This is a genomic window from Tabrizicola sp. (assembly GCF_016792905.1).
Classification (GTDB): Bacteria; Pseudomonadota; Alphaproteobacteria; order Rhodobacterales; family Rhodobacteraceae; genus Tabrizicola.
Map to the genome: position 1 here is coordinate 1 of NZ_JAEULP010000077.1, position 54186 is coordinate 54186.

Annotated in this window: 60 protein-coding genes, 1 tRNA gene and 1 riboswitch (1 of these 62 only partly in view); of the genes, 25 read left to right on the forward strand and 36 right to left on the reverse strand. The window is 66.2% G+C overall.

Annotation, left to right across the window (positions count from 1 at the left end; genetic code table 11):
* Positions 1-116 precede the first annotated feature (116 nt).
* From JNL31_RS15885 to JNL31_RS15900, 4 genes are read left to right on the forward strand one after another with little or no spacing between them, the layout of a single operon-like run.
* Positions 117-971 (forward strand): ABC transporter permease, encoded by an 855-nt coding sequence (locus tag JNL31_RS15885; RefSeq protein WP_294975291.1) that lies wholly within the window; start codon positions 117-119, stop codon positions 969-971.
* Between the two features lie 3 nt (positions 972-974).
* On the forward strand, positions 975-1742 hold the full coding sequence (locus JNL31_RS15890; protein WP_294975294.1) for an ABC transporter permease: 768 nt from the start codon (positions 975-977) through the stop codon (positions 1740-1742).
* On the forward strand, positions 1739-2737 hold the full coding sequence (locus tag JNL31_RS19190; RefSeq protein WP_366928953.1) for an ABC transporter ATP-binding protein: 999 nt from the start codon (positions 1739-1741) through the stop codon (positions 2735-2737). Before JNL31_RS15890 ends, JNL31_RS19190 begins: the two co-directional genes overlap by 4 nt.
* Positions 2734-3459 (forward strand): MBL fold metallo-hydrolase, encoded by a 726-nt coding sequence (locus tag JNL31_RS15900; protein ID WP_294975297.1) that lies wholly within the window; start codon positions 2734-2736, stop codon positions 3457-3459. Before JNL31_RS19190 ends, JNL31_RS15900 begins: the two co-directional genes overlap by 4 nt.
* Before the next feature lie 16 nt (positions 3460-3475).
* Here JNL31_RS15900 and JNL31_RS15905 read toward each other — a convergent pair.
* From JNL31_RS15905 to JNL31_RS15925, 5 genes are all read right to left on the reverse strand, one after another.
* A tRNA-Ala gene (locus tag JNL31_RS15905) sits at positions 3476-3551 on the reverse strand.
* A 60-nt stretch (positions 3552-3611) separates the two neighbouring features.
* Complete coding sequence (gene trxC / locus JNL31_RS15910; RefSeq protein WP_294975299.1) at positions 3612-4055, reverse strand: thioredoxin TrxC; 444 nt, start codon at positions 4053-4055, stop codon at positions 3612-3614.
* Positions 4056-4115: 60 nt separating this feature from the next.
* A complete protein-coding gene (locus JNL31_RS15915) occupies positions 4116-4433 on the reverse strand; it encodes a DUF3775 domain-containing protein (RefSeq protein ID WP_294975462.1) in 318 nt (105 codons plus the stop codon).
* Positions 4434-4492: 59 nt separating this feature from the next.
* On the reverse strand, positions 4493-4816 hold the full coding sequence (locus JNL31_RS15920) for an AzlD domain-containing protein (RefSeq protein ID WP_294975301.1): 324 nt from the start codon (positions 4814-4816) through the stop codon (positions 4493-4495).
* Entirely contained in the window at positions 4813-5499 is a 687-nt protein-coding gene (locus JNL31_RS15925; RefSeq protein ID WP_294975304.1) for an AzlC family ABC transporter permease, read from the reverse strand. The genes JNL31_RS15920 and JNL31_RS15925 overlap by 4 nt, the downstream gene beginning before the upstream one ends.
* A 139-nt stretch (positions 5500-5638) precedes the next feature.
* On the opposite strand from JNL31_RS15925, the gene JNL31_RS15930 reads away from it, so the two are divergent.
* Positions 5639-5854, forward strand: coding sequence for a histone H1 (locus tag JNL31_RS15930; protein ID WP_294975307.1), 216 nt, complete (start codon positions 5639-5641; stop codon positions 5852-5854).
* Here JNL31_RS15930 and JNL31_RS15935 read toward each other — a convergent pair.
* Both JNL31_RS15935 and JNL31_RS15940 read right to left on the reverse strand, forming a co-directional pair.
* Positions 5851-6336, reverse strand: coding sequence for a hypothetical protein (locus tag JNL31_RS15935; protein WP_294975309.1), 486 nt, complete (start codon positions 6334-6336; stop codon positions 5851-5853). The genes JNL31_RS15930 and JNL31_RS15935 overlap by 4 nt on opposite strands.
* A gap of 13 nt (positions 6337-6349) precedes the next feature.
* A complete protein-coding gene (locus JNL31_RS15940) occupies positions 6350-7483 on the reverse strand; it encodes a helix-turn-helix domain-containing protein (RefSeq protein ID WP_294975312.1) in 1134 nt (377 codons plus the stop codon).
* A 102-nt stretch (positions 7484-7585) separates the two neighbouring features.
* Here JNL31_RS15940 and JNL31_RS15945 point away from each other — a divergent pair, with 102 nt between their 5' ends.
* Positions 7586-8482 carry an IS1 family transposase gene (locus tag JNL31_RS15945; protein WP_294975315.1) on the forward strand — a complete coding sequence of 299 codons (897 nt, stop codon included), beginning with the start codon at positions 7586-7588 and terminating at the stop codon, positions 8480-8482.
* A 90-nt stretch (positions 8483-8572) separates the two neighbouring features.
* The gene (locus tag JNL31_RS15950; protein WP_294975318.1) at positions 8573-9223 is read left to right on the forward strand and encodes a hypothetical protein; all 651 of its coding nucleotides are present in this window, start codon (positions 8573-8575) and stop codon (positions 9221-9223) included.
* On the opposite strand, the gene JNL31_RS15955 is transcribed toward JNL31_RS15950, so the two are convergent.
* Both JNL31_RS15955 and JNL31_RS15960 read right to left on the reverse strand, forming a co-directional pair.
* Positions 9220-9705, reverse strand: coding sequence for a flavin reductase family protein (locus JNL31_RS15955; protein ID WP_294975319.1), 486 nt, complete (start codon positions 9703-9705; stop codon positions 9220-9222). The two genes, JNL31_RS15950 and JNL31_RS15955, sit on opposite strands and share 4 nt — an antisense overlap.
* A complete protein-coding gene (locus JNL31_RS15960) occupies positions 9705-10796 on the reverse strand; it encodes an LLM class flavin-dependent oxidoreductase (RefSeq protein WP_294975321.1) in 1092 nt (363 codons plus the stop codon). The genes JNL31_RS15955 and JNL31_RS15960 overlap by 1 nt, the downstream gene beginning before the upstream one ends.
* Positions 10797-10912: 116 nt before the next feature.
* Between JNL31_RS15960 and JNL31_RS15965 the strand changes: the two genes are divergently transcribed.
* Positions 10913-11479, forward strand: coding sequence for a winged helix DNA-binding protein (locus JNL31_RS15965; RefSeq protein ID WP_294975324.1), 567 nt, complete (start codon positions 10913-10915; stop codon positions 11477-11479).
* Between the two features lie 30 nt (positions 11480-11509).
* On the opposite strand, the gene gcvP is transcribed toward JNL31_RS15965, so the two are convergent.
* The 5 genes from gcvP to gltX all read right to left on the reverse strand — a co-directional run bounded on the left by gcvP (position 11510) and on the right by gltX (position 19029).
* Entirely contained in the window at positions 11510-14347 is a 2838-nt protein-coding gene (gene gcvP / locus JNL31_RS15970) for an aminomethyl-transferring glycine dehydrogenase (protein ID WP_294975326.1), read from the reverse strand.
* Positions 14348-14448: 101 nt separating this feature from the next.
* Positions 14449-14808, reverse strand: coding sequence for a glycine cleavage system protein GcvH (gene gcvH, locus JNL31_RS15975; RefSeq protein ID WP_294975328.1), 360 nt, complete (start codon positions 14806-14808; stop codon positions 14449-14451).
* A gap of 11 nt (positions 14809-14819) precedes the next feature.
* Complete coding sequence (gene gcvT, locus JNL31_RS15980) at positions 14820-15941, reverse strand: glycine cleavage system aminomethyltransferase GcvT (protein WP_294975330.1); 1122 nt, start codon at positions 15939-15941, stop codon at positions 14820-14822.
* 159 nt (positions 15942-16100) lie between these two features.
* Positions 16101-16200: riboswitch (glycine riboswitch) on the reverse strand.
* 76 nt (positions 16201-16276) lie between these two features.
* Entirely contained in the window at positions 16277-17605 is a 1329-nt protein-coding gene (locus tag JNL31_RS15985) for an MATE family efflux transporter (protein WP_294975333.1), read from the reverse strand.
* 83 nt (positions 17606-17688) lie between these two features.
* Positions 17689-19029, reverse strand: a complete 1341-nt coding sequence (gene gltX, locus JNL31_RS15990) for a glutamate--tRNA ligase (protein ID WP_294975336.1) — start codon at positions 19027-19029, stop codon at positions 17689-17691.
* 144 nt (positions 19030-19173) lie between these two features.
* On the opposite strand from gltX, the gene JNL31_RS15995 reads away from it, so the two are divergent.
* A complete protein-coding gene (locus tag JNL31_RS15995; protein WP_294975339.1) occupies positions 19174-20124 on the forward strand; it encodes an alpha/beta hydrolase in 951 nt (316 codons plus the stop codon).
* A gap of 6 nt (positions 20125-20130) precedes the next feature.
* Here the strand turns inward: JNL31_RS15995 and JNL31_RS16000 are convergent, their stop codons facing one another.
* Positions 20131-20559, reverse strand: coding sequence for a DUF1801 domain-containing protein (locus JNL31_RS16000; RefSeq protein ID WP_294975341.1), 429 nt, complete (start codon positions 20557-20559; stop codon positions 20131-20133).
* A gap of 93 nt (positions 20560-20652) precedes the next feature.
* Between JNL31_RS16000 and JNL31_RS16005 the strand changes: the two genes are divergently transcribed.
* Positions 20653-21063 carry a metallopeptidase family protein gene (locus tag JNL31_RS16005; RefSeq protein WP_294975343.1) on the forward strand — a complete coding sequence of 137 codons (411 nt, stop codon included), beginning with the start codon at positions 20653-20655 and terminating at the stop codon, positions 21061-21063.
* 167 nt (positions 21064-21230) lie between these two features.
* A complete protein-coding gene (locus JNL31_RS16010) occupies positions 21231-22178 on the forward strand; it encodes a 1-phosphofructokinase family hexose kinase (protein ID WP_294975345.1) in 948 nt (315 codons plus the stop codon).
* Positions 22179-22242: 64 nt separating this feature from the next.
* On the opposite strand, the gene JNL31_RS16015 is transcribed toward JNL31_RS16010, so the two are convergent.
* The 3 genes from JNL31_RS16015 to JNL31_RS16025 all read right to left on the reverse strand — a co-directional run bounded on the left by JNL31_RS16015 (position 22243) and on the right by JNL31_RS16025 (position 25274).
* Complete coding sequence (locus tag JNL31_RS16015) at positions 22243-23181, reverse strand: endonuclease/exonuclease/phosphatase family protein (protein WP_294975347.1); 939 nt, start codon at positions 23179-23181, stop codon at positions 22243-22245.
* Between the two features lie 70 nt (positions 23182-23251).
* Positions 23252-23626: a hypothetical protein gene (locus tag JNL31_RS16020; RefSeq protein WP_294975350.1), complete on the reverse strand. Its 375-nt coding sequence runs from the start codon at positions 23624-23626 to the stop codon at positions 23252-23254.
* Positions 23616-25274 (reverse strand): NAD+ synthase, encoded by a 1659-nt coding sequence (locus JNL31_RS16025; protein WP_294975352.1) that lies wholly within the window; start codon positions 25272-25274, stop codon positions 23616-23618. The genes JNL31_RS16020 and JNL31_RS16025 overlap by 11 nt, the downstream gene beginning before the upstream one ends.
* A gap of 150 nt (positions 25275-25424) precedes the next feature.
* Between JNL31_RS16025 and JNL31_RS16030 the strand changes: the two genes are divergently transcribed.
* Positions 25425-26900 carry a 2-isopropylmalate synthase gene (locus JNL31_RS16030; protein ID WP_294975355.1) on the forward strand — a complete coding sequence of 492 codons (1476 nt, stop codon included), beginning with the start codon at positions 25425-25427 and terminating at the stop codon, positions 26898-26900.
* 88 nt (positions 26901-26988) lie between these two features.
* Here the strand turns inward: JNL31_RS16030 and JNL31_RS16035 are convergent, their stop codons facing one another.
* Both JNL31_RS16035 and JNL31_RS16040 read right to left on the reverse strand, forming a co-directional pair.
* Positions 26989-27639 carry an MT-A70 family methyltransferase gene (locus JNL31_RS16035; protein ID WP_294975358.1) on the reverse strand — a complete coding sequence of 217 codons (651 nt, stop codon included), beginning with the start codon at positions 27637-27639 and terminating at the stop codon, positions 26989-26991.
* The gene (locus JNL31_RS16040) at positions 27636-28229 is read right to left on the reverse strand and encodes a BglII/BstYI family type II restriction endonuclease (protein ID WP_294975361.1); all 594 of its coding nucleotides are present in this window, start codon (positions 28227-28229) and stop codon (positions 27636-27638) included. The genes JNL31_RS16035 and JNL31_RS16040 overlap by 4 nt, the downstream gene beginning before the upstream one ends.
* A 223-nt stretch (positions 28230-28452) precedes the next feature.
* Between JNL31_RS16040 and zapE the strand changes: the two genes are divergently transcribed.
* A complete protein-coding gene (gene zapE / locus JNL31_RS16045; RefSeq protein WP_294975364.1) occupies positions 28453-29532 on the forward strand; it encodes a cell division protein ZapE in 1080 nt (359 codons plus the stop codon).
* On the opposite strand, the gene JNL31_RS16050 is transcribed toward zapE, so the two are convergent.
* Both JNL31_RS16050 and JNL31_RS16055 read right to left on the reverse strand, forming a co-directional pair.
* Positions 29529-30290, reverse strand: a complete 762-nt coding sequence (locus JNL31_RS16050) for a TSUP family transporter (protein WP_294975366.1) — start codon at positions 30288-30290, stop codon at positions 29529-29531. The two genes, zapE and JNL31_RS16050, sit on opposite strands and share 4 nt — an antisense overlap.
* 55 nt (positions 30291-30345) lie before the next feature.
* Positions 30346-32022: a DUF6504 family protein gene (locus tag JNL31_RS16055; RefSeq protein WP_294975368.1), complete on the reverse strand. Its 1677-nt coding sequence runs from the start codon at positions 32020-32022 to the stop codon at positions 30346-30348.
* 167 nt (positions 32023-32189) lie between these two features.
* Between JNL31_RS16055 and JNL31_RS16060 the strand changes: the two genes are divergently transcribed.
* The gene (locus tag JNL31_RS16060) at positions 32190-32639 is read left to right on the forward strand and encodes a cytochrome c (protein WP_294975371.1); all 450 of its coding nucleotides are present in this window, start codon (positions 32190-32192) and stop codon (positions 32637-32639) included.
* Positions 32640-32688: 49 nt separating this feature from the next.
* On the opposite strand, the gene JNL31_RS16065 is transcribed toward JNL31_RS16060, so the two are convergent.
* The gene (locus JNL31_RS16065; RefSeq protein WP_294975374.1) at positions 32689-32949 is read right to left on the reverse strand and encodes an I78 family peptidase inhibitor; all 261 of its coding nucleotides are present in this window, start codon (positions 32947-32949) and stop codon (positions 32689-32691) included.
* Positions 32942-33223, reverse strand: coding sequence for an I78 family peptidase inhibitor (locus tag JNL31_RS16070; protein WP_294975376.1), 282 nt, complete (start codon positions 33221-33223; stop codon positions 32942-32944). Before JNL31_RS16070 ends, JNL31_RS16065 begins: the two co-directional genes overlap by 8 nt.
* A gap of 95 nt (positions 33224-33318) precedes the next feature.
* Between JNL31_RS16070 and JNL31_RS16075 the strand changes: the two genes are divergently transcribed.
* The 5 genes from JNL31_RS16075 to JNL31_RS16095 all read left to right on the forward strand — a co-directional run bounded on the left by JNL31_RS16075 (position 33319) and on the right by JNL31_RS16095 (position 36434).
* Complete coding sequence (locus tag JNL31_RS16075; protein WP_294975378.1) at positions 33319-34449, forward strand: S-(hydroxymethyl)glutathione dehydrogenase/class III alcohol dehydrogenase; 1131 nt, start codon at positions 33319-33321, stop codon at positions 34447-34449.
* A 61-nt stretch (positions 34450-34510) separates the two neighbouring features.
* Positions 34511-34753 carry a type II toxin-antitoxin system Phd/YefM family antitoxin gene (locus tag JNL31_RS16080; protein ID WP_294975381.1) on the forward strand — a complete coding sequence of 81 codons (243 nt, stop codon included), beginning with the start codon at positions 34511-34513 and terminating at the stop codon, positions 34751-34753.
* The gene (locus tag JNL31_RS16085) at positions 34750-35166 is read left to right on the forward strand and encodes a type II toxin-antitoxin system VapC family toxin (protein WP_294975383.1); all 417 of its coding nucleotides are present in this window, start codon (positions 34750-34752) and stop codon (positions 35164-35166) included. The genes JNL31_RS16080 and JNL31_RS16085 overlap by 4 nt, the downstream gene beginning before the upstream one ends.
* A 7-nt stretch (positions 35167-35173) precedes the next feature.
* Complete coding sequence (gene ybaK, locus JNL31_RS16090) at positions 35174-35644, forward strand: Cys-tRNA(Pro) deacylase (protein WP_294975385.1); 471 nt, start codon at positions 35174-35176, stop codon at positions 35642-35644.
* 58 nt (positions 35645-35702) lie between these two features.
* Positions 35703-36434 (forward strand): NYN domain-containing protein, encoded by a 732-nt coding sequence (locus JNL31_RS16095; protein ID WP_294975388.1) that lies wholly within the window; start codon positions 35703-35705, stop codon positions 36432-36434.
* A 7-nt stretch (positions 36435-36441) separates the two neighbouring features.
* Here JNL31_RS16095 and JNL31_RS16100 read toward each other — a convergent pair whose 3' ends face one another.
* Entirely contained in the window at positions 36442-37311 is an 870-nt protein-coding gene (locus JNL31_RS16100; protein WP_294975390.1) for a LysR substrate-binding domain-containing protein, read from the reverse strand.
* A gap of 95 nt (positions 37312-37406) precedes the next feature.
* Here JNL31_RS16100 and JNL31_RS16105 point away from each other — a divergent pair, with 95 nt between their 5' ends.
* Positions 37407-37589 carry a hypothetical protein gene (locus JNL31_RS16105; RefSeq protein WP_294975392.1) on the forward strand — a complete coding sequence of 61 codons (183 nt, stop codon included), beginning with the start codon at positions 37407-37409 and terminating at the stop codon, positions 37587-37589.
* 10 nt (positions 37590-37599) lie between these two features.
* On the opposite strand, the gene JNL31_RS16110 is transcribed toward JNL31_RS16105, so the two are convergent.
* Positions 37600-38148, reverse strand: coding sequence for a RidA family protein (locus JNL31_RS16110; protein WP_294975395.1), 549 nt, complete (start codon positions 38146-38148; stop codon positions 37600-37602).
* 213 nt (positions 38149-38361) lie between these two features.
* Between JNL31_RS16110 and JNL31_RS16115 the strand changes: the two genes are divergently transcribed.
* Positions 38362-39399, forward strand: a complete 1038-nt coding sequence (locus JNL31_RS16115) for an LLM class flavin-dependent oxidoreductase (protein WP_294975398.1) — start codon at positions 38362-38364, stop codon at positions 39397-39399.
* 18 nt (positions 39400-39417) lie between these two features.
* Here JNL31_RS16115 and JNL31_RS16120 read toward each other — a convergent pair whose 3' ends face one another.
* A complete protein-coding gene (locus tag JNL31_RS16120; protein WP_294975400.1) occupies positions 39418-40329 on the reverse strand; it encodes a rhodanese-related sulfurtransferase in 912 nt (303 codons plus the stop codon).
* A 100-nt stretch (positions 40330-40429) separates the two neighbouring features.
* On the opposite strand from JNL31_RS16120, the gene pncA reads away from it, so the two are divergent.
* Complete coding sequence (gene pncA / locus JNL31_RS16125) at positions 40430-41038, forward strand: bifunctional nicotinamidase/pyrazinamidase (RefSeq protein WP_294975403.1); 609 nt, start codon at positions 40430-40432, stop codon at positions 41036-41038.
* Between the two features lie 4 nt (positions 41039-41042).
* Positions 41043-42332, forward strand: a complete 1290-nt coding sequence (pncB, locus tag JNL31_RS16130; RefSeq protein WP_294975406.1) for a nicotinate phosphoribosyltransferase — start codon at positions 41043-41045, stop codon at positions 42330-42332.
* A gap of 5 nt (positions 42333-42337) precedes the next feature.
* On the opposite strand, the gene JNL31_RS16135 is transcribed toward pncB, so the two are convergent.
* The 8 genes from JNL31_RS16135 to JNL31_RS16170 all read right to left on the reverse strand — a co-directional run bounded on the left by JNL31_RS16135 (position 42338) and on the right by JNL31_RS16170 (position 49261).
* Positions 42338-43360 carry an inorganic phosphate transporter gene (locus JNL31_RS16135; RefSeq protein WP_294975409.1) on the reverse strand — a complete coding sequence of 341 codons (1023 nt, stop codon included), beginning with the start codon at positions 43358-43360 and terminating at the stop codon, positions 42338-42340.
* Positions 43360-44004 carry a DUF47 family protein gene (locus JNL31_RS16140; RefSeq protein ID WP_294975412.1) on the reverse strand — a complete coding sequence of 215 codons (645 nt, stop codon included), beginning with the start codon at positions 44002-44004 and terminating at the stop codon, positions 43360-43362. The genes JNL31_RS16135 and JNL31_RS16140 overlap by 1 nt, the downstream gene beginning before the upstream one ends.
* A gap of 80 nt (positions 44005-44084) precedes the next feature.
* Positions 44085-44996, reverse strand: a complete 912-nt coding sequence (locus JNL31_RS16145) for a phosphotransferase (RefSeq protein ID WP_294975415.1) — start codon at positions 44994-44996, stop codon at positions 44085-44087.
* Complete coding sequence (gene arfB / locus JNL31_RS16150) at positions 44993-45415, reverse strand: alternative ribosome rescue aminoacyl-tRNA hydrolase ArfB (protein WP_294975418.1); 423 nt, start codon at positions 45413-45415, stop codon at positions 44993-44995. The genes JNL31_RS16145 and arfB overlap by 4 nt, the downstream gene beginning before the upstream one ends.
* 258 nt (positions 45416-45673) lie before the next feature.
* Positions 45674-46294, reverse strand: a complete 621-nt coding sequence (locus tag JNL31_RS16155; protein ID WP_294975420.1) for a queuosine precursor transporter — start codon at positions 46292-46294, stop codon at positions 45674-45676.
* Between the two features lie 88 nt (positions 46295-46382).
* On the reverse strand, positions 46383-47282 hold the full coding sequence (gene mepA / locus JNL31_RS16160) for a penicillin-insensitive murein endopeptidase (RefSeq protein ID WP_294975423.1): 900 nt from the start codon (positions 47280-47282) through the stop codon (positions 46383-46385).
* Positions 47279-48649 carry an MFS transporter gene (locus tag JNL31_RS16165; RefSeq protein WP_294975426.1) on the reverse strand — a complete coding sequence of 457 codons (1371 nt, stop codon included), beginning with the start codon at positions 48647-48649 and terminating at the stop codon, positions 47279-47281. Before JNL31_RS16165 ends, mepA begins: the two co-directional genes overlap by 4 nt.
* Positions 48650-48730: 81 nt before the next feature.
* Positions 48731-49261, reverse strand: a complete 531-nt coding sequence (locus tag JNL31_RS16170) for an acyl-CoA thioesterase (RefSeq protein WP_294975429.1) — start codon at positions 49259-49261, stop codon at positions 48731-48733.
* Positions 49262-49389: 128 nt separating this feature from the next.
* On the opposite strand from JNL31_RS16170, the gene JNL31_RS16175 reads away from it, so the two are divergent.
* On the forward strand, positions 49390-49677 hold the full coding sequence (locus JNL31_RS16175; protein WP_294975432.1) for a YggT family protein: 288 nt from the start codon (positions 49390-49392) through the stop codon (positions 49675-49677).
* 17 nt (positions 49678-49694) lie between these two features.
* Positions 49695-51740 carry a DNA helicase RecQ gene (recQ, locus tag JNL31_RS16180; RefSeq protein ID WP_294975435.1) on the forward strand — a complete coding sequence of 682 codons (2046 nt, stop codon included), beginning with the start codon at positions 49695-49697 and terminating at the stop codon, positions 51738-51740.
* A gap of 494 nt (positions 51741-52234) precedes the next feature.
* Here recQ and JNL31_RS16185 read toward each other — a convergent pair whose 3' ends face one another.
* Positions 52235-54186 carry the 3' portion of a response regulator gene (locus JNL31_RS16185; RefSeq protein ID WP_294975438.1) on the reverse strand. 583 nt of this gene lie beyond the right edge of the window, so only the last 1952 of its 2535 coding nucleotides appear in the window; its start codon lies beyond the right edge, outside the window — the gene reads right to left on this strand; its stop codon occupies positions 52235-52237.

A 54186-nucleotide genomic window follows, 5' to 3' on the forward strand; every position in this document is an offset into this window, starting at 1 on the left:
GTTGCGCTGGGATGAACAGCCCGAATTCCTGAAGCGCGCGCAGCTTTACCCGATCCCGGATGCGGCGCTGGATACCGCGATGCAGGATCTCTGGACCGAGATGCTGGCGCAGTAAGGTGCGCCTCGCCGCCCGCGACCGCCACCTTGCCTGGGGCCTTCTGGCCCCGGCACTGGTCTGGACCGCTGCCTTCTTCCTTCTGCCGTTCCTGGCGATGATCGCACTGTCCTTCGCGCACATGCAGGGGCGCGAGGTCGTGCGCGGCTTTGACCCCGGCAACTATAGCCGCATCTTCACCGACCCGGTGATGCTAGGGGCCTTGTGGAACAGCCTGGAGATCACTGTGGTCGTCACGGTGATTTCCATCCCGCTCGCCTACCCTCTGGCCGCAATCATCGCCTTCCGGGTGCCCGCCCGCTGGCAGCGGCTGGCGCTTTTGCTGGCGGTCCTGCCGTTCTGGACCTCCTACGTCGTGCGGTCCTATTCCTGGCTTCTGGTCCTTGGGCAGAACGGGGTGGTGAACAAGGCGTTGCTCGGGCTGGGGGTGATCGCCGAGCCTTTGGAAATCGCCTCGACCCGGGCGGCGACGGTGATCGGCTTCGTGCATTTCTTCGTCATGCTCTTGACGCTGACGATCTACGCCAACCTGATCCAGCTGTCGCCGAACTATGCCCGCGCCGCGCAGGACCTTGGGGCAAACCGCTGGCAGACCTTCGCCCATGTCATCCTGCCCCTGACCCTGCCGGGGGTGGTGACGGGGGCCTTCCTGACCTTTGTCCTGTGCATCGGTGACTACATCACGCCGCAAATCCTTGGCGGGAACACCGAACTGACGCTGCCGCAGTTGATCATGCTGCAACTGGGCCGCAGCGGGAACTTCCCCCTCGCCTCGGCGTTGAGCGTGGTGCTGATGGCGGTGGTAACGCTGGCCTACTTTGCCTCAAGCCGCTGGTTGCGGCTGGATCGGGTGTAGGCGATGCGCCTCCTCTCTTGGGCCTATCTCGCCGCCGCCTTCACCTTCGTCTACCTGCCCGTCGCGGTGCTGGTCGCCTTCAGTTTCCAGGACGGCCGCCTGCCGGTGCCCCCCTTCAAGGGGGTGACGCTGGACTGGTATGCCAAGGTTCTGGGCAACGACGACCTGACCGCAGCGCTGCTCAATTCCCTCCTCGTCGCCCTCGTCTCCTCGGCCATCGCCCTGATCCTCGGCTTCCTCGCCGCCCATGCGCTGGCGCGGGTCCGACTGCCCGGATCGGCCCTGATGCGCGGCGTCCTGATCGCGCCGATGACCGTGAGCTACCTGATCATCGCGCTTGGCCTTCTGAACCTCTTCAACCTGACCGGCATCCGCCTCTCGCTCCTCACCGCCGGGATCGGCCATGTCGTGATCAACCTGCCGCTCTGCTTTGCCATCACCTATGCCGCGATGGGCGACCACCAGAAGAATGCCGAACGCGCCGCCCGCGACCTTGGCGCGCCGGAGTGGAAAGTGCTGACCCTGATCTCGGCCCCCATGCTCGCCGCCCCCCTTGCCGCCGCCTTCTTCCTGTCCGTCACCTTCTCCTGGGACGAATTCCTCATCGCCTTCCTCCTCACCCGCTTCGACGTCACCCTGCCGGTCGAGATCTGGTCGATGCTGAAATCCGGCCTCTCGCCCGCCACCAACGCCGTCGGATCGCTCGTCTTCCTCGTCTCGGTCACGCTGGTGATCCTTCTTGAACTCACCGTCTTCCGGAAACGCCCATGACCGCAGCCGTCTCGATCAGGCAAGTCTCGCAACGCTATGGCGCCGCGCTGGCGCTGGATCGCATCGACCTGGAGATCGAGGCGGGCGAATTCGTCGTCCTTCTCGGCCCCTCGGGCTGCGGCAAGACCACGCTGCTGAACATCATCGGCGGCTTTGCCGAGCCGACCGAGGGGCAGGTGCTGATCGGCGGCCGCGACATGGGGGGCGTCGCGCCGAAGGACCGACCGACGACGACGGTGTTCCAGGACTATGCGCTGTTCCCGCATATGTCGCTCCGCGACAACGTGGGCTTCGGGCTGCGGATGCGGGGGGTGGATAGGGCGGCGCGTGCGGTGAAAGCCGACCAGATGCTTGCCCTTGTCGGGCTTGAAGGCCGGGGCGACCGGCGCCCGCACGAGTTGTCCGGTGGCCAGCGGCAGCGGGTGGCGCTGGCACGCGCCCTGGCGGTGGAGCCGGATGTGCTGCTGCTGGATGAACCCCTGGGCGCGCTGGACCTGAAGCTCCGCCGCCAGATGCAGGACGAACTGAAGGCGATCCAGCGCCGGGTCGGCACCACCTTCGTCCATGTCACCCATGACCAGGAGGAGGCGATGGCCATTGCCGACCGGATCGTGGTGATGAACGCCGGGCGGATCGAGCACTACGGCCCCCCGCGTGAGGTCTACCTTCATCCGAAAACGCTTTTCACCGCAGGCTTCATGGGCGAAGTCAACCGCATTCCCGTGCGCGACGGCAAGGCGCCCTTCGGCCCGGTTCCCGTTGCGGACGGCACGCTCCTGATCCGCCCCGAGGCGATCAGCCCGGCGGGCTCTCTGCACATTGGCCTCTGCAAGGTCGAGGATGCCTCCTTCTTCGGCACCCACATCCGCGCCCATGTCACGCCGCTCAACGCGCCGGACTTGCGGCTGGTGGTGCATCTGCCGCAAACTCAGGCCGTGGAGCCCGGCGGGGTGCTGGACCTTGGCGCCGAGGCGCATGTGGTGCTGTCGGAATGAGAGCCAGACCGGAAGACTGGTGGCGGGTGCGGGGGGTGGGCGACGGCGTCACCCATATTGACGAGCCGCATATCCGCGACTTCTACCGCTGCAACGTCTGGCATGTCCGGGGCCGGGACACCGACATGCTGGTCGACAGCGGCATGGGCGTGGTGTCGTTGCGCGACAGGGTGCCGCTGGTGACCGAACGCCCCTTGCAGGCGGTCGCCAGCCACACGCATTTCGACCATATCGGGCTGCACCACGAATTCCCCTGCCGCCTCTGCCATGCCGCCGAGGCGCATCTCCTCCGCGCGCCGACGCGGGAGAACACCTTCGCCGACAAGTATGTCACCGAAGGCATCTTCACCACGCTTCCGCCCGAGCCCTTCGCCTGCGACACCTACGCGGTGAAGGCTGCCCCGGCGCAGCGCATCCTCTGGGACGGCGATGTCATCGACCTCGGCGACCGGCAATTCCAGGTGATCCACACCCCCGGCCATTCCCCCGGCGGCATCGCGCTGTGGGAAGCCGCGACGGACATCCTCTTCTCCGGCGACATCGTCTACGACGGCGAGCTGATCGAAGGCACCAGCGACCTGGAGCAGGGACAGTACATCACCTCGATGGAACGCCTGCTGCGCCTGCCCGTCCGCGTGGTGCACGGCGGGCATTTCCCCAGCTATTCGGGCGAAAGGCACCGGGAACTGATCACGGACTGGCTGAAAGCCAAGGGGCGCTGAGAGTTTCGAGGGAATTTGGTGGAGCAGAGGGGGATCGAACCCCTGACCTTATCATTGCGAACGATACGCTCTCCCAACTGAGCTACTGCCCCATCCGCGAGCCCGTATTCATAGCAATTCGGGCGGAGAGTCAAGCCGGGTCCGACAGCGTTTCAATGACCATTCCCGCGCACGAAGGCCACGATGTCGGCGGCGGGCCGCGCCCCGGCAAGGCGGGCGACCTCGCGGCCGTTGCGGTAGAGGATCAGCAGGGGAATGCCGCGGATGTTCAGGCGGGCCGAGACCTGGGGATGGTCCTCGGTGTTCAGCTTCATCAGCCGCGCTTCGGGGGCAAGCGTTGCGGCGGCCTTGGCGAATTCCGGCGCCATCATCCGGCAGGGACCGCACCAGGGCGCCCAGTAGTCCACCAGCACCGGCAGCCCGTCGCCGCGCGTCACCTTGTCATGCGTCGCGGCGTCGAGTTCGGCCACCTTGCCATCGACCAGCACCGCGCCGCAGACCCCGCATTTCGGCCCATCGGCCAGCCGGTCCACGGGCACGCGGTTCGCCTGTCCGCAGGTGGCGCAAGTCAGCTTCAGGGCATCGGTCACGGCCATGGCACATTCCACATCTAGCAGAATCCAAAGATGTGCGGCGCCGGTCGCATCCGCAAGGGGCTAGAGGAAATCCTCTTCCTCGCCGGACACGTCCACGCCCAAGGCATCGAGACCCGCTTCCAGGTTCTCGGCCAGGTGCGGCATTCCCATCAGGTAATCGGCCGTGGGCGTCGTCGCCTCGGCGGTCGCGGTGGCCACGGCTTCGGCGAAATCCTCGGGTTCGAAGGCGCCGCGCCCGACCCAGGCGACGGCGGTCAGCTGGGCCTTTTCGTCGTCGTTCAGCGCGTCGATGAAAGCATGCAGCTCGGCATCGCCCCCTCCCATTTCGCGGGCAAGATAGATCACATGCACCACTTTACTCGGGCTGATCTCCAGCATGGCGGTCTCCTTCGGTTGGGCCATGGTCGCGCATAGGACGGCGGGGTGCAAGGCTTGCGTCAGCCGATCAACCAGACCGCCAGCCCATGCGCCAGCGCGCCCGCCAGCGTGGCCAGCACCACCGATTTCCGGGTGAACCAGAGGGCCAGGACCGCCGCGGTGCCGGTTATGACCGGCAGGAGGCGCGCAAGGTCGGAGGTCAGCGAGGGCAGGATCGCCGCCACGAACAGCGTGCCGATGGCGGCCGGGCCGGTGGAGGACAGGAAGCGGCCCAGCCAGCCGCCCGCCGTCGTGCGGCCCCTGTGCGCCAGGATCGGCAGGGCGCGAAAACACCAGTTGGCAACCCCGGCCATGAGGGCGACGGTCAGCAGCTCCCAGCTCATTTGCGGATCACCCCGGCCAGCGCGCCCGCAAGCATGCCCAGAAGGATGCCGCTCGTTGCACTGAGCGCCAGCGTGCCCGCCACCGTTGCCGCCGCCGCCACGGCAATGACCGGCACCTGCCTGCGGCTGAGGATCGACAGAAGCAGCGCCAGGAACAGCGCGGGCAGCATGAAGCCCAAGCCCGCGTTCACTGCGGGCCAACCCTCCAGCGCCCCGCCCCCGGCAAAGGCGCCGACCACGGTGCCGGAAACCCAGGAGGCATAGGCGCCAAGGCCGAGGCCGAACATGTAGGGTTCGGAAAACTTCTGCCCCCGCGCCAAGGCACCCAGGGCCTGGCCGAAGACCTCGTCCGTCAGGCCCCAGGCCCAGGCCCAGGCGAGGCGCGTTGTCGCCTCTTCGCCCGCCTCGCGCATCAGGGCCGGGCCATACAGGAGATGCCGCAGGTTCATCGCGATCAGCGTGAAGGCCGCGACCAGCACCGGCGCGCCCGACGACAACAGCGCCAGCGCCAGGAATTGCGAGGCCCCGGCGTAGATGATCAGCGACAGGGCAGAAGCCTCGACTTCGGTAAAACCGGCCCGGGTGGCAGCGACGCCGAAGGAAAAAGCGATGGGAAAATAGCCCATGACGATGGGCAGGCTGGCGCCAAGGCCGTCAAGGAATGTGGCTTTCGTCCGGGTCATCGGCGCCAGCGCTACCTTGGGCGACGCTTTCGGTCAATGCTTCGACATTGTTGGGTAGTGGGTCAGTTTGAAATCAGAAACTTCCCGCGCGCGTGAGGCAGGGTTTGCGCCAAGCGCAGGCAGGCACTATCTTGAGGGTATGACCGACCGACCCAAACGCCCTCGTGACGCCAACCAGCTTGCCAAGTTCATCGTGGACGTGGCGACGGGGGATGACAATCCCGTGGTTCTGCCAGACAGCGATAGGCAGGTTAGCGGCACACATGGCGGCAAGGCGCGCGCTCGTGCGTTGACGGGTGAGCAGCGCAAGGAAATTGCCCGTATCGCCGCCGATGTGCGCTGGAAGAAAAGCTAGGCCGCGTCTTCGTCTTCGTCGTATCCGTCGCTGGCCTTGCGAATTTCGATGTCCATCGTCAGGTCCATCGGAAGGACGATCGGATCTTCGTCGGTGTGAACGCGGTTCCAGTGATCAAGGTCCAGCTGAAGATTGTAGCCGTCGCTGACAATCTGTTCGCGGCGGATGACGCTGGACTTGTGCATCTGTGGGCGCGTGGCTTCGTCGGTGTCAACATAGACAAATAGGTTCATCTGAACAGGACCGGCAGGGATCGCCTGATACGCTCGGTATGGACGCTTCGTCTTCGTGTCGTAGCGGCGTTCTGCCTGCGCATCATCCGCAAACAGCTTTGCCAGCATTTCGACATCGGACTGTGGCTTGGGCATTTCCCAGCCATGCTTTTTGGCAAACTCAGCCACTTTCTGCATGCTGATCTCGGTTTCGCCGGTCTGCTCTTTGTAGAAGCGGATGAACCGCTGACGCTCCTGTCGTTTACTCACTTTCTGATGCCTTTCATTGTTCTATGGGGGCGACGTCGCCCCATCCATCCTTGAAAACATTGGGCAGAATGTTTGCCCTGATCTTAGCCAGGTGTTCGCGGAAGCGGTCATACCTGTTGGTCTGTCGTTGAAGTTGTCCTGCGACGATCCCAGGATGCACTCTCATGATTTTTGCAAAGCCCAGCAAATCACGCTCCGAGAAGAAGGGGGCCTTCCGGGCAATGAAAGCGTCCATCTGATGCACCGGGACAAGGAAGTCCTGCGCTGCCAGGTTCGCCTGACGCTCTTCGTCGTTGACGTCCGGCCCCGTTCCCGCCCTTTCGCCTTCAAGGCCCGCATCCAGAACTACAGAAGACATGCCGTGCCCCTGAAGGACATGTTCAATCTCATGCCGGAGAACAAACCAGAAGTTGTCGATGCGGTCGAAGCGCAGCGTCAGCCCAATGACCGGGGCGTTCGGGTTAAGCCAGAAGCACACGCCGTCAATCTTCGCGGCAGGAAGTGTCTCGACAACAACAAAGCGGATACCGCATTCTGCAAGGATGCGGGGCACTTGGGCCGCGCCCTCTGGCGAAACCGCTAAGGCCTTAAGCTTCGGAAGGGCGGCAAGTAGTGCCTGCTTGGAATAGGGCTTCGCCAGAATTCCCGTAGCCATCTGTTTGACGCGGTATAGCCAAGCGATTTGTGCTGGCGTTGCATCGGTGTTCACGGCGGTCTTCTTAGCCGCGTGTGGAAGAACCTCAATATCCTCTGGGCGGTTAACGCCAAAGAAGCGCATCAGCCCTTTGTCTACGTTCTCAGTGTCACGAATGTTTTCCGCTGAGATCCATCCGCGCTTTATCATATCGGCTAGAGGCAAATCCCCATAAAGGGTGGCGCGGACAGCTCGTGCGGGGTCGGGGCGCATGACAATTCGTGCCTGAGCGAGGTCGTAGCCCTTTTGCAGCCGAAGAAACTCTTCGGCGGGGACCGAGAAAACCTCTTCCAGCATCAAAGCGGTCTCCGCGTCCAAGGATGCCTTGCCACTGATGAGCCGGTTGATTGTCGTGTCGGCCTTGTCCAGCACGACACCCAACGCGCGCTGCGTCCAGCCCTTCTGTTCAAGTAGCGCCTCGATCAACTGCCCAGGCGTCTTGTAGTCCGGCATTCATGCCTCCCCTTCTGATTCAGGCACTCTATACAACTTGCGGAAAAACGCAAACTCATATTTTATGCTTGCAATAAGGTCATTTTGAATTACGTTGGGCTTATGAACACGCTCGACACCAAAATCCGCGTCCTGATCCTCCGCCTTCTGGTGGAAGGCAACTCCATCCGCGCCACAACGCGCATCGCGGACGTGTCGAAGAACACCGTCACCAAGCTGCTTGAGGATGCCGGGAAGGCTTGCGCCGCCTACCACGACGAACACGTTCGCGGCGTCAAAGCCTCGCATGTGCAGGCCGATGAAATCTGGTCGTTCTGCTATGCCAAAGAGCGCAACGTCGAGACAGCCAAGGCTGCACCGGCTGATGCTGGCGATATCTGGACTTGGACCGCGATGGACCGGGATAGCAAGCTGATGATCTCGTACACTGTCGGCGATCGTTCTGCGGCCACCGCGCGCGAGTTCATGTTTGATCTGGCCGACCGCCTGGCAAGCCGCGTCCAGTTGACCACGGACGGGCATGGCGCTTACCTCAAGGCCGTTGCTGACGCCTTCTCTGGCGACGTGGATTACGCGATGCTGATCAAGCAGTATGGCGACCCGACTGGCACCAAGGGCCATGAGCGCAAGTATAGCCCCGCAGAATGCACGGGCGCTATCAAGGAGCCGATCTTTGGAAAGCCTGACATGGCCCAAGTCGGAACGTCGCATGTGGAGCGGCAGAACCTGACGATGCGCATGGGTATGCGCCGCTTCACCCGCCTGACTAACGCATTCAGCAAGAAGGCCGAGAACCACGCTTACGCCGTGGCCCTGCACTTCATGCACTACAACTTCTGCCGCACCCACAAGACGCTGCGCATGACGCCCGCGATGGCCGCTGGCCTCGTGTCCAGCCCGTGGGAAATCGAAGACCTTGTTGCACTTGTCGAAGCGGCTCAACCGGCACCGAAAAAGCGCGGTCCTTACAAGCCCCGCAAAAAAGACAATTCAAACTGACCCACTACCCATTGTTGCGGAAAGCCTGACTTGCGCGATGCGCCGCGTGACTGCATTCTGATCGGCAAAACCTGCCTTAGGAACCGCACCATGCGCCCGCTTGCCCTTGCTGCCGCCCTTGTCCTTGCGCCCACGCTTGCCCTCGCCCAGTCCGCGGAAATTCCGGGTTCGGAGTTCGAAGCCGGCAACTGGTACGGCGGCGCCTATACCGACGACGGGGGCGCATTTTCCTACTGCTACATCACGGTCAGCTACCAGAATGGCCAGGATCTCTGGATCGGGCTTTACCCCAACGACACGCTGTCGATCCTGCTCAGGCAACCCGACGTCAAGTTCCAGCCCGGCCAGAAGTTCGAGCTTTGGGTGATGATGGAAACCGGCATTCCCGCCATTGGCAACGGCGAGGCCTGGGATGCAGACTATGGCGGCATCACCTATGACGGGATCGACGCCACGATCGACTTCCTGAATTCCGGCCGTTACCTGCGGATGCTGGGCATGGGCATCGACGACGGCTTCGACATCGACGGGATCAGCCCCGCGCTGGTGCAGGCGCAGGATTGCCTGGCGCGGCAGGGCGGGGCGGGCGGCAAGGTGCTGGGCGCGGTGCCGGGCGTGAAGACCCCGCCGAAGGTGCCGGACCTGACGAAGCCCAAGACCAGCGGCGTCGGATCGGGCGGCGGACTTGGCACCCGGCCCGGCGGGGCGCTTGGCACGCCCGCTCCGAAGCCGCAGCCCTAGTCCAGCCTGCGGAAGGCGCCGTTCCAGTAGATCAGCGCCCCGGCGCCCGGCGTTGCCCGGATCGCACGGACGCGGCCGATCAGGATCGAATGCGTCTCGCGCGGGATCATCTCGTCCACCGTGCAGTCGAAGGCCGCAGGCGCCCCGACCAGCAGCCGCGCGCCGGTGACGGCGGTTTCCCACTCCGCGCCCTCATACCGCGCAGCACCCTTCACGCCGCCGAAGCCCGAGAAGCGTTCCGCCACGGCCTGATGTGCCGCCCCAAGCGAGGACCAGCCGAACCGGCCCCAGCGTTGCAAGAGGTCATGGCTCGATGCGCTGCGGTTGACGCAGGCGAGCAGCAGCGGCGGATCGGCCGAGAGCGAGATCGCCGAGGTGACGACAAGGCCCGAAGCCTCGTCGCCGTCGCCCACGGTGATCACGCTGCAATTGCCGACAAAGGCCCGCATTGCCTCGCGGAAGCTCTTGCCATCCGGGTCCACTAACGGATGCCCGCCGCCTGAAGCTTCGGCAGCACGGTGTCGCGGAAATAGGGGAACTCCTCGACATAATCGACGAAGGACAGCGTCGTCCCGGCAAAGCCGGTTGCGTGCAGCCGCAGGATGCCTTCGGCCACCTGATCCGGCGTGCCGATCAGCGGATAGCCGCCATGGCCCAGCGCGAAGAGGTGCTTGATCTGCGCCAGGAGGTCATGCGGGAAGCTGTGGGCATGGGCGAACTGCAGGCGCACCAGATTGTCCACGGCGTCGGTATCGGCGTTCTGCACGGCGGTATAGTCGGCGAAGGCCTTGGCTTCCGCTTCGGTCGGGCGGCAGATGACATGGCTGAAGGTCAGCACGTCGACCTTGCGGCCCTTGGCGGCGGCCTGCGCCTTCAGCTCGACGATCTCGGTCTTCGAGCGGTCGAGGTCGATGGCCGGGGTGAACAGGAAATCGGCGTTGTCGGTGGCGAACTCGCGCCCCTGCGGGCTGCCCGCGGCATTGATGATCGGCACGCGGGCGCGCTGCGGCTTCGGATCGCCCTTCACCCGCTTGGCCTTGAAATACTTGCCATCCCAGTCAAAGTGTTCATCCGAGGTCCACAGCTTCTGCACCAGGTCGAACCATTCCTGCGCATAGGCGTAGCGGGTTTCGTGATCGTCCGGCAGGCTCAGACCCAGCGCCTCATATTCCGGCTTGTTCCAGCCCGCGACGACGTTCAGCCCGGCCCGGCCATGGCCGATCTGGTCGATGGTGGCGATCTGCTTGGCGACGACAACGGGATGGTTCGCGGCGGTGTGGATGGTGGCGAAGACCGCGATGTTCTTGGTCGCGGCCAGAAGGCCCGCGGCCCAGGTCATCGTCTCCAGCACGCCGCCGTGAAAATCGGTTTCACCGCCATAGCCGATCCAGCGCGCGATGGGCAGCATGAAATCGATCCCGGCCTCGTCCAGCATCTTGGCGAGCTTGAGGTTGTTGTCCCAGCTGTTGACCCAGCGTTCGGGCACCTTGGTGGGCGTCATGCCCGAGGAGCAGTTGGTCGAGAAGGTGCCCAGGCGAAAGCGGTCGCCCGAGAGCATCGGGTGGTGCGGCATGGCGGGTATCCCTGTTGGAGTTTTGGTGATATTTTATGTTTGAAAGTCTATCGTAAATTCCATTTGCGTCAACCGTCTCCTGCGGCAAAACTTCGCAGGCAGAGGGGGCGCTTCGGATGGCTGGAAAATTGGTTCAAACTCAAAAAGATACCGGGGACGACACCCCGACGCCGGGCCTCGACCTGCGCTGGCATCTCGCCGAAAGCGCGGTCGAGGTCGACACGACGGAACTGGAATTCGCGTTGATGCGGACGTTCGAGGGATTCGGTCGCTGGCAGTCGGAATGCCTGGCCTCGGTCTGCGACCTTGCAGCGACCGGACCGGAGAATGCGCTTTTGCACATCATCCGCATGAACGACCGCCCGAAGACGATCAAGGACCTTGCCCGGCTGACCAACCGGGACGACGTGCCGAACATCCAGTATTCGCTGCGCAAGCTGATCGGCGCCGGCCTGGTGCTGCGCCGGGGGGCGGGGCGGTCGGGCGTGACCTATGTCGTGACGGAGGAGGGCCGCCACGTCACCGATGCCTATGGCGCGCTGAGGCGGCGGCTGCTGTTGCAGGCGGTGGCAGGCGTGCCGGGCTTTTCCGACCGGCTGGCCGAGGCGACGCGGACGCTGAACCTGCTGTCCGGCATCTACGAGGAGATCTCGCGCGTGGCGGCAACCCACCGCCGGGGGTAGCCGGGCCCTTGGGCGGGCCCGGCCCTCGGCTTACTCGGCGGCTTCCATGTAGCTTTCCACCGGCGGGCAGGTGCAGATCAGGTTGCGGTCGCCATAGACGTTGTCGACCCGTCCCACCGGCGGCCAGTACTTGTCGACCCGGAACGATCCCGGCGGGAAGCAACCCGTCTCGCGGCTGTATTTCCGGTCCCAGTCGCCGACCAGCGCCGCAACCGTGTGCGGGGCAAAGCGCAGGGGGCTTTCCTCGGCCGTGATCTCACCCCGCTCGACCGCCCGGATCTCTTCGCGGATCGAAAGCAGCGCAGTGATGAAGCGGTCGATCTCGGCCTTGGTCTCGGACTCCGTCGGCTCCACCATCAGCGTTCCCGAAACCGGCCAGCTCATCGTCGGCGCGTGGAAGCCGTTGTCGATCAGGCGCTTGGCGATGTCGTCCACCGTCACGCCATGATCGGCGAAGGGCCGGGTGTCGAGGATGCATTCATGCGCCACCCGCCCCTTGTTGCCCATGAAGAGGATCGGGTAGGCCCCCGACAGCCGCGAGGCGATGTAGTTTGCGTTCAGGATCGCGACCCGCGTCGCCTGCGTCAGCCCCGGCCCGCCCATCATCAGGCAATAGGCCCACGAGATCAGCAGGATCGAGGCAGAGCCGAAGGGCGCCGCCGAAACCGCGCCCTCGCCGCCCTTTTCGGGGTCGCCCGGCAAATGCGGCGCGAGATGCGCCTTGACCCCGATCGGCCCCATGCCCGGGCCGCCACCGCCATGCGGGATGGCGAAGGTCTTGTGCAGGTTCAGGTGGCTGACATCGCCCCCGACCTCGCCCGGCTTCACGAGGCCCACAAGCGCGTTCATGTTCGCCCCGTCGATGTAGACCTGCCCGCCATGGTCATGGGTGATCTGGCAGATCGTCTTCACCGTCTCCTCGAAGACGCCATGGGTGGACGGGTAGGTGATCATGCAGGCCGCCAGCCGGTTGCCCGCCGCCTCGGCCTTCTGGCGGAAGTCCTCGACATCCACGTCGCCGTTGGCGGAGGCCTTCACCACGACCACCTCCATCCCCGCCATCTGCGCCGAGGCAGGGTTGGTGCCGTGGGCGCTGGTCGGGATCAGGCAGACCTTGCGGTCATGGTCCCCGCGCGCCCGGTGATAGGCGAGGATGGTCAGAAGCCCGGCATATTCGCCTTGAGCGCCCGAGTTCGGCTGCATGGAGAAGGCGTCATAGCCGGTGATCTCGCACAGTTTCGCCGACAGGTCGGTGATCGCCTCGGTATAGCCTGCCGCCTGGTCGCGCGGCGCGAAGGGATGCAAGGACCCGAACTCCGGCCAGGTGATCGGCATCATCTCCGCCGCCGCGTTCAGCTTCATCGTGCAACTGCCCAGCGGGATCATCGCCCGGTCCAGCGCCAGGTCGCGGTCGGAGAGGCGGCGCATGTAGCGCATCATTTCCGATTCCGCCCGGTTCATGTGGAAGACCGGATGGGTCAGATAGTCGGTCGTGCGCAGCATCTCCTCGGGGAAGCCCAGCGTCGCCCGGTGCGGCGGCACCCCGTCGATCCCGAAGGCGCGCAGGACCTTGATCAGCACCCGCTCGTCCGTCGTCTCGTCCAGGCTGATGCCCACCCGGTTCAGCCCGATCTTGCGGAAGTTCAGCTCTTCGTTGCGGGCGGCGGCGAGGATGCCCGCCTGCCCCACGCCGACTTCGACGGTGATGGTGTCGAAGAAGGCGCGCGGGTCGACCTTCGCCCCCGCCGCCTTCAGCGCGCGGGCCAGCCGCTGGGTCAGGAAATGCACCCGCTCGGCAATCGCGCGCAGGCCCTTCGGCCCGTGGAAGACCGCGTACATCGACGCCATCACCGCCAGCAGGGCCTGCGCCGTGCAGACGTTGGAGGTCGCCTTCTCGCGCCGGATATGCTGCTCGCGGGTCTGGAGCGACAGCCGGTAGGCCTTGCCGCCCTGCGCGTCGATCGAGACGCCGACGATCCGCCCCGGCATCTGCCGCTTGTGCGCGTCCTTCACCGCCATGAAGGCGGCGTGCGGGCCGCCATAGCCCATCGGCACGCCAAAGCGTTGCGACGACCCGACGGCAATATCAGCCCCCATCGCGCCGGGTTCCTTCAGCATGCAAAGCGCCAGCAGGTCCGTCGCCATGATCGCGATGGCCCCCGCCGCGTGCAGCGTCGCGATCCGCACGGTGAAATCGACGACATGGCCGTAGCTCGACGGATACTGGAATATCGCCCCGAAGACCTTGTTCGGGTCGAGGTTGCGGACGTCATCCTCGATGATCTCGATCCCCAAGGGCATGGCCCGGGTGCGGATCACCGCGATGGTCTGCGGATGGCAGAAGCGGTCGACGAAGAAGGCTTTCGCCTTCGACTTCGCGATCCGCTCGGCCATGGTCATGGCTTCCGCCGCCGCCGTCGCCTCGTCCAAGAGGCTGGCGTTGGCAACATCAAGGCCCGTCAGGTCGCAGACCATGGTCTGGAAGTTCAGCAGCGCCTCAAGCCGCCCCTGCGCGATCTCGGGCTGGTAGGGGGTGTAGGCGGTGTACCAGGCCGGGTTCTCCAGGATGTTCCGCTGGATCGCCGGGGGCGTCACCGTGCCGTAATAGCCCTGCCCGATCAGCGAGGTCATCACCCGGTTCTTCTCGGAAACCTCGCTCATCTTCGCCAGAAGCTCATGCTCGGCCAGCGGCGCCCAGCCGAGCGGCGTCTTCTGCCGGATCGAGGCGGGGACGGTCTGTTCGATCAGCTCGTCCAGCGAGCGAACGCCGGTCGCCACGAGCATCTCGGCCATCTCGTCGGGCGAGGGGCCGATGTGGCGGCGGTTGGCGAAATCATAGGGGTTGTAGTCGGTGGGGGTGAAGGTCATTGCGGAACCTCTGAAAGGAGAAACAAATTCCTTCGAAGGAATTTGCAAATCTTTTCGAAAAGATTTGCCCGGAGTTTTCGAAAACTCCGGGCGCGGGCCGTTCAGCCGATCAGGTCCTGATATTCGTCCTCGTCCATGAACTGGTCGAGCACGGACAGGTCGTCCACCTTCAGCTTGAAGAACCAGGCGGCGCCCATCGGGTCCTCGTTGACGAGGCTCGGGCTGTCGACCAGCTTCTCGTTGACCGCGACAATCTCGCCGTCGATCGGCGCCAGGATGTCCGAGGCTGCCTTGACGCTTTCGATCACGCAGACCTCGTCGCCCCCGGCCACCTGGGTCTCGACCTCGGGCAGTTCGACGAAGACCACGTCCCCGAGCTGGGTCGCCGCATGTTCGGTGATGCCGACGACGACCAGATCGCCCTCGACGCGGAGCCATTCATGTTCCTTGGTGTATTTCATCGTCTAAGCCCTCAGCGCTTGTAGGTTGTGGGTTGGAAGGGAAGCTCGGCCACGGTCACGGGCAGGCGCTTGCCGCGCACCTCGCCCATGAGTGTCGTGCCGGTGTTGGCATGGGCGCGGGCGACATAGCCCATCGCGATCGGGGCGTTCACCGAAGGCCCGAACCCCCCCGAGGTGACGCGGCCCACGGGCGTCCCGTCCTCGGCGAAAAGCTCGACCCCCTCGCGCATCGGCGCCCGGCCTTCGGGGCGCAGGCCGACGCGCAGCCGCTCCGGTCCCTCGGCCAGTTCCTTCAGGATGCGCGCGGCACCCGGGAACCCGCCCTCGCGGGCACCCCCGGCCTTGCGGGCCTTCTGGATCGCCCAGACCAGATTGGCCTCGACCGGGCTGGTCGTGGTGTCGATGTCATGGCCGTAAAGGCACAGCCCCGCCTCCAGCCGCAGGCTGTCACGCGCGCCAAGACCAATCGGCGCCACGCCCGGCTGCGCCAACAGCTTCCGCGCGAAGCCTTCCGCCTGCGCCTCCGGCACCGAGACCTCGAACCCGTCCTCGCCGGTATAACCCGACCGCGAGACCCAGATATCGCCGAAGACCCTGTGGTCCATGAACCGCATCGCCGCGACGCCCGGCACCACCGCTTCCAGCGCCGCTTCGGCCGCCGGACCCTGCAAGGCTAGCAGCGCCCGGTCCATGACCGGCTCGACGGAAACCCCCGGCATTCCGGCGGTCATGTGGGCAATGTCCGCCGCCTTGCAGGCCGCGTTGACGACGACATACAGATGATCCCCCCGGTTGGTGAACATCAGGTCGTCCAGGATGCCACCCGCGTCATTGGTGAAAAGGCCATAGCGCTGCTGCCCCTCGGCCAGCCCCAGCACATCGACCGGCATCAGCGCCTCGAAGGCCAGCTTCAGCTCCTCCATCGAGCCCCTGGGCCGCAGGATCACCTGGCCCATGTGGCTGACGTCGAACAGCCCGGCGGCGGATCGCGTGTGCAGATGTTCCTTCAGCACCCCGTCCGGGTACTGCACCGGCATCAGGTAGCCCGCGAAGGGCACCATCTTGCCACCCAATGCCTCATGCAGGGCCTCCAGCCCCAGATGAAGCAGCTCCGGTTCCTCAAGGTCGGCCATTGCCGCCCCTCCCTCGTCTGGCCGGAAGTCGCACCGGCACCGTCCGGGCAGGCCAATCCCTGCCCCGCGATGCCCCCTCTGTCCCTGCGCCATGTGGCGCGCCTGAGATCGTTATCCCTTCGGCGTCCCGGATCAAGCCCGGGAACTCTCCAGAGTCTGTCGTCAGCTACGGTCCCTTGCGCCTGAGAGTTTACCGGGGCGGTTGCTCCTTCGGCACCGTCAGGCCCCGAGGCCTGCCGGATTCTCCCGAACCTGACGGCCATGGGTTAGCCGAGGCCCGGCCCGAAAGGCAAGCGCAAAAAACGGAACCGGCGCATCGGGCCGAAAAAGCGACATCAGGCCGTGCGCCGCAGGATCACCCGCCAGGCAAGCCAGATCGCCAGCAGTCCGAAGACGACACCCCCCGCCGCCTGCCCGACCAGCACCCCCGCCGCGCCCGCCCATTTCGCGCCAAACGCGGCAAAGGGCACCGTGCCCAGCGTATGCCGCGCCCAGTTGATCACGGTGGACTGGTAGGCCGCGCCAAGGTTGTTGCAGGTGGCATTGGCCACGAAGATCAAGCCGTTGAAGAAGAAGAGGAGCGACAGCGGTCCGCAGAACAGGAACAGAAGATCGCGTGTCTGCCCCTCGGCATGGAACAGCCCGGCGAGCGGCCCGCGCAAGAGGAACAGCGCCGCCGAGACCGTGGCGATGACGATCGCGGTGAAGACCACCGCCTCGCGGAAGGTGCGCCGTACCCGGGCCATCTGCCCCGCGCCAAGGTTCTGGCCGATGATCGGCCCCACTGCGCCCGCCAGCGCGAAGATCATCGCGAAGGCCACCGGCGTCAGCCGCCCGGCAATCGCCATGCCCGCCACCGCCGCCTCGCCATAGCCCGCGACCATCCGCGTCACGATGGCCTGCCCGACCGGCGTTGCCATCTGGGTCATGATCGCCGGGCCCGCGATGGCGAACAGGGGGGCGAGCCCGCCCCGCAACCGCCAGACCGTGACCGGGACAAAGCCCCCGATCCGCCGCCAGACCGGGATCAGCGCGACGGTTGCCATTACGATCCGCGATCCCGCCCCGGCGATGGCCGCGCCCTTCAGCTCCCACCCCGCCCAGAGGATCAGCACGGGGTCGAGCGCGGCCAGCGCCACCGCCCCCCAGACCGTCACCATCATCGCCCGCCGCGCCTCGCCGTAGGACCGCAGGATCGCCGAGCCGACGATGCCAAGGATCAGCAGCGGCTGGCTCAACGTATAGATCTGCAGGAAATGCAGCGTCTCGTCGGCCGTGCGCCCCGTCGCCCCGAGCGCGGGCACGATCCAGGGCAGAAGAATCAGCACCAGCGCCGCGAACCCGGTGCCGAAGATCAGGCTCAGCACCAACCCGACCGTCGCCCGCTCCCGCGCCAATGCCGGATCGCGCGCGCCCACAGCCTGCGCCACCAGCGCCGAGACGCCGATCGACAACCCGATGCCGAAGGCCGTGGTGAAGAACATCACCGCCCCGGCATAGCCCACCGCTGCCGTCAGCACCGCATCCTTCAGCCAGGAGATATAGACCATGTTGATCAGGTCGACGATGAAGATTGCCATCAACCCGACCGAGCCGGTCAGCGACATCACCGCCACATGGCGGAAGAGGTTGCCCTCGACAAACTTCGCCTGCGGCCCGGCCATGGTCCAAAGCCCCTTTCATACTGGTCCAAATATCCCACGGGAGGTCCGGAGGGTGTGAAACCCTCCGGGGGCCTGCCAAAGGCTCAGACGCCGGGCACCTTGCGCAGAAGTGGCATAACCTCCGCCATCTCCGGCCCCGCATCGCGGCCGGTCAGCGCCCGGCGCAGCGGGCGGAACAGGTCCTTGCCCTTGCGCCCCGTCGCCTCTTTCACCGCCGAAGTCCACTCGCCCCAGGTCGCCACCGTCCAGGGCCGCGCGGGCAGCATCGCCAGCGCCTGCGCCACGAACGCCCGGTCGGCCTCGTCCACCACCGGCTCCGCCCCGTCGCGGAACAGCGTCCACCACCCGCCCAGGTCGTCCAGCACGGTGATGTTGCCCTTGGCCACCGCCCAGAAGGCCTCAGCCATGTCGGCAGGAACGCCCAGAGCCGCGATCCGGTCCTTCACCGCCGCAAAGGGCAGGCCCTGCACATGGTGCCGGGTCAGCGGGAACAGGTCCTCCGCATCGAACTTGGTCGGCGCCGCGCCGAACGAGCCGATGTCGAACCCGGCCACCAGATCGTCCATCGACGCGGCCAGTTCCACCGGCTTCGACGACCCCAGCCGCGCCATCAGCGACAGCAAAGCCATCGGCTCCACCCCGCGCGCCCGAAGATCGCGGAGCGACAGCACGCCCAGCCGTTTCGACAGTTCCTCGCCCTGCGGACCCGTCAGCAACGAATGGTGCGCGAAGGTCGGCGGGGTGCCCCCGAGCGCCTTCATGATCTGGATCTGCGTCGCGGTGTTGGTCACATGGTCGGCGCCCCGCACGATATGCGTGACCCCCATGTCCACGTCATCCACCGACGAGGCGAAGGTATACAGCACCTGCCCGTCGGCCTTGATCAGCACCGGGTCAGAAACCGAGGCCGCGTCGATGGAGATCGGGCCGATGATCCCGTCCTGCCACTCGATCCGCTCCTGGTCCAGCTTGAAGCGCCAGTAGCCCTGCCGCCCCTCGGCGCGGTAGGCCTCTTTCTGCGCTTCCGTCAGCGACAGCGCCGCGCGGTCATAGACCGGGGGCTTGCCCATGTTCAGCTGCTTCTTCCGCTTCAGGTCCAGCTCGACCGGCGATTCAAAGCATTCGTAGAACCGCCCGGCGGCCTTCAGCTGCTCGGCGGCCTCGGCATAGCGCGCCATCCGCTTCGACTGCTGCTCGATCCGGTCATAGCGGATCCCCAGCCAGTCGAGGTCCGCCTTCAGCCCGTCGATATATTCCTGCTTCGACCGTTCCTGGTCGGTGTCGTCCAGCCGCAGGATGAAGGTCCCGCCGTTCTGGCGCGCGATCAGGTAGTTCATCAGCGCGGTGCGCAGGTTGCCGACATGGATCCAGCCGGTCGGAGAGGGGGCAAAGCGGGTTGTGACGCGGGGCGAAGTCGTGGGCATCTCAAGGGCTCCTTCAAGCGCCCTTCCCTGTCACAAGCCCCCGCATTTGTCCAGTTGGCGAGCTTGGCCGCTTGATCCTGATCATCGCGCGGATCGACCGGGCGGGTCACGCTTGTCGGACCCTCCCGAAGCCCGGAGCCCGCCATGCGCCGCGCCTTGCCTCTGACCCTTGCCCTTATCCCGGTCATCGCAGCCTTTCTGGCGCTGGCCGCCTACGGCATCTACCGGCGCGACATCGCCACCCTTCGCGCGGCACTGGCCCGGGGCAGTACCGTGATCGACACCCGCCATGGCCCGATCGAGGTCGCCCGCCTGGGTGAGGGCCCGCCGGTTCTGGTCCTCCACGGCGCGGGGGGCGGCTATGACCAGGCGCTGCTGCTCGCGCGGATGTTCGGCCCGACCGGCCACCAGTGGATCGCCGTCTCGCGCTTCGGCTACCTGCGCTCGCCCTTGCCCGCCGATGCTTCGACAAAGGCCCAGGCCGAAGCGCTCCTCGACCTCCTCGATGCGATGGGCATCGACCGCGTCGGGATCCTTGCCATGTCAGGCGGGGTGCCCCCGGCCCTGCAACTCGCGGCCCTTGCGCCCGATCGCATCACCGGCCTGGCGCTGCTCTCCTCGGCCCCGTTCACCCCGCTTACCGCCGCCGCACAAGACCTGCCGATGCCAGCCTGGGCCTATCAGGCGCTCTTTTCCAGCGACTTCCCGATCTGGGCGATCATCCACACCAGCCCTGGCCTTCTCGACCCGGTCTTCGACGTCACCCCCGCCCTTCGCGCCCGGCTGACGCCAGAAGACGCGGCCGCCGTCGAAGCCCTCGTGCAGGGGTTCCTGCCCGTGACCGCCCGTCTGTCCGGCCTTGCCAACGAAGGCGCGGCCATCGACTCCGCCGCGACCTATGCTCTCGACCGGATCGCCGCGCCGATCCTGATTGTCCACGCCAGAGACGACGGCATCAACCCGTTCCCCATCGCCGAGTTTCTGGCGAAGTCCCTGCCCCGGGCTCGGTTCCTTCCGCTCCCTGATGGCGGCCACCTGCTCCTTGGCCACAAGGCCGAAGTTTCCGGGGGCATTGCCGACATTCTCGGCCCCTGAGCCACTTCAAACCGGATGCACCTCCCAGCGCGTCGCCAGGTCCTCCAGCCCCGCCCGGATCAGCTCGCGCAGCACGCCCTCGTCCACCGCCGCCAGCCGCCGGATGTAAAGGCAGGCCTTGGTCATCCGGTGCGGGCCAAGCCGCGCCAGGATCGGCCCGAAATCGCCATAGCCCGGCAGGATGTAGATCGACAGCTCCGCCCTGCGGGGCGAGAAGCCGGTCGCCAGGCTTTCGCCCGAATGCCCGCTCTCGTAGCGATAGGCATAGCGCCCGAACCCCACCATCGACGGCCCCCAGAGCCGCGGCTCCCATCCGGTCACCTCGCCGAAAAGCCTGAGCAGCCGCTCCGCCTCGTCCCGCCGCGCCGGCAGAACCCCGGCAAGCCAGACGTCCCGGTCCAGTGCCGCGCTCTTCGTCTTCGTCTCGGTCGCCATCCCGGCCTCCCGCTGCCCGGACCATCCTAGCACATCCGTGCGCGCAGCCCGCTCCCCCTTTTCCCCGCCCCTCGTGCGCCCTATCTTTCCGGCATGACCAACCCCGCGCCCGACAGCATCGCCCCCTCGCTCGCCTTCCTCGAACAACTCGCGCACGAGGCGGTCTCCACCCTGCCGGACCCGTTCCGCGAGCCCGCCACCCATATCCGCCTGCGGGTCGAGGAGTTTCCGACCGAGGACATGCTGGAGGAGCTTGGCATCGACGACGCCTTCGACCTGACCGGGCTTTACGACGGCATCCCGCTCACCGAGAAGTCCACCGCCGACCAGATGATCCGCCCCGACGTGGTCTGGCTCTTCCGCCGCCCGATCCTGGACGAATGGGCGGAACGCGGCAACGTCTCGATCCAGGAGCTTGTCACCCATGTCGTGATCCACGAGATTGCGCATCACTTCGGCTGGTCCGACGAGGACATCGCCGCCATCGACCCCTGGTGGGAGTGACCCGGTTCCCGGCGCCTGGCTGATGCTGAACGGCTGGGCAAGGGCCAAAATCCCTCGAAGGATCTTGCCAAAAGTTTTCGAGAACTTTTGTTCCCGGCGACCACCCCGGGGGCGGTTCCATTTCGGCGCAAACACTTTATGATAGCGGTAACATCCACAGGTGCCGCATGTCCCAGCTTCCGATCCTCACCCTCACGCTCAACCCCGCGCTCGACATGGCGACCGAGGTGCATGAACTCATCCCCGGCCACAAGCTGCGCTGCGCCGAGCCCTTGCTCGATCCCGGCGGCGGCGGCCTGAACGTCTCCCGCGCGATCAAGGCGCTGGGGGGCGACAGCCTTGCGCTCGTCGCCATCGGCGGGCTGACCGGCGACCGCCTCGCCGGGCTGATCCGGGCCGAGGGTGTGACCTTCCTCTCCATCCTCGGCCCCGGCGAGACGCGCCAGTCGCTGACCGTGAACGAAGCGACCTCCGGCAAGCAGTACCGCTTCATGCTCCCCGGCCCGGTCTGGGGTGAGGCCGAGCGCGCCCGCGTCTTCACCCTTCTCCGCGCCACCGCCCGGCCCGGCGGCATCTCGGTGATCTCAGGCAGCCAGCCCCCGGGCGTGCCGGTCGACTTTCCGGCCCAGCTTGCCGCCTCGATGCCCGAAAGCCGGATCGTGCTCGACACCTCCGGCTCCACCCTGACCGAGGCGGTGCGCCACCCGATCCCGGGCCTCGAAGTCCTGCGCATGGACGGGCCCGAGGGCGAGGAACTGGCAGGCAAGCCGCTTCCTACCCTGTCCGATACCGCCGAATTCGCGCAGTCGCTGGTCCGCCGAGGCGTGGCGAAGACCGTGATCGTCGCGCGCGGGGCGGAAGGAAACGTCCTGGCCGACAAGGACCAGAAGCTCTTCGCCAAGGCGGCCAAGGTGCGGGTCAAGTCGACCGTCGGTGCGGGCGACAGCTTCGTCGCAGCCTTCGTGCTGGCCCTGGCTCAGGGCCAGACCAATGCCGAAGCGCTGGCCCTTGGCTCCGCCGCCGCTTCCGCCGCAGTCACCACCGACGCAACCCAGCTCTGCCGCCCGGAAGACGTGATGCGCCTCCTGCGCGAATGCACCGTAAGCGCTGTGTAGGGTGGGTGCCAACTCACCGTCCCCGGCCCTTCCACAGCAGGCGGTGGGTTTCACCCACCCTACCCTAGAACTCCACCTCCGCCACCACCGCCCGGTGATCCGACGGCCAGGGCATGACCACGATATCGCTCCTTGGCCCGTCCTCGCCGACGATGGCGGCATCGGTCACGCGCAGCCCCGCGCCCTTGGCCAGCACAAAGTCGATCCGGTCGGGATGGTCGTCTGTCGCCGCCTCGTCATAGCGCGGGGTCCAGGTATAGGCGGGCCTGGCCACCGGGTCGAAGTGGATGGCCCGGTAGGCATCGAGAAAACCCTCGGCCACCAGCCGCCCGGTCGTCGGCCATGCCACCGCGACTGGCTGCTGCCCCGCCGCCACCGCCTCGGGGGTCCAGTCATGGACAGAAGGTTCGTTGAAATCCCCCGTGACGAAAATCGCCGCCGCCCCGTCTGCTGCCGCCATGTCCGCCTGCAACAGGTCCAGTGCCGGGCCGCGGGTTTCGGTGGCGTATTTCACCGCCTCCGCCTCGGTCTTGATGAAGGGCGCTGGCCCGTATTCGATGCCGAGAAGCTGGTAGGGCTGATAGGGCTCGTCATCGAGATGGATGTTGAACAGCCAGACCGTCTTGCCGTTCACATCCAGCGCCACGCCCAGGTCTTTGGGCGAGACGGCGCCAATCGGATAGCGCGAGATCACCGCATTGGCCCAGAGCGCCACATTCTCCTGCGTCTGGTCGTAGACATGCCAGCCCAGCGCTTCGGCAATGGCCGGGGCGACGCTCTCGCCCACCGCCGGACAGCTTTCCGCCGTGCAGGGATCGCTTTCGAGGCGCGTCTCCTGCAACCCCACCACATCCGCCCCTGCGGCCCTGATCGCGGCCACCGTCTCCTCGATCCCCTTGCCCTCGTTCGCGCCGCCGCCCCAGATGTTGAAGCTCATCACCCGCAGCGTCTCGGCCCCCGCAGGCGCCGCGCACAGCACCAGAAGTCCTGCCAGCCGGATCATCATCGCTTCCCCCGAGGTTTCCGCCTCCGGTCAGGCTAGCGCAAAGCGCCGCATCGGTCGACGGTTGCGACTAGCCGCGCCGGAACCCGGCAATCGCCTCGCCCTGGTGGCGCAGCTTCTTGCCCAGGCCCATCTGGTCGACCCAGGCCTGCATCGGCGGGGTCAAGGGGCCGTAGAGGTCGGTCCGCGCCAACCGCGCCGCCGCGCGCAAGGCGACCATCTCCTGCCAGCCCATGATCAGGTCATGGTGGCCGACCCAGGCCTCCGGCCCCTCGTAGATCGACACCAGCCGCCGCTCCTTCGGGCCTGACCCGAAGAAGCGGTAGCTGCGCAGCCCCTCATGCCCCTGCAAGCGCACCCGCGGCACCAGCGCCCGCACCGCGCGGTCGAAGGCCTCGCCGTCGCGGAGCGCGTAGAAGTTGACGACGACGATCTCAGAGGTCATCGCGGTAGCGGTTCACAATGGGATAACGGCGGTCGAGCCAGAAGGCCTTCTGCGTCAGCCGGACGCCGGGGGCGGCCTGAAACCGCTTGTATTCCGCCAGATACAGCAGGTGCTCGACCTTCTTCACCACGGACCGGTCAAAGCCCAGCGCCACGATGTCGGCGACCGCCATCTCCTTCTCGACCAGACACTCCAGGATCGCGTCCAGCACCTCATAGGGCGGCAGGCTGTCATCATCCCGCTGGTTCGCCCGCAACTCCGCACTCGGCGGCCGCGCAATGATCCGCTCCGGAATGACCTCGCCCGGCGGGCCCTTCATCCAGCTCCGGTGGTTCTCGTTCCGCCAGCGCGCGGTCAGGAACATCCGGGTCTTGTACATGTCCTTGACCGGGTTGTAGCCGCCGTTCATGTCGCCGTAGATCGTGCAATACCCCACCGCCATCTCCGACTTGTTGCCGGTGGTCAGAAGCATCTCGCCGAACTTGTTCGACAGCGCCATCAGCATAAGCCCCCGCAACCGCGACTGGATGTTCTCCTCGGTGATCCCGGCTTCGGTCCCCGCAAACAAGGGCGCCAGAGCCTCGCCCACCGCCGCCTGCGCCCCCGAAATCGGCACCGTGTCATACCGGCAGCCCAGCGCCTTCGCCGCCGCCGTCGCCAGCTCCAGCGACTCCGCCGAGGTGAACTCGCTCGGCAGCATCACGCAACGCACGTTCTCCGGCCCCAGCGCATCCACCGCCATCGCCGCGACAATCGCCGAGTCGATCCCGCCCGACAGGCCCAGCAGCGCCTTCCTGAATCCGCATTTCCGCATGTAGTCGCCCAAGGCCATCACGCAGGCCCGATAGTCCGCCTCGCCAATCGGCGGGATCTCGGCGATCTCTCCCTGCTCTGCCTCCCAGCCCGAGGCCCCCCGGTGGAACGTCACCATCACCTCGCACTCGTCGAACTGCGGCAGCTGCGCCATCAGCCGCCCGCCCGGGTTCAGCACCATGCTGGAGCCATCGAACACCTGGTCATCCTGCCCGCCCACCATGTTCAGGTAGACCAGGGGCAACCCCGTCTCCACCACACGGGCGACCATCAGGTTCAGCCGCAGGTTCGGCTTGCCCCGGTGATAGGGCGAGCCGTTCGGGATCAGCAGGATCTCCGCCCCCGTCTCGGCCAGCGTCTCCGCCACGTCCGGATGCCAGGCGTCCTCGCAAATGGGAGTCCCGATCCGCACCCCCTTCACCACATAGGGCCCATGCACGTCGGCCGAGGCAAACACCCGCTTCTCGTCGAACACCGCGTCGTTCGGCAGGTGGTGCTTCAGCACCCGGGCATGAACCCGCCCGCCTTCCAGCACATAGTAACCGTTGTAAAGCCGCCCGCCCAAGGACACCGGCCCGCCGATCCCCAGCGCCGGGCCGTCCGCGCAGTCGACGGCCAAGGCCTCGATCGCCGCCACGGCCGCGCTGACAAAGGCGGGCTTCAGGATCAGGTCCTGCGTCTGGTAGCCGGTCACGAACATCTCGGTCAGCGCGACCATGTCGGCCCCTGCCGCCTTCCCGCTCTCCCAGGCCTCTTTCGCCCGCGCCACGTTCGCGGCAATCGCCCCCACCGTCGGGTTCAGCTGCGCCAGCATCAGTTTGAACGTGTCGGTCATGGCAAGGCCCCCACTACATCCTCTCCTTCTACCAGACTTCACCCCAAGGGAAAGTGGCTCGCACCCCCGCCCGACCCTTTGACCGCCAAATCCTTGTCACCTTGGAACCCGCCCCTTACCCTGCCCCCAAGTCACCCCGGGGATTCGTCCATGCGCCTGATGACCGCCGCCCTCCTCGCCAGCCTCGCCCTGCCCGCAATGGCGCAGGACGGCGAGATCATCACCAAGCAATACGACGACGGCTCGGTCTACGAAGGCACCTTCAAGGACGGCCGCCAGGACGGCACCGGCACCTACAAGCTCCCCTCCGGCTTCGAATACACCGGCGACTGGGTTGCAGGAGAAATCACCGGCCAGGGCGTGGCCCGCTACCCCAACGGCTCGGTCTACGAAGGCGCCTTCGTCAAGGGCCAGCCCGAGGGCAAGGGCAAGATCACCGCCCCCGACGGCCGCACCTATGAGGGCGACTGGGTGCAGGGCCAGATGACCGGCATGGGCAAGGCCACCTATGCCAACGGCTCGGTCTACGAAGGCGCTTTCGTCAAGGGCACCCACAACGGCAAGGGCAAGCTGACCAACCCCTCGGGCTACACCTATGACGGCGACTGGGTGCTGGGCGTCAAGGAAGGCACCGGCCGCATCACCTATCCCGATGGCACGGTGTACGACGGCACGCTGGTCAAGGGCCAGCGCTCCGGCAAGGGCAAGCTCACCATGCCCGACGGCCTGATCTACCAGGGCGACTGGGCCGAGGGGCAGATCAACGGCAAGGGCATCCTGACCCAGCCGAACGGCGATTTGTACGAGGGCAGCTTCAAGGACGGCCTGCGCGACGGCCAGGGCAAGCTCACCCACAAGAACGGCGACATCTACTATGGCAGCTGGGCCAAGGACCACCGCCAGGGCCAGGGCAGCTTCACCACCACCGACGGCTTCAAATACGAAGGCGCCTGGGTCGCGGGCCGGATGGAGGGCACCGGCTCGATCACCTATCCCGACGGCTCGGTCTACATCGGCGCGATGAAAGCCGACCAGCCGAACGGCCAGGGCGCGATCACCTATCCCGACGGGTCGACCTACCAGGGCAACTGGGCCGCGGGCGTGATCTCGGGCGAGGGTCGCGCCACCTACAAGGACGGTCGGGTCTACGAGGGGTCGTTCAAGCAGGCCAAGCCCGACGGCAAGGGCCTGATGACCTACCCCGACGGCTACCGCTACGAAGGCGATTGGGTGGCGGGGGAACGCCAGGGGGTCGGCTCCGCCGTCTACCCCGACGAAAGCCTCTACAAGGGCGAGTTCAAGGCAGGCCTGCGGGATGGCCAAGGCGAGTTCTCGACCACCGACGGGTTCAAGTATGTGGGCGCCTGGGTCGCGGGCCAGATCGAGGGCCAGGGCGTGGCCACCTACCCCGAAGGCGACATCTACGAGGGCCTCTTCAAGGCTGGCAAACGCGAGGGCCAGGGCAAACTCACTTACGCCAGCGGCGAAGTGGCTGAGGGCATCTGGCAGAACGGCATCCTGACCGCCCCGCCGGAGGCCCCGACAGAAGCGGCCCCGGCGGAGGGCGAGGCCCCTGTGGCCCCCGCCGAAGGCACCGCCCCCGCTGAACCCGCGACAACCCCGTAGGTCGGGCTTCAGCCCGACTCTTCCGGGCGATTGTCGCCCTCGTAGGGTGCGCTAATGCGCACAACTCCACGGTCTTGCGCGTCTCCGACTAGATAGCCTTGCGCGACTTCAGTTGAATGACATCCGCCTGCGAATGGTTCGAATAGGTGTCCCACGTCGGCGTGTATTCGTCAGCCTGATTGCCCCAGACAGTCCAGCCGACGCGCGGCCCGCGTGCGAACATCTCCAGCCGAGGCCCATTGCTGCACCCCTCGATCAGCGCATACTGCTCGTCCGGCTTGCGACTATGCTCGCGTTTCTGGGTTGAGATGATGTTCTCCTGTGTCCGCCCCAGCTGCAAGGTTCGCGCGTTCTTGCCGCGGACGCCAAACAGCAGGATTTCCGTCACGTTGCGAAAATAGAAACCAACCCCGCGTCGATCCGGCCCCCCGTCCTTGCGCACCTTGTACCAGATGATGTTGCTCTTGTAGGAGAAGCCCCAGTGCTCCATCACCTTCAGCCCCTCGGGCAGCAAGGCGTTGGGCACCCAAAGGTAAAGATGCGCGGTGTCGGCGACGATTGCCTCAACCGGAAGATCGCAGATCTCGCGCAGCGTCATCGTAGGATACCGCGACAGGCGCTTGTGCTCGGGCGCCATCTTGCCGGTGCGATTCTGGAACTGCCAAGGCGGATCGGCCAGAACGGTCTTGAACCTGGTCGTTCCCGCTTTCGCCAGAAGATCATCCGCAGCGCTGGTCATTCTTCATCCTCCAGGTAAAGCGACTTCCTGATGCCGAACACAAGGAGCGGACATCCCGCCCCTCCCCCGCCTTCGATCCGGGGAAGCAGTTTGGACATGTGCGTCGTCGACATCCCATAGGATGATCCTCGTCCAAGATCCCTAAAGACGTCTTGCAACTCGTCTGCCCTCGTCAAGATGACCCCAACGCTCACGGCGCGCAGGTCGAATAGCAGACGGAAGTTGTTCAGGTCCCGGTCATAAAAAGGGTCCTTGTTGTTCCACTCTACCTCAAGCGCGATCCCGTTCTTGTAGCAGTCCACCTTGTGAGTCGGAGAGTCGAGCCTGTTGCCATCCACCTCGATCGCCGTCTGGAACTGCTTTTCGACCCATCCGCGTTGCACGAGAAACTTATCGACGTAAATTGCCAGCTTCGACTTGTTCCCACCCCCGACAGCAATCCAGGACTTACGAAGTCGCAAGTCTTGCAGCAACGAAAGCAGGTCGAGCCATTCGGCAGGAAAATCTTGAGACAGGATCGCGCTCGCGTGCTTCCACTCGTGAAATTCGTAGTTGTCCCGCACAAACTGGGGCAGACGGTCAATCAACATCTTGTGGTCTCCCTGCCGCGCTTTAGCCTATATGCTCATGCCCTTGCTCACAAGTTGAACTTCGCGTTCCGAAAGCATCGCCATGATCCTTGCCCACCCTCGGTTAACACCACCCTAACGCCCAAACCCAACCCCTTGAAATCCTTGACCCGGTAGCACCTGTCCACTGTGGACAGCCGCGCCCCCCTTGCGGCCCCCGCCCCCGCCCCGCTATCCCTCTCCCATGCGCCAGACCCTGACCGAGATCTACGAGGCCCGCGTGGCCGGGGGCACCCTCCGCCCCGACCCGGCCCAGCACGCGCTCCTCCCGCGGCTGGAGGACCTCCGGTCCTGGCTGGAAGCGAACGCGACCCGCAAGGTCGGCCTTTTCGCGGGCCTCTTCGCCAAGCCGATCCAGCCCCCGCGCGGCCTCTACCTCTGGGGCGGCGTCGGGCGGGGCAAGTCGATGCTGATGGACCTCTTCACCGAGGCGACGGACATCACCCAGAAACGTCGCGTCCATTTCCACGCCTTCATGCAGGGGGTCCACAAGGGCATGCACGCCGCCCGGAGCCGTGGGGTCGAGGACCCGCTGGTCCCGGTGGCCGAGGAGATCATCCGCGACCTCCGCCTCCTCGCCTTCGACGAGATGCAGATCACCGACATCACCGACGCGATGCTGGTGGGGCGCCTTTTCGAGAAGCTCTTCGCCGCCGGGATCGTGATCGTCACCACCTCGAACCGGCCCCCCGGCGACCTCTACAAGGACGGGCTCAACCGGGGCATCTTCCTGCCCTTCATCGCCATGCTGGAAGAGAAGCTGGAGGTGGTGGAGCTGGAAAGCCCCACCGACTACCGCCAGCACCGGCTGCAGGGCGCGCAGGTCTATTTCCACCCCGCCCGCACCGCCACCACCCAGATCGCCGCGATCTGGACCGACCTCACCGGGGGCGCCCCCGAACAGCCCCTGACGCTGGAGGTGAACGGTCGGCAAGTCCAACTCCCCCGCTTCGCGAACGGGGTGGGGCGGGCGAGCTTCTGGGACCTCTGCTCGAAACCCCTCGGCCCCGGAGACTACCTCGCCATCGCCCGCGCGGTGCGGGTGCTGATCCTGGAGGACATCCCGCAGCTGTCGTCAGCCAACTACAACGAGGCGAAGCGCTTCGTCACCCTGATCGACGCGCTCTACGAGGCGAAGGTCCGCCTCATCGCCTCCGCCGCCGAAACGCCGGAGCGGCTCTATATCGAGGGCGAGGGGTCGTTCGAGTTCGAACGCACCGCCAGCCGGTTGCGCGAGATGCAGGGGGCGGACTGGGGGCTCTAGCCCAAGGCCTGCCACAACAGCCGCAGCGCCATCGCGGTCGAGACGAAGACCAGCAAGGGCTTGATCAGCCGTGCCCCCACCCGCATCGCCACTCGCGCACCCAGGCTTGCCCCGGCGATCTGCCCCACCGCCATCGTCAGCCCCACGCCCCACCAGGTTGCGCCGGAGAAGGCGAAGACCAGAAGCGAGCCGACGTTGGAGGCGAAGTTCAGCATCTTGGTATGCGCGGTCGCTTTCAGCACGCCGTGGCCCGCAAGCATCACGAAGCCCATCATGAAGAACGATCCGGTTCCGGGACCGAAGAACCCGTCATAGGCGGCCACCAGCGGCACGACCGTCGCCGCGAACACTCCGGGCTTCACCCGTTCCGCCCTGGCGTCGTCGGATAGCCCCGGCTTCAGGGCAAAGAACGCCGCAACCCCGATCAGGACCACCGGCATGATGATCCGCAAGACTTCGGCCGGGATCAGATGCGCAACCATCGCGCCGCCCGCGCCCGCCCCCGCGCTGATGGCTGCCATTCCCAGTTGGTCCTGCGGCCGGACCTGCCCCGCACGGGCATAGGCCAACGTCGCCGTCGCCGCCCCGAAGGTGCCCTGCAGCTTGTTCGTCGCCAGCGCCTCGACCGGCGAGGCCCCGGCCAGGAGCAGCGCGGGCACCGAGATCAGCCCGCCCCCGCCCGCGATGCTGTCGATGAAGCCCGCACAGAAGGCGGCAAGGACCAGGAGCAGGGCAAGATCGGTGGCGATTTCGAACATGTCCGGCTTTTCGCCACTTCCCGGTCCGGCGACAAGGGGAACCTGTCCTGCACGGTCAGGAAAATACCCCCTCGCAATACCACTGGTCGGTCACCGCCCCGCCCCGGCCGTAGAACAGCCAGAGCCTCTCGCCGCCCTCTGCCTCGACCCGCCAGTAATCGCGGGTGCCGCCGCGCCAGTCCGGGTCCTCGAACCACCATTCGGGTTGCAGCCGCTCCGGGCCGACCGCCATCCGCACGGTGAAGTCGCGCCGCCGCCAGCGGAAGCGGGAGGGCAGATCGGGCGTTTCCGGCGCATCGACCGGTTCGGGGCGGAACATCACCAGCGGGCGGGGGCAGGACGAAGCGGGCCAGACGCCATCATGCGGCTCGCTCCAGGCGGCCATCAGCAACCTGGCGGATTTCGCCGGGACATGGCTGTCGGCGGGATGCAGGCGCAGGACCGACTCGGCCCCGAGCCTTGCGCCCAGGCGGCCGATCAGATCTTCCAGCGCCTGGGCCGAACCTGCCGGAACCCGCCCGACCAAGCCCTGCGCCTCGGCCGTCACCTCCAGTTGGCCGCGATGCTGGACCGCGCTGACCGCCTCGGTCGCGAGCGCTTCCAGCCGCAGGCAGTCGATCCCGAAGCCTGCGTCGATCTGGTCGAGCTTCAGGTGCAGCAGCGGGCGGATGCGGTCGGGGCTGTCCGAGGCGCGGGCCAGTCCGACCTCGACCGAGGCGACCCCGCCATCGGCGCGGAACGCCTGGAACAGCACCCGTCGCGCGCCCCGGCCCCTGGCGCGCAGCTTGTCGCAGAACGGCGGCAGCAGCCGGTCCAGCGCCGCCTCGACATCCGAGCGCAGGCCGATCGGGTCGGGCAGGGTCAGCCGCACCGCGAACTGCATCGGGGGCCGGGCCGGGCTGACCGGCTCGGGCTCCAGCCCCATGGCCTGGTCCAGACGGCGCAAGGTATCCGCCCCGAAGCGCCGGGCGAGTGCTGCGCGCGGGATGCCCATGATGTCGCCCACCTGGCGCAGGCCCAGCCGCAGCAGCCGGTCCACCACATCCCCGTCCAGCCGCAGGGCGGCCAGCGGCAAGGGGGCCAGCGCGTCGTGAAGCCGACCCGGCGGGGCAACCAGCGCCGTCCCGGCCCCCCGCGCGGCCACGGTCCGCGGCAGGCTGCCGCCCCGCTCCCACCCCCGGCGCTTGGCGGCGCGGGACCGCGTCGCCCGCGCCTCCTGGTCGATGGCATCGCCCGACCGGACCGGCACCACCCCGGCGCTGGCATAGCGCGCCAGCCCCCAGGCCGCCCCCGGCGTATCGGCGATCGCCGCGCGCACCGCCAGGCCCAGGCGCTCGCAATCCTCGGCCACCCGGTCCAGCACCCCGTCTTCCCCGCCATGCAGATGCGCCGATCCCGTCAGGTCGATCATCAGCCCGGCGGGGGCTTCATCCGCGACCCAGGGCGAGAAACGTCCCGCCCAGCGGCGCAGCATCAGCAGGAACTGCGCCTCGGCCAGGGGGTCGGCCGGCACGGTCAGAAGCGCGGGGCAGATCGCGGTCGCATCGCGCAAGGGCTGGCCCGGCGCCAGGCCTGCCGCTTCGGCCTCCACCGACAAGGAAACCAGAACCTGCGCGCCGTTGCGGTCGCCCACCACGGCCAGTGGCACTGGCACCGCATCCTTGCGCCGCCGGGTGGCCCGGTCTGCCGCCAGCCGCGGAAACCATAGTGACAGGATGCGCCGACCCGCCATCACCGACTCATTTGTTCCCTTTATGTTCCTGTCATGCCACCCTGCCGCGACCCTGTCGAGTCCTGCACCACCGAAGATGACAAGTGCGTGAGAGCACAGAGCCGCGACTACCGCGACGGAATGTCGCGCCTATACTGGCCCGGTTTAGCCAACGAGGGAGCCAATAAATGAAATTTGCCAAAGCCTTGATGATCGGCGCGGTCCTGGCCGGAGGAGCCGCTTTCGCCCAGGAAGAGATGGAACCGACCGATCCGAACGCGATTGCGCGCGAGGAACTGATGAAATCGCAGGGCATGAACATCGGCATCCTGGCGAAGATGGCCAAGGGAGAAGAGCCCTATGACCAAGCCAAGGCCGAAGCCGCCAAGGCCGTGCTGCTCGAAGATGCGGGCAAGATCGAGGCAACTTTCAAGGAACAGGGGGCAGCAGACCCTGCCTCGGAAGCCAAGCCCGAGATCTGGGCGAACTGGGACGATTTCCTCGTGAAGGCCAAGGGGCTGGGTGATGCGACGGGTGCGCTGGATGTCGCCTCGGCCGAAAGCATCGGCGCGGGCCTCGGCGCGATTGGCGGCGCCTGCACCGCATGCCACAAGGCTTACCGCGTGATGAAGGAATAAGCCGCCCTGCGGCGAGAGGCGGGCCCCGGTCGACAGGCCGGGGCCTTTTTCATCCGCACCAGATGCCGCTGATCCGGTTCCTGGCGTCGATGTCGATGTTCAGCCGCGAGGCGCTGTAATCCTCGGTCACGGCCATGCCGGGGGTGATGATCCGCGTGCCTTGCGGAAGGCTCATCGCGGCCAGCACAGCTTGGTCCTTGCCGACCAAGTCCTGCATCCCGTCGGCCCCGCAGGCGTTCTGCTGTGGTTCCCCCGCAACGCAGGCCGCAAGCGCAAGCGTCAGGGCAAGAGGCGCGAGCCGACTAGCCACAGGTCACGCGCTCGATCACGTCGCGCCGGTCGAGCCAGAAGTTCAGCCGCGTCGCGCTATAGTCCATCGTCACCGCCATGCCGTGCTCGATCACCCGCACGTCCTGGCTGAAACGCATCCCGTCCAGGACCACGCCGGGGCGGCCGACCAGATACTGCAATTCATCCGCACCGCAGCTTGCCAGCGGGTCGGGCGGCGGCATCGGCACCGGCTCCATCACACAGGCCGACAGAAGCAGCGGGGCGCAGACGAGCAGGGGAAAGGCATGTCTCATGGGGTGCATCCTTCGTGAAAGCGGATAGAATCCGTCATTGCTTTACGCCCGAGTTTGGCACAGGTTCCGGAAAATCTTTAAGGGAGGAAAACCAGATGCGCACCCGTGCCGCCGTCGCCGTCGCTGCCGGACAGCCTTTGCAGGTCATGGAGGTGAACCTCGACGACCCGAAAGAGGGCGAGGTCCTGATCGAGATCAAGGCCACCGGCATCTGCCATACCGACGAATTCACCCTGTCGGGGGCCGACCCCGAAGGCATCTTCCCCTCGATCCTGGGGCACGAAGGCGCAGGCGTGGTGGTGAAATGCGGCCCCGGGGTGAAGACGCTGAAGCCCGGCGACCATGTCATCCCGCTCTACACCCCCGAATGCCGCGAGTGCCCGTCCTGCCTTTCCCGCAAGACCAACCTCTGCACCGCGATCCGCGACACGCAAGGAAAAGGGCTGATGCCGGACGGGACGACCCGGTTCTCGATGCTGGATGGCACGCCGATCTATCACTACATGGGCTGCTCGACCTTTGCCAACCACACGGTCCTGCCGGAGATTGCGCTGGCCAAGGTTCGCGACGACGCGCCCTTCGACAAGATCTGCTACATCGGCTGCGGCGTGACCACCGGGGTCGGCGCGGTGCTGAATACGGCGAAGGTGGAGCAGGGCGCGACCGCTGCGGTCTTCGGGCTGGGCGGCATCGGGCTGAACGTGATCCAGGGCCTGAAGCTGGCGGGAGCCGACAAGATCATCGGCGTCGACATCAACGACGACAAGGAGGAATGGGGCCGCAAGTTCGGCATGACCCATTTCGTCAACCCGACCAAGATCGAGGGCGACGTGGTGAGCCACATCGTCGGCATGACCAGGACGCCTTTCGACAAGATCGGCGGGGTGGACTACTCCTTCGACTGCACCGGCAACGTCAAGGTGATGCGGGCGGCGCTGGAATGCACCCACCGCGGCTGGGGCCAGTCGATCGTGATCGGCGTTGCCCCGGCGGGCGCCACGATCGAGACGCGGCCGTTCCAGCTGGTGACGGGCCGGGTCTGGAAAGGCACCGCCTTTGGTGGCGCGCGTGGTCGGACCGATGTGCCGAAGATCGTCGACTGGTACATGGACGGCAAGATCGAGATCGACAGCATGATCACCCACATCCTGAAGCTCGAAGACATCAACAAGGGCTTCGACCTGATGCACGAGGGCAAGTCGATCCGGGCCGTGGTGGTGTACTAGACTTGACGTCCCCCATTGGCAGGCATATCTAGCTAGCTATCTGTCTAGCTGGATAGCTGCCATGTGGACGCTTCAAGACGCCAAGAACCGCTTTTCCGAAGTGGTGGATTCAGCCCTCGCCGGTACCCCACAGGAAGTCACCCGGCGCGGCAAGCCCGCCGTCGTGGTCCTTTCGGCCACGGAATACACGCGGCTTGTCTCTCAGGCAGGAAAATGCCGGGGCAGCTTTGCCGATCACCTCCTGTCCTTCCCCGGGGAAGACCTCCCCCGCGCCGAAGTGCGGCCTCGCGACGTCAGCCTGTGATCTACCTTCTCGACACCAACGTCGTGTCGGCCTTCCGCCGTCCCGACCGCGCGCCGCATGTTGTGCGGTGGCTGGCGGACAAGCCGGACAACAGCCTTTATCTCAGTGTCGTCACCCTGGGCGAGATTGAACGCGGCATCGCCCAGCAGACCCAGCGCGATCCGTCATTCGCACAGGACCTCCGCAGTTGGCTCGACCGTACCATGCTGCTTTTCGCCGACCGCATCCTGCCCTTCGACGCCGATGCCGCACGCATCTGGGGCCGTCTTTCCGCCCGGATCGGCAACGCGGGCGCCGACCTGCAGATCGCCGCCACTGCCATTTCCCGAGACGGCACCGTTGTCACCGGCGACCGTGCCTTCCTTGCGACTGGCGCGCGCGTCGTCTCCCCATTCCCCGAACCGCTTCTCTGACCTCGCCATGTCCTCCACCCCCGCCCTTCGCATCCTTGCCGCCCTTGGCATCACGGTCGAGCTGCATCCCTACGCCTACGACCCGAAGGCCGAGGCCACCGGACTGCAAGCCGCCGAAGCGCTGGGGATCGACCCTGCGGTCATGCTCAAGACCCTGATGGTCGAGGTCGACGGCAAGCCCGCCTGCTGCGTGATCCCGTCCAACCGGCAACTGTCGATGAAGCGCGTCGCCAGCGCCTTCGGGGGCAAGTCCGCAGCGATGATGCCCGCGCCCAAGGCCGAGAAGCTGACCGGTTACCATGTCGGCGGCATCTCGCCCTTCGGCCAGAAACGCGCCGTCCCGACGGTGATCGAGGCCACCGCCTGCACCGCCCCCCGCGTCTGGATCAACGCCGGGCAGCGCGGGCTCCTCCTGTCGCTTGTCCCCGAAGCCGCGATCACCGCCCTGTCCGCAAAAGCCCTGCCGCTGATCGCCTGACGCTTTCCGCTTCCCCCGACGATGCGGTTCAGCGACAAAGGGACAACCCGGAGGCCCCATGCCCGCAGATCCCCGCTCCCCCCGCCTGGCCGTCCTGATCGACGCCGACAACATCCCCGCCCGCCACATCGAGGCAGTGCTGGACGAAATCGCGGGTCTGGGCGAACCCTCGGTCCGCCGGGTCTATGGCGACTGGTCCTCGCAAGCGCTGGCGCAATGGAAGGATAAGGCCCGCAGCCTTGGCCTCGTCATGCACCAGCAGTCGGCCAACACCAAGGGCAAGAACGCCTCCGACATCGGCCTTGTGATCGACGCGATGGACATCCTGCATCTGGGCAAGGTCGACGGCTTCGTCCTTGTCTCCTCGGACAGCGATTTCACCCGGCTCGCCTCCCGCATCCGCGAGGACGGGTTGCAGGTCATCGGCGTGGGCGAGAAGAAGACGCCGGAATCCCTGCGCAACGTCTGCAACCGCTTCATCTTCCTGGAGAACCTGACCACTGCCCCGGAACCGGCGACCGATGCCCCAACGCCTGCGAAGCCCGCCAAAGCCGAGAAGGATGCGCCGTCCAAAGCCATTCCGCTGATCCTCGCGGCAATGAAGAAGATCGGGGTCGAGGAGGATGCCTATTCCCTTGGCCAGCTTGGCAACGTGCTGGTGCAACTCTACCCCGACTTCGACAGCCGCAGCTACGGCAGCCAGAAACTGTCGGACCTCCTGAAGCGCACCGGCCGCTTCGACGTGACCAAGGGCGAGGGAAACCGCCTGATCGTCCGCGACAAGGCCTGATCGGGGCCTAGAAGATCGTCGCCAGCCAGTCCGCGAAAGCGTCCACCGCCGGGCGCCTTGGGCCCTTGGGCAGGATCACGGCATAGGTCACGACCGGCAGTCCTTCCAGCGGCAGCCGGACCAGCCGCCCGGCCTCCAGGTCCGCCCGACAGATGATCTCCGTCGCCAGCATCGCGCCCAGGCCCTGGCGACAGGCCGACATCTCCAGATGCGGGCTGCCGACCTGCACCCGGTTCAGCCGCGAGGGGTCGATCCCGGTCGCGCTTAGCTGATCGGTGTCCCAGGGGCTGTCGCCGCCGATGATCCAGGGCAGCGCCTGCAGGTCAGGCCGCCCGCGCGCCACCAGCGAGGGCGCACAGACCGCCAGTAGCGGGATCCGTGCCAGCGGACGGACTTCCTCGCCCGGCGGGTCGCTCCAGCCGTCCGACAAGGCCCGGATCGCCAGGTCGAACCCGTCGCGATGGATGTCGGCGCGCGCCGGGCTGGGCGACATCGCCACCTCGATCCCCGGATGCCGGGCCCAGAACTCGGGCAGGCGCGGCATGACATGGGTCTCGGCGATGAAGGTGGTCGTGGCGACCCGCAGCACGCGCCGCGCCTCGGCCTGACGCAGCGAAGCGATCCCAGCGGCCACGGTGCCGAAGCCTTCGTCCAACGCGCGGGCAAGCTTTTCTCCCGCCCCGGTCAGGCCCACCGTCCGCCCCGCCCGCCGCACCAGCGGCACGCCCAGCTCTGCCTCCAGACCCCGCACGGCTTGCGTCACCGCGGCGTGGGTGACGTTCAGCACCCGCCCCGCCTCGGCAAAACTGCCGCTGCGGGCGGTAGCATCAAAGGCCCGCAACATCGACAGCGAGGGAAGGTCACGCCAGCGCGACATGTAACTTCAACTTTCGTCCCGTGGAAATTCCTGAGTCGCAGTATCGCCGGTTTTCAGGCATTACCATAAGGCAATCTTGATCTGGAACGAAAGCCATGTACGGCGTCAACCTCGACCTCCTCCACATCGCCCCGCCCTGCCCTCATGCGCAGCACCGGGCCGAGCATCTGGCCAACCTGCGCGCGGCGCGTCGTCAGCGCTGGTCTTCCGCCCTGGCCCGCCTGACGGCATGGGCCGCGCCAAAATCACAGGTTCCGGTGCAGGCGCCCTGCCGGTAAGGCGCGACGTCTACTCCACCTCGACCGTGACCCAGGTCTCGAAACAGACGCCGTTGGCCAGCGCCATCACACCGATCGTCGCCCGCCCGCCAAGCCCGCGCTCGCGCCCGAAGACCTCCAGGAACAGGTCCGACAACCCGCTGGACACCCTGTGGACCTCCTCGAACTCCGGCGTGCAGACGACGAAGTTCAGGCTGCGGACAATACCCTTCACCCGGTCCAGCGATCCCACAGCTTGCCGGATACCGCCCAGCACGTTCAGCCCGGTCCGCCGCGCCGCCTGATAGCCCTCCTCCACGGTCACATCCGCGCCAAGGCGGCCCTTGTGGGTGATCTCCACCCCGCGCTGCGCCACATGGCCGGAGAGGAAGAGCAGGCTTCCCACCCGGTGATAGGGCTTCATCGTGCCGTAGTCGGCGCCGTAATAGCCGTCACGGTCGAAGTCGGGGATGTCCAGGCCCATCTGGATCGCAAGCAGTTCGGGGGCCAGTCGTTCGGGTGAGGTCATGCCGGTCTCCTTCCCGGGCCACTCTGCCTCGGCGACCTGATTCGGTGCCATGGTAAATCCCTGATGTGCCAGACGCGCGTATGGCCGGATTCCATACGCCATCCAGATGGAAACCAGACCGACGGACAGCCCAAAGGCAGACCATTTAATCTAGCGTTCGCAATGGGTTAAACCGCAGCGTGCGGCGCCGAACCGCATCTCTCTCGAAATCTGCATTCATTTGTCGCGGGCCGATCCCTACCTTCCCGGCCAAAGGAGCCTCTCATGACCCCCATCTCTCTCGGCCTCGACACCTTCGGCGATGTCTCGGTCGGCCCGGACGGCCAGCCGCAAAGCATGGACCGCGTTTTGCGCGAGGTGCTGGACCAGGCCACGCTGGCCGACGAAATCGGCATTGATTTCATCGGCTTGGGCGAACACCACCGCCCCGATTTCGCAATCTCCTCGCCCGAGATCGTGCTCGCCGCCATTGCCGGGCGCACCCGTCGCATCAAGCTTGGCACCGCCGTCACCGTGCTGTCGACGGATGACCCCGTCCGCGTCTTCCAGCGGTTCTCCACGCTCAACGCGCTGTCGAACGGGCGTGCCGAACCGATCCTCGGGCGCGGGTCGTTCACCGAAAGTTACCCACTCTTCGGCCACGATCTGCACGATTACGACCAGCTTTTCGAGGAACGCCTGGACCTTTTTGCCAAACTCCTGCGGGAAAGCCGCATCACCTGGTCGGGTGAAACGCGCAGCCCCTTGGAAAACCAGCAGGTTTTCCCGCCCCTGGGTCAGCCGATGACGGTCTGGGTCGGCGTCGGCGGCTCGCCCGAAAGCGTGGTCCGCGTCGTCCGGCAGGATCTGCAACTGATGCTCGCGATCATCGGCGGCGATGCCGCGCGCTTCGCGCCCTACGTCGACCTCTACCATCGCGCCTGCGCCGAGCTTGGGAAACCCCTGCGGCCCATCGGCGTCCATTCCCCCGGTTTCGTCGCGGAGACGGACGAGGCGGCGCAGGAGGCACTCTGGCCGCACTATGCCGAGATGTTCGGTCGCATCGGCCGCGAAAGGGGCTGGCCCCCGGTGACGAAGGACCGCTACCTCGCCGAGGTGCACCACGGCGCGCTCTATGTGGGCAGCCCCGAGACGGTGGCGCGGAAGATCGCGAAGACGGTGAAAACCCTGGGACTCCAGCGGTTTGACATGAAGTACTCGACCGGACCCGTGCCGCATTCCCGGCTGATGGAGTGCATCCGGCTTTATGGTGAGCAGGTGATTCCGATGGTGCAGGACATTTTGGCCGACCAAGCCGCGTAGGGTGGGTGCCAACCCACCTTACTCCAGCGAATACCCCAGATGTAGCGCCCCTCGCTTCTCTGCCAACATCATCTGGCGGTGCCGCTCCCGGAACCGTTCCCGATCCGCTGCGGAATACTCCTCCACGCACGCCCGGCAGCAGACGCCTTCCTCATAGACGGCAGCCGCCTGATCCTCCACCGTCACCGGCCTCCGGCACGCCCCGCAGACCTTGAGACCCCCGGGCTGCAAGCCGTGCCCGACCGAAACCCGGTCGTCAAAAACGAAGCACTGTCCCTGCCACAGGCTGTCAGTCTCGGGCACATCCTCCAGATATTTCAGGATGCCACCCTTCAGGTGGTAGACCTGGTTAACCCCTTGCCCCAGAAGGTAATTCGTCGATTTCTCGCAGCGGATGCCTCCGGTGCAGAACATGGCGATCCGCTTGCCCGCGAACCTTTCCCGGTTGGCCTGCCACCAGTCGGGAAACTCGCCGAAGGCCCGCGTCCCGGGGTCCACCGCGCCCTTGAAGGTGCCGATGGCAACCTCGTATTCGTTCCGGGTGTCGATCACCACCGTCTCCGGGTCGCTGATCAGCGCGTTCCAGTCCCGGGCCGCCACATAGTTGCCGACCCGTGCCAGGGGGTCCACGTCGGGCTGGCCCATCGTCACGATCTCGCGCTTGAGCTTCACCTTCATCCGGCCAAAAGGCATTGAATCGGCGAAGCTTTCCTTCCATTCCAGCCCTTCGCACCCCGGCAAGGCCCGGATCGCGGCCAAGGCGGCGTCGATCCCTTTGCGGGTCCCCGCAATGGTGCCGTTGATCCCCTCTGGTGCCAGCAGCAGCGACCCCCGCACGCCATGCGCCTCGCAAACCTCCAGGAGCCCCGGCTTCAGGGCGGCGGGGTCGGGGAAACGGGTGAAGTGATAGAGCGCGGCGACGGTCAGCATGGCCCCCCTTTGCGCCGAACGCCCCAGAATTTCAAGCGCTTCGCTTGACGCACCCCGCCCCCGCACTTACGCAAGGAGAGTGACCCCGGAGGAGGCCGCCATGAGACCCGCAACCGACGCGCTGATCGTGATCGACGTGCAGAACGACTTCTGCCCCGGCGGTGCGCTTGCCGTGGCAGAGGGCGACGAGATCATCCGCCGGATCAATGGCTTGATGGGAGAGTTCGCGACCGTCGTCCTGACGCAGGACTGGCATCCGGCAAACCATGCCTCCTTCGCCGACAACCATCCCGGCGCCGAGCCATTCACGCTGATCCAGATGCCCTACGGCCCGCAAGTCCTGTGGCCCACCCATTGCGTGCAGGGCAGCAGGGGCGCCGAATTCCACCGAGATCTGCGCACCGACCCGGCGCACCTGATTGTCCGCAAAGGCTTTCGCCCCGAGATCGACAGCTATTCCGCCTTCTTCGAGAATGACCATGTCACGCCCACGGGCCTTGACGGCTATCTGCGCAGCCGGGGGGTGACGGCGGTCACTCTGGTCGGCCTCGCCACCGACTACTGCGTCGCCTATTCGGCGCTCGACGCGGCGCGGCTGGAGTTCAAGGCCACCGTGCTGGAAGGCGCGACGCGGGCCATCGACCTGAACGGCAGCCTGTCAGAGGCGCGGGACAAGATGCGCGCGGCCGGCGTCGCGCTGGAGGCCTGAGAGCATGGATATCGCCACCCGCGTCTGGGACCACAAGTGGAAGATCGACCCGATCGTGCGGTCGCTGATCGACACCGACTTTTACAAGCTATTGATGTGCCAGTCAATTTTTCGGAACAAGCCGGACACGAATGTCGTCTTCAGCCTGATTAACCGCTCCACCAAGGTGCGGCTGGCTGACCTGATCGACGAAGGCGAGTTGCGCGAGCAGCTGGATCATGTGCGGACGATCTCGCTTGCCCGCGGCGAAAGCACCTGGCTGCGCGGCAATACCTTCTACGGCAAGCGGCAGATGTTCCGCTCCGATTTCATGGAATGGTTCGAGGGCCTGCGCCTGCCCGCCTATCACCTGGAAAAGCGCGACGGCCAGTTCGAGCTGACCTTCGAGGGCCGTTGGCCCGAGGTGATGCTGTGGGAAATCCCGGCGCTTTCCGTGCTGATGGAATTGCGCAGCCGGGCGGTTCTCGACAGCATGGGCAAGTTCGAGCTGCAGGTGCTTTACGCCCGCGCGATGACCCGGCTGTGGGAGAAGATCGAGCGGTTGAAGAAGATCGACGGGCTGCGCATCGCCGACTTCGGCACAAGGCGGCGGCACGGGTTCCTGTGGCAGGACTGGTGCGTCCAGGCGATGCAGGAGGGGCTGGGGGCGAAGTTCACCGGCACTTCCAACTGCCGCATCGCCATGCGCCGGGACATCGAGGCCATCGGCACCAACGCGCATGAATTGCCGATGGTCTACAGCGCCCTGTCCAATTCCGACGAGGAGCTGCGCCAGGCCCCCTACCGCGTCTTGGCCGACTGGCAGGAAGAGCATGACGGCAACCTGCGGATCATCCTGCCGGACACCTATGGCACCGAGGGGTTCCTGAAGAACGCTCCGGACTGGCTGGCGGGCTGGACCGGAATCCGCATCGATTCCGGCGATCCGGCGAAGGGGGCGGAAATCGCGATCCGCTGGTGGAAGGAGCGGGGAGAAGACCCGACGAAGAAGCTGGTGATCTTCTCGGATGGCCTCGACGTCGACACGATCGAGATGCTCTACGCCCAGTTCAACGGGCGGGTGAAGGTGTCCTTCGGCTGGGGCACGATGCTGACGAACGATTTCCGCGGGCTTGTGGCGGGCGATGCGCTGGCACCGTTCAGCCTGGTCTGCAAGGCACTGTCGGCGAACGGGCGGCCGACGGTCAAGCTCTCGGACAACCCTGCCAAGGCGATGGGGCCGAAGGACGAGGTCGAACGCTACAAGCGTGTCTTCGGGGTGGGCCAGCAGGAGGTGCAGGAGGTCCTGGTCTGACGCCCTCAGACGCCGATGAACAGCTCGCCGATCCCGTAGAACACCGCGCCCATGATCGCGGCGGCGGGGATGGTGATGACCCAGGCCCAGACGATGCGGCTGGCAAGGCCCCAGCGCACCGCATGGACCCGGCGGGCCGAGCCGACGCCGACGATGGACGAGGTGATCGTGTGCGTGGTCGAGACAGGCACGCCCAGGTAGGTCGCCGCGAACAGCGTCAGCGCCCCGGCGCTTTCGGCGCAGGCACCCTGCATGGGCGTCAGGCGGGTGATCTTCGACCCCATCGTATGCACGATGCGCCAGCCGCCCAGCATGGTGCCGATCCCCATCACCGTGAAGCAGGACAGCACCACCCAGGCCGGGACGGTGAATTCCTTATAATAGCCGTTGGCGTAGAGAAGGACCGCGATGATCCCTGCGGTCTTCTGCGCGTCGTTCGAGCCGTGGCCGATGGAGTAAAGCGCCGAGGTCAGAAGCTGCAACTTGCGGAAGATGCCGTCGGTGCGGGCCGGGTTGGCGCGGACGAAAAGCCAGCTGACCAGCACGACGAGCAGGATGCCGAGGACAAACCCGGTGACGGGCGACAGGACGATGGCGATCAGCGTCTTCGACAGGCCCGCCCACTGGATCGCCGGGAAGCCCGCCTTGGCAACCCCCGCGCCGATGATGCCGCCCACCAGCGCGTGCGAGGAGGAGGAGGGGATGCCCAGCCGCCAGGTGATGACGTTCCAGACGATAGCCCCCATCAGCGCCCCGAAGATCACCGCGTTCGTCACCATGTCAGGGTCGATCAGCCCCTTGCCGATGGTCGAGGCGACCTTGGCCTCGAAGCCGAAATGGTGACCGATGAAGTAGGCGGCGAAGTTGAAGAAGGCGGCCCAGAGCACGGCCACGAACGGCGACAGCACCCGGGTCGAGACGATGGTGGCGATGGAGTTGGCGGCGTCGTGCATCCCGTTCAGAAGATCGAACAGGAAGGCGATTCCGATCAGGAAGACCAGCAGGAAGGTGATGGTGCCGCCGTCCATCAGACGTGCTCGATCACGATGTCGCTCATCACATGAGCCACGTCCTCGAAGCGGTCGCAGACTTTTTCCAGCCGGTCATACAGCTCGGCCCCGATCACGAAGTCCAGCGCCTGGTCCTTCGGCGTGGCCTTGAACAGGTCCTTGAGCCCGGTGTCGTACATCTGGTCCGACTGTTCCTCGATCCGGCTGATCTCGCCGACCATCTGGTGCAGGCGGCCGGAGTTCGTGCCGATGTCGCGCATCAGCGGCAGGGCCTCGGCGACGATGTTGGACAGCAGGATGATCCGGTCGCCCATCGCGCGCATGTTGGGCTGGAAGCTGGCGACATCGTAAAGCCCGACGGTCTTGCCAGTCTTGTTCATCTGGTCGATGGCATCGTCGAGCGAGGTGGACAGCGCCTTGATGTCGGAACGGTCGAAGGGCGTGATGAAGCTGCGGCGGATCGACTGCATGACCTCGTAGCTGATCTGGTCGGCCTCTTCCTCCTGCGTCGACAGTCGGGTGCATTTGTCGGCCGTGTCGGCGCCGCCGTCGAGGATCGCCCGCAGGGTCAGTGCCGCCTCTTGCGCCTTCTTGGCCTGGGCCTCGAACAGGTCGAAAAAGTTGTCCGACCGCGGCATGATGGCCTTGATGATCTTGAACATGGCGTCTCTCCCGCGTGGACCTGCGTTCAGGCGCAGCGACTAGCCGTTCACAAAAGTTTTGGCAATCTGTTACGTCACTGTCAGGGCATCCCAAGGACCTGTCCGGCAAGCGAGATCGCCCTTGCCAGATGGCTTTTGTGAACAGGGTCATCAGGTTGAAGGCGCGGCATCGTCCAGCCGACCGAGGACAGTGCCCGGGCCAGCGTGAAGGCCTTGACCATGTCCTGGTCCCCTGTGCCGTAGCCCGCCATCAGGGCCGCGCGAATCTGCGGCTGCTCCGGGTGCTGGAACGTCTGGACCAGCGCAGTGCCAAGATCATGCAGGCGGAAACCAAAACCGCTGTCATCGAAGTCGATCAGGGAAACCGAACGATCGTTCACCAATACGTTCTCGCGCAGGACGTCGGCGTGGATCAGGCCGCTGTCGCCCGCCAGCCTCTCGCGCAGGGCGTCACGGGCGCGGACCAGCGTGGCGCGCTGGTCGGAGGTGGCGGCGGGATGCTCCCAGAACCGGCCCCAGAGCGGGGTGTCGCCGACCAGACCGTCCAGGTCCCAGCGCGGGCGGGTGAAGCCGTCGGGCAGGGTAAGGGCGTCGGTCGTGCGATGCACCCGGGCCAGAAGCTGCCCGAGGGCGTGATAGGCGTCCAACACCTGTGGTAACGGTCGGTTGAAGGGCTTCGCCGCCTCGCCGAGGGCCTCCCCCGCCATCCAGGCAATCGCCGAGGCGTGACGTCCGTCGGGCAGCCTCACGAGAAGCGCACCATCCAAGGCGGGAAGGGCGGCCGGGACGGGCAGTCCGGAGCGGGCCAGTTCCGCGCACCACCAAAGTTCTGACCGGATCGCCGCCGGGGACTGGTAGCCCGCACGGTGCAGGCGCAGTGCGGCGCGGTCGCCCGAGGGAAGGCCCATCTCAAACACATGGTTCTCGCGGTCGCGCAGGGTGCGCAGGACGTGGGCGCCCCAGGCCTTTGCGGCGGTTTCGGCGGCGGTCACTCCTCGTCGCCCACCTTGCCGCGCAACGCCTTCACTTCGCCGCGCTGGGTCTTGGCGGCAACGCGGCGACGCTGGCTGCCGAGCGTGGGCTTGGTGGCGATCCGGCGCTTCGGGGCGACCAGCGCGGCACGGATCATCTCCACCAGCCTTTCGCGCGCGATGTCGCGGTTGCGCGCCTGGCTGCGCGTTTCGTCGACCTGCAGGACGATGGCGCCTTCGGTCGTCCAGCGTCGCCCGGCCAGCTTCTTCAACCGCGCCTTCACCCCTGGCGCCAGATGCGGAGAGCGTTCGGCTTCGAAACGCAATTCGACGGCGGTCGAGACCTTGTTGACATTCTGTCCGCCGGGACCGGAAGCGCGCATGAAGCTTTCGGACAATTCCCATTCGGCAATTGCAAGGGTGTCGGTGACGTGCAGCATTTCGGGATTTCAATCAAAGAGGCGAAATAGAGAAAGGGTTGCCCTGCTCAGGCAACCCTTTCCGAGATCCAAGGAGATGGGCCAGTTAGGCATCCAAATCCAATCGGTGGTTTATTTCCCAGGGGCTGCCCTTAGAAAATACGCCTCCCGACTGTCCCGACACCTCTCTCCAATATCACTCTAGACACTGGATCACCTCCTTTCAAAAAGTTGCCGATAGGGGGAGCGTGACACAGATTTTGTGTTTGTCAAAACAATTTACGCAACCCTTGTGGCAAGCCTCGCGAGTGCCAATCGAAATGGCAACAATGCCACCACGGCGAGCAGAAGCTTCACCAGCCAGTCACCAACCGCCAGGGAAACCCAGAATGGCGCTTCGGGTCCAAGGCCCAGAAGCGGCGCGGGCTGGGTTGCCCAGGAGACGTCGACGCCGGGTTCCAGGAAGGTCAGCGCGGCGGAAAAGGCGATGGTGAAGAAGATTGCGGTGTCGAGGGTAGAAGAGATCACCGGCGACACCAGCGGCGCCTTCCACCACAGGCCCCGGCGGAAGCGGTTGAAGACCGCGATGTCCAGAAGCTGCGCCGACAGGAAGGCCGCGCCCGAGCCGAGCGCGACGCGCAGCGTGACAAGCGGTCCGAACTCGCCCTGGATCCTGGTGCCGATGAAGGAACAGAGGATCCCGGTCAGGAAGCCGGCCAGCACCACCTTGCGGGCGGCGGCGGGGCCTTCGAAGCGGTTGACGATCTCGTTCACCAGGAAGGCGAAGGGATAGGTGAAGGCCCCCCAGGTCAGGAAGGCCCCGAGTGGATATTGGACAAGGATGTTCGAGGCGACGACAATGATCGCCATGGCGATGACGCCAGTAAGAAGGATGCGCATTTGGCTTTCCGTTTTGACAAGGTCGCGGAGACTTGGCCCCCACCATGAGGGCGGGGGCGGCCTAACCTGCCGTCACATGCGAGTCAACCTAATCCGAGGCGAGCACGCCTTTGCACTGCTTCGGCAGGTCGGCCATGGTAAAGTCGCGCGGGCCCTTCTTCTTCGGCGGGTCTTCTTCGTCCTTGGGTTTGTTCGGGTCGGCCTTCGGCGGATTCAGGTAATCCGTCACCCACCACATCAATGTCTCGTCGCAGCCGTCGCCGCCTTTCGACAGCTCGGCGACCGTGGGGCTTTGCGTCTCGCACAGGCGCGCGCCCTTGGGGCATTTCAGGCGCACGTGAAAATGCGTGTCATGGCCCGCGATGGGGCGGATCTTCTGGAGCCACTTCTTGTCCTTGGCCTTGGCGGTCCTGCACATCTCGATCTTCACCGCTGCCGCGACGAAGATGCGGTCGACGCGCGGGTCCAGCGCGGCCCGCTTCAGCAGTTCGCGGTGCACCTTGGTCCAGTATTCCGTCACCGACCGCTGGTCGGCCGACCGCACCGGGATCGAGCTGATCTCCTCGCGTTCCGCCTCGGTCAGGGTCAGGCTGCGCGGGGGCAGCATCCAGATGTCGGCGTCAAGCCCGATCTGGTGGCTGGCATGGCCCGAGGTCATCGGCCCGCCCCTCGGCTGGCTGATGTCGCCGATGTAAAGCCCCTTGCCAAAGCCGATGTCGCGCGCGGTGGCCGACAGGTCCATGAGGAACTGGATCATCGCGGGCTGGCCGAAGTTGCGGTGTCGAGACAGCCGCATCGCCTGCCAGGTGGGGCCGGTTTCCGGCAGCTCCACCAGCCCCGCCGCGCAGCCCTTGGCATAGGAACCGATCGGCATGGAATCCTGGTTCGACGGCGCCCCCATCGCGCCGAAAAGCTTGTTCGCCAGTTTTTCCGCCTGGGCAGGAGCCGCCAGCAGAAGCGAGACAAGGAACACGCGGTTCAGGGTCATGCGGGCATCTCCCCCTTGGGTCGGACCCAGATCAGCAGAATGAGGCCGATCAGGAACAGCAGGATGATTGGCGAAATCCCCAGCCGGGCACTGCCGGTCAGGGTGGTGGCGGCGGTGATCAGGGCGGGGGCGACGAAGCTTGTCACCTTGCCGGACAGGGCGAACAGGCCAAAGGCCTCGGTCGCGCGGTCGGGGGTGGTGTGGCGCAGGACCATGGTGCGGCTCGCCGCCTGCAAGGGGCCCCCCGCCGCGCCGATCAGCCCGCCGCAGATGTAGAAGATGATGTCGGGCATCGACGAGGCTTCATCCAGCGGAATGCCCCAGACCTGCTCGCGATCCATCCCCACGATGACGGCACAGACGGCCAGCAGGACCATAAGGCAGCCGGTGATCACCGGCTTCGGCCCGAACTGCGCGTCCAGCCGCCCGCCGACCCAGCTGGCCAGCATCGCCGTCACCCCGCCGAGGATGCCGAAGACCCCGATCTGGGTGATCGACCAGCCCAGCACGTTCGAGGCATAGACCCCGCCGAAGGCATAGATCCCGGTCAGCGCGTCGCTGTAGGCCAGCGCCGAGCCAAGGTAGGCCGCAAGGCTGCGCCGGTATTTCAGGCTGCGGATCGTCTCTTTCAGGCTGGCCAGTGCCCGGCCGATATGTAGCGACCCGGCCCCGCCATGCGGCTCGCGCACCCACAGCGCGAAGGGGATCATGAACACCACGAACCAGATCGCCGCGAAGGGGCCGACGAAACGGGTGCCCTCGCGCGCCTCGGTGTCGAAGCCGAAGATCGGGTCGATCCCGATCAGCGTCTTGCCGGTATCGGCGTTGTCCGCAAACAGTGCCAGCATCAGGAACAACGCAACCAGTCCCCCGAGGTAGCCAAATGCAAAGCCCGAGCCCGAGATGCGGCCGATATCGTCGCCTTCCGCCAGCGAGGGCATCAGCGCGTTGGTGAAGATCGTGGCGAATTCCATCCCGATCAGACCGATGCCAAACAGTATTGCCCCGCGGCGCAGCATGTCCAGTTCGGCCCCGGGGGCAACGTACCACAGGCTCCAGGCGCCGATCACATAGAGGACCGAGAAGAGCCAGACCCAGACCAGCCTCCGCCCGGTGCCCTGCGCGACGGCCCCAAGAACCGGGGCCATGCAGGCGATGATCAGCGAGAAGCAGGCATACCAGAAGCCCCAGAGGCTTTGCGCGGCAGCTTTCGCGGCCTCTTCGTCAATCCCCGTTCCCATATAGTAGCCGCGGGCGACTTCCGCGAAATAGGGGCCGAAGATGAAAGTCAGCAAGAGGGTGTTGTAAGGCTGGCTGGCCCAGTCGAAGAAATACCAGCCCCAGATCCGCTGCCGTGCCGTCGCCATGCCTGCCCCCTGTTTTTTAAGCGAAGTGAACCCGGAAATGGGCTTCGGCGCAAGGGAAGGCTGTGCGGGGCTCGCCCTCGCCTATCGCGCGGGCGGCCAGGGTCGGGTCGCCTCGGCGGCGATCCAGGCCCTGACCCAATCCGGCAAGGCGGGGCTGTCGACCGGCACCCCAGCCGCCTTGGCCATTTCGGACGGCGGCACGATCCCCGCCTTCGACACGATGGCCGACCGGATCAGCGCCTGCGAGGTACAGTGCGCCCCCCTCCACATAGACTGCTCCATGTAGAGGAACCGCTCGTCCCAGCCGAGGCAGCGGCTGTAGGTGGTGATCCGCGAGAACACCGTCACCCGCTTGCGGTAGCGCACGCTGGACCCGGCGACCGTCATCCCCCAGCCGTTGGCGATCAGGTGCCGGTGGATGCCGGTGCGCGACCCCAGGGGCAGGCGGCCCAGGTCGTAGAGCGTCAGCGTGCGCCCGTTGTTCAGTTCAACCCAGGGGTCGAGGTCCCAGGGCCAGCACAGGTGATGGCTGACATGGGTGTCGAAGAGGCCGAGCGGCGGCATCCGCCGGGCCCGGGCCAGTTCCTTGAACATGCGCAGGAAGGGGTACATCGTCGGCTCCGGTATTGCCTCCCGGGTCGTGGCGCGGCGTTCACCCTTCGTCAAGCAGAACGCTGCGGAAGGCATTGCCCTTGCCGCGCCCTGCCGCTACCTCTGGCGAAATCCTGACGGAGTGCCCGATGACATCGCTGTACCAGATCCTCATGCTGATCCTGAGCGTGGCAAAGTTCTTCGTCTTCGCGCATTTCATCATGAGCTGGCTGATCAGCTTTCAGGTCCTGAACATCCGTCAGCCGCTGGTGCAGCAAGTCTGGTACGGCCTGAACCGCCTGCTCGAACCGCTTTACGCGCCCATCCGCCGCATTCTTCCGGCCATGGGCGGGCTGGACCTGTCGCCTCTGGTGGTCCTGATCGCGATCTATGCGCTGCAGATCATCCTGACCAACAACATCGCCGTCTTCCTGTAGCTCCGGGGCGCGGTCGCATGGACGGCGCAGCCGGGCTTCTGCATTCGGTCTTCGGCTTCCCGGACTTCCGCCCTGGCCAGGCCGAGATCGTGCAGTCGGTACTCGAAGGACGGAACACACTGGCGATCCTGCCCACGGGCGGTGGCAAGTCGCTGTGCTTCCAGCTGCCCGCCCTCTGCCGCGACGGGGTGACGGTCGTCATCTCTCCCCTCATCGCGCTGATGCGGGACCAGGTGCGTGCGCTGAAGGCGGCGGGGGTGGAGGCCGGGGCTCTGACCTCGGGCAATACGGAAGAGGAGACGGAAGAGGTCTTCGCCGCCATCGACGAAGGACGGCTGAAGCTCCTCTACATGGCCCCCGAGCGGCTGGCTTCGGGCGGGGCGCTGGCGCTGCTGCGGCGGGCGAAGTGCAGCCTGATCGCGGTGGACGAGGCGCATTGCGTGTCGCAATGGGGCCACGACTTCCGCCCGGACTACCTGCGGATCGGCGAGTTGCGCCGTAGCTTGCGGGTGCCGCTGGCCGCCTTCACCGCCACGGCGGACGAGGAGACCCGGGCCGAGATCGTCACGCGCCTGTTCGACGGCGAGCCCCCCGTCACCTTCCTGCGCGGCTTCGACCGGCCGAACATCCACCTGGCCTTCTCGGTCAAGGACAAGCCCCGCGAGCAGATCCTGCGCTTCGCCGCCGCCCGGCGGGGGCAATCCGGCATCGTCTACTGCGCCACCCGGTCGAAGACCGAGACGCTGGCGCAAGCCCTGCGCGAGGCGCGGCATGAGGCGGTGGCCTATCACGGCGGGATGGAGCCCGACGAACGCCGCCGGGTCGAGACCCGGTTCCAGCGCGAGGACGGGCTTATCGTGGTGGCGACCATCGCCTTCGGGATGGGGATCGACAAGCCCGACATCCGCTGGGTCGCCCATGCCGACCTGCCGAAGTCGATCGAGGCCTATTACCAGGAAATCGGCCGCGCCGGGCGCGATGGCTCGCCCGCCGAGACGATGACCTTGTATGGCCCCGACGACATCCGCCTGCGCCGGACCCAGATCGACGAGGGGGCCGCGCCGCCGGACCGAAAGGCTGCCGACCATACCCGGCTGAATGCCCTCCTCGGGCTGGCCGAGGCCTTGAGCTGCCGCCGTCAGGTCCTGCTCGGATACTTCGGCGAGGCGGCGGAGCCCTGCGGCAACTGCGACCTCTGCGACCGCCCGGCGCTTCTGTTCGACGCGACCGAGGCGGTGCGGAAGGCGCTGTCGGCGATCCTGCGCACGGGCGAGTGGTTCGGGGCGGGGCATCTGATCGACATCCTGACCGGGTCTGCGACGGCAAAGGTTCGCGAGCGGGGGCATGACCAGCTGCCGACCTTTGCCGTGGGCCGCGACCTGTCGAAACCCGCCTGGGGCGCGGTGTTCCGGCAGATGATGGGCCGCGACCTCGTCCGGCCCGATCCTGACCGCCACGGCGCGCTCCGGATGACCGATGCGGCCCGGCCGGTCTTGCGGGGCGAGGCCTCGGTGACGCTGCGGCGCGACACGGTGGTTGCGGCAGGGGAGCGGGAGCCGGTGGTCCGGGCGCAGGTGGCGGAGGAGGATGCGGGGCTTTTGGCCCTCTTGAAGGCGAAGCGGCGGGCGCTGGCCGAGGCACAGAACGTGCCGGCCTATGTGGTCTTCCCGGACAGGACGCTGATCGAGATGGCGGAGAAAAAGCCCGGCAACCTGGACCAGATGGCGGGGATCACCGGGGTCGGGGCGAAGAAGCTGGAGAGCTACGGGGCGGCGTTCCTGGAAGTGATCACCGGGGCTTCGGAGGGGTTGCACCCGGCCCGGATGCGACTGGTCGGGCGGCCGGAGGGGGCGCTGTTCGACCGGCTGGCGGCGGTCCAGCTTGAACTGGCACGGGGGCAGGACGGGACGGGGAAGTATCTCAGCTGCACCCATTCGACGCTGCGGGCCATCGCGGAGCGGCGGCCTTCGACGTTGGGGGAGCTGGTGGGGATTCAGGGGATGGGGGAACAGAAAGTGGAGCGGTTCGGAGAGGCCTTCCTGGCGGTGCTGCGGGCGGGGTGAGGCGGAGTGTCCACGGTGGACATTTCGAGATACCTGTTTATTTTCATTATGTTGATTGTGGGCGTTAGCGGTTTGTTAGGGGGATGGTTAGCGCAAGGTTGGCGAGCGCCAGCCAAGTTGAGCGCTGGTGCACGGGCCTTTCATCTCGCCTCTGGCCTGCGGTCAACTGGCTCGGGTGTTGCCACCCACAGTGAGAAGGCCGGGCCGCAGCGGAGGGCCAAGCGGCGGTTGCCTCCGGCGGGGATATTTTGGCCAGTATGAAAGACATGCCTCGCTAGGGGCGGGGTGCCGGGGCCGGAGGGGTGCAATGCGCTAGCTTGAAGCGCCAGCGGCAGCCGGTAGTGCCTCCGGCGGGGATACTTGGGCAAAGATGAAAGGCCGTATGTCTGGGGGAAGACGGACCCGCGTTTGATCTCCTGCGAGCGCGGCCGCTGCGGGGGTGCTGGTGGCGCGAACACTCAGTTCACGGGGTCGGAGGCGCCGCCGGGAAGCGGTCAGGCGGCGTTCTCCGCGTGGGCGGCGACGGGTGGGCGGGCCTCGGGCGGGCGGTACTCGGCCAATGCGCCCTCGATTGCGGTCTTGCGCAGGGGCTTCGTGAGATAGCGGTCAATCCCGGCGGCGAGGATCGCCTCGGCGTCGCCCTCCATTGCGTGCGCGGTCAGCGCCACGATGGGAACCTTCGAGCCCATCGCGCGGATGGTGCGGGCAGCCTCTTTCCCGTCCATCTCGGGCATCGAGATGTCCATGAAGATCAGGTCGGGCTGGAAGCTTGCGAACAGGTCCACCGCGAGGCGGCCGTTGTCGGCGAAGCGCAGGTCGATGTCCATGTCGCGGACCATCTTCTGGAAGACGAGCTGGTTGGTGCGGTTGTCTTCGGCCGCCAGCACCCGCATCTGGCGCAGGTCGGTGGGAACCGGGGCGACCTGCGGGCCGGTTTCGGCGAGGGCGGGGGCGGTCAGGCCCTGCAGGTGGCGGTAGAGATCCGAGCGCAGGATCGGCTTCTGCAGGATCGCCGCGAAGTCATGCGCATGGTTGCCAAGGCCGGTGGGGTTCGATGACAGGAGCATCACGGGCAATTCGTGGCCCGCCACGCGGATCAGATCCAGAAGCTGGACCCCGTCCATCTCGGGCATGGCATGGTCGGTCAGCACCACGTCATAGGCCGGGTCGGCGGCGAGCCGTTCCAGCACTTCGGCGCCGGACCGGCAGAGCGTGACCTCGATCCCGCAGGGAGTAAGCTGGCGTTCCAGGATGGTGCGGTTGATGAACTGGTCATCGACCGCGATGACGCGTTTCACCGCGACCGGAACCTGCACCGGCGCCGCATCCTCGGCCACCGGCAGGGTGACGCGGAAGCCGAAGCTGGAGCCCTTTCCGGGTTCGCTGTCGACCCAGACGGCACCCCCCATATGCTCGATCAGGCGACGGGTGATCGCGAGGCCAAGGCCGGTGCCTTCGAACTTGCGGTTGCGCTCATCCTCTACCTGGTTGAACTCGCCGAAGATGTGGTCGAGGTAGTCGGGCGCGATACCGATGCCGGTGTCTTCCACGGTGACATGCAGGGTCTGGGTGCCCTCGCCCTCTTCGACGCCGACGACGCGGGTCAGGACATGGCCCTTGTCGGTGAACTTCACCGCATTGCCGATCAGGTTGGTCAGCACCTGGCGCAGGCGACCGGGATCGCCGACGAAGCGGGTGGGCAGGAACATGTCGAAGTCGATCATCAGGTCGATGCCCTTTTCCCGCGCGCGGGGCTGGAGGAGCATCGTCACCTCATGAATGGTGCGTTCCAGGTCGAACGGCTCGGGCCGCAGCGTCAGGCGTTCCGCCTCGATCTTGGAATAGTCGAGGATGTCATTGATGATGACGAGAAGTGCCTCGCCCGAGGAGCGGATGGTCTCGGCGAAGAGGCGTTGTTCTTCCGACAACGCGGTGTCGCAGAGAAGTTCCGCCATGCCGACGACCCCGTTCATCGGTGTGCGGATTTCGTGGCTCATGTTGGCGAGGAAGGCCGACTTGGCGCGGTTCGCAGCCTCGGCCGCCTTGCGCGCGGCTTCGAGTTGCGCCTGCTGGTCGCGGATCGCGGTGATGTCGGTGCGCAACCCGACGCGCCCGCCGTCCGGGGTGACGTGGTCGGACTCGATGATCACCCGGCCATTGGCGAGAGTGTTCTCGGCAATGGTGTCGGCGGCGCGGAAATGCGCCAGGCGATCGGCGAGCCAGTCTTCCTCCCTCCCCACGGCCTCGGGGACATGGCCGTTCTTCAGGCCATGGCGGAGAAGGTCCTCGAAGGTGACGCCCGGCTGCATGAGCGAGGCAGAGTCAGGGAACATTTCACGGTAGCGCCGATTGCAGGCCAAAAGTCGTTCCTCCCGGTCAAAAAGGACAAAGGCATCGGGCAGCACGTCGATGGCGGCCCAGATGCGCATCTGTTCGGTGATGTCGA

Coding starts and splice junctions, on each gene's coding strand:
- JNL31_RS15890 (WP_294975294.1), top strand. CDS start 975: ATGCGCCTCCTCTCTTGGGCCTATCTCGCCGCCGCCTTCACCTTCGTC.
- JNL31_RS19190 (WP_366928953.1), top strand. CDS start 1,739: ATGACCGCAGCCGTCTCGATCAGGCAAGTCTCGCAACGCTATGGCGCC.
- JNL31_RS15900 (WP_294975297.1), top strand. CDS start 2,734: ATGAGAGCCAGACCGGAAGACTGGTGGCGGGTGCGGGGGGTGGGCGAC.
- trxC (WP_294975299.1), bottom strand. CDS start 4,055: ATGGCCGTGACCGATGCCCTGAAGCTGACTTGCGCCACCTGCGGACAG.
- JNL31_RS15915 (WP_294975462.1), bottom strand. CDS start 4,433: ATGCTGGAGATCAGCCCGAGTAAAGTGGTGCATGTGATCTATCTTGCC.
- JNL31_RS15920 (WP_294975301.1), bottom strand. CDS start 4,816: ATGAGCTGGGAGCTGCTGACCGTCGCCCTCATGGCCGGGGTTGCCAAC.
- JNL31_RS15925 (WP_294975304.1), bottom strand. CDS start 5,499: ATGACCCGGACGAAAGCCACATTCCTTGACGGCCTTGGCGCCAGCCTG.
- JNL31_RS15930 (WP_294975307.1), top strand. CDS start 5,639: ATGACCGACCGACCCAAACGCCCTCGTGACGCCAACCAGCTTGCCAAG.
- JNL31_RS15940 (WP_294975312.1), bottom strand. CDS start 7,483: ATGCCGGACTACAAGACGCCTGGGCAGTTGATCGAGGCGCTACTTGAA.
- JNL31_RS15945 (WP_294975315.1), top strand. CDS start 7,586: ATGAACACGCTCGACACCAAAATCCGCGTCCTGATCCTCCGCCTTCTG.
- JNL31_RS15950 (WP_294975318.1), top strand. CDS start 8,573: ATGCGCCCGCTTGCCCTTGCTGCCGCCCTTGTCCTTGCGCCCACGCTT.
- JNL31_RS15960 (WP_294975321.1), bottom strand. CDS start 10,796: ATGCCGCACCACCCGATGCTCTCGGGCGACCGCTTTCGCCTGGGCACC.
- JNL31_RS15965 (WP_294975324.1), top strand. CDS start 10,913: ATGGCTGGAAAATTGGTTCAAACTCAAAAAGATACCGGGGACGACACC.
- gcvP (WP_294975326.1), bottom strand. CDS start 14,347: ATGACCTTCACCCCCACCGACTACAACCCCTATGATTTCGCCAACCGC.
- gcvH (WP_294975328.1), bottom strand. CDS start 14,808: ATGAAATACACCAAGGAACATGAATGGCTCCGCGTCGAGGGCGATCTG.
- gcvT (WP_294975330.1), bottom strand. CDS start 15,941: ATGGCCGACCTTGAGGAACCGGAGCTGCTTCATCTGGGGCTGGAGGCC.
- JNL31_RS15985 (WP_294975333.1), bottom strand. CDS start 17,605: ATGGCCGGGCCGCAGGCGAAGTTTGTCGAGGGCAACCTCTTCCGCCAT.
- gltX (WP_294975336.1), bottom strand. CDS start 19,029: ATGCCCACGACTTCGCCCCGCGTCACAACCCGCTTTGCCCCCTCTCCG.
- JNL31_RS15995 (WP_294975339.1), top strand. CDS start 19,174: ATGCGCCGCGCCTTGCCTCTGACCCTTGCCCTTATCCCGGTCATCGCA.
- JNL31_RS16000 (WP_294975341.1), bottom strand. CDS start 20,559: ATGGCGACCGAGACGAAGACGAAGAGCGCGGCACTGGACCGGGACGTC.
- JNL31_RS16005 (WP_294975343.1), top strand. CDS start 20,653: ATGACCAACCCCGCGCCCGACAGCATCGCCCCCTCGCTCGCCTTCCTC.
- JNL31_RS16010 (WP_294975345.1), top strand. CDS start 21,231: ATGTCCCAGCTTCCGATCCTCACCCTCACGCTCAACCCCGCGCTCGAC.
- JNL31_RS16015 (WP_294975347.1), bottom strand. CDS start 23,181: ATGATCCGGCTGGCAGGACTTCTGGTGCTGTGCGCGGCGCCTGCGGGG.
- JNL31_RS16020 (WP_294975350.1), bottom strand. CDS start 23,626: ATGACCTCTGAGATCGTCGTCGTCAACTTCTACGCGCTCCGCGACGGC.
- JNL31_RS16025 (WP_294975352.1), bottom strand. CDS start 25,274: ATGACCGACACGTTCAAACTGATGCTGGCGCAGCTGAACCCGACGGTG.
- JNL31_RS16030 (WP_294975355.1), top strand. CDS start 25,425: ATGCGCCTGATGACCGCCGCCCTCCTCGCCAGCCTCGCCCTGCCCGCA.
- JNL31_RS16035 (WP_294975358.1), bottom strand. CDS start 27,639: ATGACCAGCGCTGCGGATGATCTTCTGGCGAAAGCGGGAACGACCAGG.
- JNL31_RS16040 (WP_294975361.1), bottom strand. CDS start 28,229: ATGTTGATTGACCGTCTGCCCCAGTTTGTGCGGGACAACTACGAATTT.
- zapE (WP_294975364.1), top strand. CDS start 28,453: ATGCGCCAGACCCTGACCGAGATCTACGAGGCCCGCGTGGCCGGGGGC.
- JNL31_RS16050 (WP_294975366.1), bottom strand. CDS start 30,290: ATGTTCGAAATCGCCACCGATCTTGCCCTGCTCCTGGTCCTTGCCGCC.
- JNL31_RS16055 (WP_294975368.1), bottom strand. CDS start 32,022: ATGGCGGGTCGGCGCATCCTGTCACTATGGTTTCCGCGGCTGGCGGCA.
- JNL31_RS16060 (WP_294975371.1), top strand. CDS start 32,190: ATGAAATTTGCCAAAGCCTTGATGATCGGCGCGGTCCTGGCCGGAGGA.
- JNL31_RS16070 (WP_294975376.1), bottom strand. CDS start 33,223: ATGAGACATGCCTTTCCCCTGCTCGTCTGCGCCCCGCTGCTTCTGTCG.
- JNL31_RS16075 (WP_294975378.1), top strand. CDS start 33,319: ATGCGCACCCGTGCCGCCGTCGCCGTCGCTGCCGGACAGCCTTTGCAG.
- JNL31_RS16080 (WP_294975381.1), top strand. CDS start 34,511: ATGTGGACGCTTCAAGACGCCAAGAACCGCTTTTCCGAAGTGGTGGAT.
- ybaK (WP_294975385.1), top strand. CDS start 35,174: ATGTCCTCCACCCCCGCCCTTCGCATCCTTGCCGCCCTTGGCATCACG.
- JNL31_RS16095 (WP_294975388.1), top strand. CDS start 35,703: ATGCCCGCAGATCCCCGCTCCCCCCGCCTGGCCGTCCTGATCGACGCC.
- JNL31_RS16100 (WP_294975390.1), bottom strand. CDS start 37,311: ATGTCGCGCTGGCGTGACCTTCCCTCGCTGTCGATGTTGCGGGCCTTT.
- JNL31_RS16105 (WP_294975392.1), top strand. CDS start 37,407: ATGTACGGCGTCAACCTCGACCTCCTCCACATCGCCCCGCCCTGCCCT.
- JNL31_RS16110 (WP_294975395.1), bottom strand. CDS start 38,148: ATGGCACCGAATCAGGTCGCCGAGGCAGAGTGGCCCGGGAAGGAGACC.
- JNL31_RS16115 (WP_294975398.1), top strand. CDS start 38,362: ATGACCCCCATCTCTCTCGGCCTCGACACCTTCGGCGATGTCTCGGTC.
- JNL31_RS16120 (WP_294975400.1), bottom strand. CDS start 40,329: ATGCTGACCGTCGCCGCGCTCTATCACTTCACCCGTTTCCCCGACCCC.
- pncA (WP_294975403.1), top strand. CDS start 40,430: ATGAGACCCGCAACCGACGCGCTGATCGTGATCGACGTGCAGAACGAC.
- pncB (WP_294975406.1), top strand. CDS start 41,043: ATGGATATCGCCACCCGCGTCTGGGACCACAAGTGGAAGATCGACCCG.
- JNL31_RS16135 (WP_294975409.1), bottom strand. CDS start 43,360: ATGGACGGCGGCACCATCACCTTCCTGCTGGTCTTCCTGATCGGAATC.
- JNL31_RS16140 (WP_294975412.1), bottom strand. CDS start 44,004: ATGTTCAAGATCATCAAGGCCATCATGCCGCGGTCGGACAACTTTTTC.
- arfB (WP_294975418.1), bottom strand. CDS start 45,415: ATGCTGCACGTCACCGACACCCTTGCAATTGCCGAATGGGAATTGTCC.
- JNL31_RS16155 (WP_294975420.1), bottom strand. CDS start 46,294: ATGCGCATCCTTCTTACTGGCGTCATCGCCATGGCGATCATTGTCGTC.
- mepA (WP_294975423.1), bottom strand. CDS start 47,282: ATGACCCTGAACCGCGTGTTCCTTGTCTCGCTTCTGCTGGCGGCTCCT.
- JNL31_RS16165 (WP_294975426.1), bottom strand. CDS start 48,649: ATGGCGACGGCACGGCAGCGGATCTGGGGCTGGTATTTCTTCGACTGG.
- JNL31_RS16170 (WP_294975429.1), bottom strand. CDS start 49,261: ATGTACCCCTTCCTGCGCATGTTCAAGGAACTGGCCCGGGCCCGGCGG.
- JNL31_RS16175 (WP_294975432.1), top strand. CDS start 49,390: ATGACATCGCTGTACCAGATCCTCATGCTGATCCTGAGCGTGGCAAAG.
- recQ (WP_294975435.1), top strand. CDS start 49,695: ATGGACGGCGCAGCCGGGCTTCTGCATTCGGTCTTCGGCTTCCCGGAC.